This is a genomic window from Alteromonas mediterranea DE, assembly GCF_000020585.3.
Classification (GTDB): domain Bacteria; phylum Pseudomonadota; class Gammaproteobacteria; order Enterobacterales; family Alteromonadaceae; genus Alteromonas; species Alteromonas mediterranea.
The window spans coordinates 2,592,399-2,650,069 of sequence record NC_011138.3; the positions used below are offsets into that span (position 1 = coordinate 2,592,399).

The window sequence follows — 57,671 nt, forward strand, 5'->3', positions numbered from 1 at the left end:
GTTGGGTGCTGAAAATGCCATCGACGTGCTAGGGCTTTTGAAATCTAATCAAATTAGCTTACCCGTGGTGATCCTCACTGGCCAGTCTGACTCAGCGGTTGATGAAATGGTTATGCGTGCTGGTGCTGCAGACTATCTTCAAAAATCAGAAATAGAAACGCCTCGTTTTATGCGTACTATTCGCTACGCGATGGTGCGCCGCGATATTGAAAACGAACGCATTGAACGTAATAAAGTCGAGCAGAAGAACAAGGCGAAAGACAAGTTTCTTGCCCACTTAGGCCACGAACTTCGAACACCGCTAACCTCCATTTTAGGGTACACAGAGCTCCTTATTGATGACGCGCGCAACAGCGCTTTTCAACAGGAGCTATCGATTATCCACTCAAACGGAAAACACTTGTTAAGCCTGCTAAATGATTTACTTGATATGTCCCGTATTATGGCGGAAAAGCTTGAGCTTAATATTCAAGACGTTAATTTATCAGCCTTTTTAACCGATATTCATTCGTTGATGCGGCTTAATGCCAAAGATAAGGGTCTTAGCCTTAACGTTGTGTCAAAAACCAAAATTCCAGAGTTTATCCAAACCGACCCAACGCGCCTGCGTCAGGTACTGCTGAACTTAATATCGAATGCCGTAAAGTTCACTGATAAAGGAAGTATAACGTTAACCATCGAACTAGATGAATACACGCCTCAGGATGGCTCCCCTCCTCTACTCAGGTTTTCCGTTGATGATACAGGTATTGGCATGGCGCCAGATAAATTGAAAAATATCTTCCAGCCCTTTGAACAAATTGAAGATGTTATGCGTGCCAATCACGGAGGTGCAGGGTTAGGGCTTGCAATCTGTAATGAGTTAGTTTCTAAGTTGGGCGGGGATATTGCGGTTACTTCTCGACTTGGCGAAGGAAGTACGTTTACCTTTGATATAAATCCCGGTGAGCTATCTTCACAACCACTGGTTGACTTACAGCTCGGTCAAATTCAACCGGTGGAGTCGAGCAGCATTGACCTGTGCGTTACAGGTAGAGTGCTAATTGTAGATGACCTTAGAGAGATACGCAGACTAACGGGGCACCTTGTCAGTCAGTCACAAGCTGACATAAGCTACGCTGAAAATGGCGTAAAAGCGCTGGAAGCCGTATTAGAAGCTGATGAACACAATCAACCTTTCGATTTGGTTCTTATGGATATTCATATGCCCGTAATGAACGGTATTGAAGCCCTCCACGCTATCCGCCGGCACGGGCAAGATATTCCTGTTATTGCTGTCACCGCCGCGAGCCGTAAAGGCCTGCGGGAGTCGCTAATTCGAGAAGGGTTTAACGATGTTATAGGCAAACCTATAGACCGCTTTGCATTGGCAAATTTGCTTTCTCAATATTTGCCTCCAGGCAATTATGTAACCTTTACTAATGTAGAGAGTCAAGTCGCTGATATGCCAATGGAAAAGCCCTATGCACCGGAAGAAAACAAGACGCCTAAAAGTAACCTCTATCTAGAGAACATAGGTGAAACAACAGTGCAAAGCTCGGACAATAAGCCAAACGATACTCACCCAGAAAATGGCGAGGCTGCGCCAAAACATAAGCGCATTCTTGTCATTGAAGACGACGAAGACGCAGCTGAATTGCTACAGCTTTTTCTCACTCATTTAGGCCACGCCGTCACCACAGAGTATTGTGGGGCTGACGCGTTAAACACAGCAGAAGGTCAGAATTTTGATCATATCCTGATGGATTTAACCCTGCCTGACTATAATGGCTACGACCTTGCCGCAGAACTGAAACAGAAACTCCCTGATGCCGTACTAACGATTGTAAGCGGCCACGAAGCAGACACCGATGCCATGTCATCTATTGGCATAGATAGTGCGCTTTTAAAACCCGTATCTAAAGACGATTTGGCCTCCGTAGTAGGTTAAATCGAATCCAATGGCGCAAAGACTAAGAAAATATTACAAGGGTTTGCAAACGAACGTGTGAGACTTGCAAACCCTCTCCTTTTTTCCAAACCCTATATATACATAAAAAACTAATAAAACAATAGCTTACATACATGGTATACAGGTTGCACCCTTAATATTGAACCCAAAATATTAAGGAGAGTATTATGGCTACACAAGCATCAGCAAAATCGCAAACGGTAAAAACGAGTACGACTAACGGCGTAACTGAGCCGAGCCACCCAGTAACGGATCAACTGAAAGAATCTCTTCACTCTTCGGTAGACAAGTTAGCAGACAGTGCCGGTATCGCCGAAGAAAACATTCGTAAAACAGCATCGTCTTCTGCGGAAAATATGTCGGCACGAAAGCGCCTTGCAGAACAAAAATGGCAAGCGTCAAAAGTACGTAAATACGCCATAGAAAACCCGGTAACCACTGCGGGTATTGCATTCGCCGCAGGCATGTTGGTAACTTCACTACTTCGCAAGAAATAACCGATGACAGTGCCTGATTTTCACAAAGCACAATTTTCATTGTGTGAAGAAAATCCGTTTCGCCTGACGCCTCCTGGCGCTCAGGCGACGCTTAACGCCGATAGACATTCAAGCGCTAATAAATCAGCAAATTCTACTACTGAGCAAAACTACCCCGACCCTTCCTTCTCAAGCATCATATCTGCGCTTAAAGAAGCATTTTCTCAAAGAAAAGCACAAGGGTTCGCGTTTTTAGAACTGACTAACAGTGAATTGATGCTCATAAAAAAGAGTATTTTTGTTACGGTATTCGCTTGCTTAGCTGCTTTTGCGGTAGGAACTGTTTGCTGGCTTATCTTAAACATCGCTATTGGCGCTTTTCTTCACAGTATGGGTGTGCATTACGTGATAGTACCGTTAGTGCTATTGGCTATTAATGTGTTAACAGCATTTGGACTATTTAGACTTGCTCAAAACGCGTTTGGGTACATCAGCTTTCACCGGCTTGTACAAACGTGGAGACGAGTTTTCGGTTAGCTATTCCCTGCTACAAACTAATTCATATCTTTTGTCAAAAATAGCGTAAGGTAACCACGATGAACATTTTTTTAAAGGCTAATATGCGTGACATCGCAGAAAAGGAACATGCTTACTTTTCGCAAAAGCATCATGCAGATGTTGCAGTTACGCAAGCAAAAAGGCAATGTAAGCTATTAATGGGCAAACCCGAGACGCTATTGGGTATTGCTGCATTTGGCGGTTACAAAGGTGCAGTTGATGCTAAGCCTAAAGCAAAACGCAATCAGGCCATGATGGCGCTAGGCAGAACCGCGCTATTGTCATTGTTTCAATGACCTAAATAATCTAAGGAGTACGTGAGATGACCGGAAAACCTACGTCGAAAAGTCGCAAGATGCTTGCTGGTATTGGTATAGCATTTAGTCTTGTAATAGTAGGTTGCTCATCGACGCCAGTCGCTGCGCCTACCCCTTATAAATCGGCAAACACAAAAGCCGGTTATGGATACTCTAGTGAGAAACTTTCGGGCAGCGAATACAAAGTTCTCTTTAAGGCCACAGACAAAACTCCTGCAGATAAAGTTCAGCAATACGCCCTCCATCGCGCTGCACAAATTGCGCAAAAGCAGGGGTACAGCTATTTATCTATAGTAAAAACTAACGTAGATAAAAAGCCTGTATTGGCACGAGAAATTGTGGCTAATAATGAAAAGCCGGCAGCTTTTCAAATTGATAGACAATGCACCATGTCCGGATGTGAAGAAGTGGCACAGCCGATGTCCGTGCCTAATTCCAGTGACGTGGTAAAAACACAGATCAACGATATTTATTTTACCATCGTCGTTAAAATGGCAAATGATATGGCAAGCTTAGGTAAAAACGCCTTCACTGTAGAAGAAGTGCTTGCTGAGCCGCTTGAGACTAAAGGCAGTAATTAAACCGGTAAATACTCGGACCTTTCCATTTTAGGCATCTAAGCGTCATCTGAGGTGAGGTGAAGCGTATTAGCGCGCTCTATCCACTCTAGGCTCTTGGTTTGCTCGTCTAACGTACCCTTTGCATCTTCTAAGAAGACCTGACAGAAATAGTCTACCGCGGGCAGCTTTTCGCGGTAGCGCTTTAGCTGAACTTCCATTTCTCTCATCGCGTTAGAAAACTCAGAATTTGATTTTGACAGTTCATAATCGCACTTTAAATATGCGCATAAGACATCGGCAGCTTTTGCTAGCGTTACGTGATCGTCATCTTTATTTTGCTCAATTAGCGGAATATATCTAGCCTGTAATTCCTCGGGCAAAGTCTTAATGAGCATTAGCTCAAAGCGACGCTCTAGCTTTTTTATTGCAGCCGTGGTTTCCGGGTCGTGGTATTTAACCGGGCTAGGTATATCACTCATCCCTGCAATTTCACTTCCCTCGTGAAAGATAGCCATTGCCGCAACCCTATCAGGGTTGATGTCTTCGTTAAATACATCGCACGCTATCGCACCAAGCATGTGGGCCACAAAGGAGGCTTCGTATATGTGGGTCGATAACATCTCTTCCTGGAATTGTGCCATAAGCGGCCACCGTTTCACATTGCGAGCGCGCTGCATAAGACCGATAAACGCAGAATGTGTTTCTGCCATAAACTTTTTTCCTTCACTTTCATCTTAGACGTTTCTAACCTATCACCTTAGCAAACACACTGCTAATACCATAGGTGATCACGAGCCTGTAAAAAATGCATTTTTTCGTGTAATCGTGACTTCCATAATTGGAAATAAACTAAACCAAACATTGGTCAAATTAAAATTTAGTCATATATATCATAAACATACAAACTCGGCACGAAGCTAGCATTATTCATAGTGAAAGTAACGGAAGCAATACGAGGATTTAGTTATGTTAGGTTGGGCAATCACATTTTTTATCATCGCCATTATTGCAGCAGTTTTTGGTTTTGGAGGCATCGCTGGTGCAGCAACAGGTATAGCACAGTTTTTATTCTTTGTGTTTATCGCGCTGCTAGTAATCTCACTTATCGCTAACGCGCTTCGTGGCAGAGCACCAAAAGCCTAAAAGTAATAATTATTTTAGTAGGAAAAAGGAGTAAGGATATGTTTTCATTTAAAAATCTATCAAAAGTACTAGTAGCATCAGCATTTGCTTTATCACTAGCCGCATGTGGCGATGGTGAAGCAGAAGACGCAGGCGAAGAGCTAGACGAGATGGTTACCGACGCAGGTAACGCCGTTGAAGACGCGTGTGAAGATGTGAAAGAAGGCGTAGAAGCTGAAGATAAAGACTGTTAATCAGCACTTTATCGCCAAAGGGCCAGACATATGTCTGGCCCTTTTAGTTTGTGTTAAGGCTAACGGTTACGCCACCTCTTCACCGCCTAACTCCCTGGCTAAATCATCAAGAGTGGACAGTGTGGAATCGAACACGCCTACCACGTAGCGATATTTAACGCTTACGTGATGATCTGACCGCCCAAATTTCACTTTTAGCCCTTCAGCATCAATATGTTTAACCGTGTTTAAAAATCGATAAGCGGACATTTCTGTCTCGAAATGATATTCAACCGCGTTTTCCATTTAAGCCACCACCTCTGGGTACGCATCAATAACCGCAACAACCCGTTGCGCCAAGTGTTTGTCCTTTTCACACAGCACATCAAAGGATAGCCAATCGGCCAAAATATCGGGCGCTGTAGCGGCTTGCCCTTGTTCTAACTTCGCCGTCATCATTTGTAACTGTACGCTGGAACGTATTGATGCATCAGCGGCCGGACTTGGCATATCTGTAGCAACTTCTAACGCCACCGTTAGCCACTGCCTATCGTGCTGACAGCTGGCATTACCATCAGATTGCCTAAGAAGGCTTGACCACCGTCTGCCCACTGTTTCAAGTAAGGTCTCTTCATCGCCTTCCCGAGCGGTGCCGCCCTCCCCTACGTTAAGAAGAAGTAATGAACTAAGCGCTTGTGCTTTTTGTACCCGAGCTTGAGATTGAGCGCTTTTCGCGAGCGAAACACGTTTTGCCTCTAAGGCTTCTAACTTTCTTTCCACTTTACTGCGTTGTGGTTTAGGTAAATCACGAAGTTGTTCGTTGATTTCGCTTACTATCTCATCGAAAGCCGCGCTGTCACTCTTAATATCGATATTATCGACTTTACTAAGCAGCTCATCGACTTGCGCATTAAACGCGTTACTTTGTACTTTTCTCTCAGCCTTAAGTCGCTCGAAAACCGCGTCATTTGCCGCTTTAAACTCTGCCCAAAGCTTACTTTCTTCTCGCTTGCCTGCATGCCCGATTTGCTTCCACTGAGCCTGTAAACCCTGTGATTTGTCGGCAGCGCTATGCACATCATCTTCCGTAGCAAGTTGCTGAGCCTGTGCAACCAAGGCGCGCTTTTGCGCTTGATTGCCACTTTGCCACTGCTGTATTTTGCTTTGAATTGGCGACGATACCGCTTTCCACTCTTGTTTAAGTGGTTCGTATATTTCGCGCTCAACTTGACCGGCGCTATGCCATTGTTTCGCAGCTTTATCGAACACTTTTACCAACTCTGATTCAGGCGTATTGATGTCTATCGCCTTAACAGTTGCAATGATCGACATACGCTTTTCACGAGCCTGAGCGCGTTGCTCATCAAGCTTGGCATAATGTTCTCGGCAAGGCTCAAACGCTTTTTCAAGAGCTTCGTCAAACTGCTGCTGTAATGCAGCGTCTTCACCATCGTCACTTCCATTACTGGTAGATGAGGGGGTTAACGACAGCCACTGCTTGCGCAAGTATTTAATTGCTTCGCTTCGTGCTTTTATATTGTCGGCCTGTGTTGAGGCTAGCGCTTTGGCTTCTTCAACCAACGCGGGCTTTCTTGGCGCCGCAAGGTAATCTTGCCAGCCTTCCAAATGCGACACCTCCTCAGCTGTTTTTACAAAACGTTTTTCGACCTGCTTTTTCGCATTACTAGGCAGCGCATGATAGCTTTCGTCAAGCTTAGCAAACTTAGCAATAGCGACGCGGAACTTACCCTGCCCGATAAGGTTATCGATAACGCTAATTTGCTTTCTAACGTGCTTCACTTGCTCACTTTCTTTCGATTTCTTCGCACGCTCGTTAGCGTTCACCCGTTTAGTCGCAGCGTTAAAGCGCTTCATCAACGCTTTTGGAATAGTCGCTAATTCACGGCTTAACACTTGATAATCGTTTCGCGCTTCAATGAAAGCACCGTTAAGGCTGGCCACGTTATTACTTTCTGCTGCTAGACCTTCACTAGCGCTATCTTCGTTCACATCGTTTTGAGAAGCATCAACAATTTTAGCGGCAATATCTTCTAACGTTTGCAGCTTAATAAGCAGCTTTTGTCCATATTGCTGCTGCATTGAAAACCGCTCTAGTTGGTCATTCAACCCGTCCACTTCGCGCTTAATTTCTGCAATACGTTTCTCGTTTGAGTTTTCGCTTTCCATTCGAGAAAGCTGTTCTAACGTCGCTTCTACGCCGCGTACACTTTCGTTGACCGTGGCGACATCGGCAAGCGTAGCCTCACAAAGACGATTATTATATAGCCAAGATACTTGCTCGTTAGCGTATGTTAGCTGTTGCTCGCACAAAGCCTTCGTATTGGCAAGCTGCGCGGCCTGCTGCTTCTCTTCCCACGCCGGACGAATACGTTGTAAATAACGCTCGACCTGTTCAGATATACGGGTGCGTTTTTCGTCATACTCTGCGCGCTCGTCCTGAGTGAGTAAATCAAGTTGCGCAAATAATCCCGTTAACTCGCTGTCGAATTCCCGCTGTTTTTCATCGATGAATTGCACGTCAGACTTATCGAGCAGCGCTTGGTATTTAGACAACACTAACGTAAGCTGTTTTTTAAGCTCCACGGGGCGGCGCTGAGCGTCTTTTATCGCCGCTACTCGCGTATCAATCTGCGCAAGTAACTCGCTATCTGAGACCTTTTTGGCCAGCTTCTGCAACTCGGATATTTTATCTTGAGCATTGATGAGCTGGGTTTGTAAACCCGCACTCGCCCCTTCCAGAAATACGTATTGCGTAAACGAGGGCTTGTCGACTTTTTCGATTAACGCTTTCGCAAGACTATCGTCTGATAAAAGCGCGGGGTCTTTTGATAGCATTTGCGGTAGCATCTGCACCACTAAGTCAGCACTGGCCGTTTCGGTTAAAAACGAAAACTTTTCCTGAGATGAAAGTGAGAGGTCGCCTTCCCCTACGAGCGCTTCGTTTACCTTTTTTTCAGCGGTTTTCTTTACTCGTGTTTGCTTTGCAATTTGCGACATTTTAAGCCAAAGAACAAAGCTATTAAGCTTTTCAAGAGCAGCCAAACTGACATTACTGTCTTCGTCATTGAAGGCTAATTCGTGAAGAATTGTTTTTTCTTGTGCCTTAACTGGAGAGAGACTTTCAATTGCCTGAATGCGTTTCTCTGGTTTTGGGCTTTGGTGTGAAGGCGTAAATATACGACTAAATATCATCCTGTTTAAACCGCGCTATAGTATTTTTATCATCATGCTCGTTACTTAACGAGCGTTTAAAGTCGGCTTTGCTTTTATGAACAATTTCACCGCTTTCCCCTACAGTCATGTGCTCTGAGGACTTTTCAATTTTCGCTTGATAAAGCATTACGGCCTGCATACTGCTAGCCTTTTGCTCTTCATTAAGTGGCGTACCGTCGGGCCACTTTCCGGTTTCAACTGCTTGACGTAAACGCTCATATATTTCTGGCGTCATGCTGCCTACAAGTGCTTCTATATTCATTTAGGAAAAACGCTTTATATATACAATTCGCGCGCGGTTTACTAAGTACCATACAAAGCCAACCACTGCGCCCAAAATAGCCAGGTTATGTTGCAAGTCGCCAGGGCGCGTTCCGCCCCAGTACATGAATCCAAAACTTGCTACGAAGATCAGCATAGCAAGGAGTGACTGGTTCTGGATACTCTGCAACTTTTTAAATCTTTGTAAGCTTTGCTTTCGCTCGATGTCTTCGGAAGTCGCATCGCCTATCTTAAAACCGCAGTGAGGGCACGTCTGGGCTTTATCAGACGTTTTTTTATTGCACGAAGGACAGTCAACTAATGCCATATGTTGCTCCTATTGATTGGGTGCGAAATGGAAATACTCGCGCTATCTGTGCTGAGCATTTATACGCGGACGAGTATCATACTTAAGTTCAGCACAACAATGAAGTCGATTATGTTGATTAAGCTGACAACCGCAAAACAAAAAATGCGCGGGGTGTTAACTTTTGAACAAAGTACACTTCCGCGCATTTCAATGGGTTGACCTACCGTTTTTGCCTTTGCTCTGTTTCTGACAAAAGCGAGCGATAAGCCTATTTACACTTACTTTTTATGGCGAGCCCAGTAGTCGTTCACGGTCTCTTTCATTTCTTTGCAAAGCAGCATAATACCGAATAAGTTCGGCAGGGTCATAACGACAATTGCCACTGCAGAAAGTGCCCATACTAGAGTCGTATCAGAGAACGCTGCCCATACAAAACCGGCTACGTAAATAACGCGATAAGGCATCACTGAGCGCGGCCCTAAAAGGTATGTCATGGCACGGTCGCCGTAGTAAGACCACGCGATAGCGGTAGAGAAAGCAAACAGCATTAGACCAATAGAAACAATGTATTGACCCGCGTCACCGAAGAAGCCTCGGGTAAACGCAATGGTTGTCAATGCCGCAGAGTGAACCAGCGACTTACCACTTACTTCTAAATTCTCTTTTACTGGCTTACCGTCTACAACTTTTAGCGTACCTGTAAACAGATCTTCACTTCCCACCGCGTACTTAACATCTTCAGCAATTGAGCGCGCGTTAAGTAGTGTGAAACCGTCACTGACTGCGGTGCCGTTAACAACCGTAATAGAGCCGGTGTAAGGCTCAACCACATTGCCTTCAACCTCATTGAGGTAGCCATAAAGTTTATCGACATCCGCTTGGTTCGTGTCGTCATACTGGCCGGCAACGAAATACATGTCAGAACGGTCAAACACGTTCTCATGTTTTTCTTTCCAAACACCCGACGACAGGATAACTAAACCTGTCACTGTACAAATAAGAATGGTATCGATGAAAGGTTCAAGCAATGACACCATCCCCTCTGACGCTGGCTCTTTTGTTTTTGCTGCAGCGTGTGCAATAGGTGCAGAACCTTGGCCGGCTTCGTTTGAGAATAGACCTCGGTTTACACCTCGGTTAAATGCATAAGCAAGCGAGGCCCCTAAAAACCCTCCCGCAGCCGCAGAGCCAGTGAAAGCATCACCGATAACCGCAGCAAACGACGGCCCGATGTTTTCAAGGTTTGCGAAGATAACCGCGAGTGCACCAATAAGGTAAATCACCGCCATTACCGGCACTACACGAGCAGTAAACGCCGCAATTCGCTGAATACCGCCAAGAATAACCAAGGCCAGAAGAATACCAAGTACACTGCCTACCGCCCAAGGTTCAAAGCCAAAAGTCGCTTCGATACTTTGTGCAATGCCGTTACTTTGCGGAAGGTTACCTGTACCGAATGAGCTCACTACCGTAGCAATCGCGAAAGCAACAGCTAGCCACTTCATGTTTAGGCGTCGGTCCATATAGTACATGGGCCCACCCGCCATGGTACCATCTTCCGTTTTAACGCGGTACTTGTGCGAAAGGGTCACTTCAACAAATTTCGTTGTCATACCTAAAAAGGCGGTAACCCACATCCAAAATAACGCTGCTGGGCCACCTAAGAAGATAGCAAAGGCCACACCTGAAATATTACCCGTCCCTACGGTGCCAGACAGCGCCGTGGTTAAGGCACGAAAATGCGTGGTATCGCCTGGATCACTTTCTTTATCAAACTTACCGGTAACTACTTGCCAGGCGTGTTTGAAGAAACGAATTTGCGGAAACTTGAGATAAACTGTGAAGAAAAGACCTACACCTAACAGCACATAAGGGAACCAGAACGCCCCCCCTAAGAAACCATCGAGCATAGTTAGAAAACCATATAACCCTTCCAAGGTAATTCCCCTTTTTTATTATGTTTAATTATTTTTTGTCTTATTTTAATAATTAAAAGGCCTCTTTTTGTCGAGGCCTTTTTACGGAAGCTTTCACTTCCTGATTCCTATTTTACTGTTTAGCTGCTTTCAGTTTTTTCACAACAGCATTAACACCAATAAGTAAATCTTCGCCTAACTGACGACTGCGCTGTACTGACCAGCCATAAATATCGTCAGGCACATCTGCGTTATCTTTAAACGGCATTTCAACCGTGTAGGCCATGCACTTAAACTTCTCACCCACCGCGTTCGATGCAACGGTAAGGTTAGCTTTGCCTGGCTCGTCTTTATCGTAACCAAATTCATCCTGGAACTCAGGCGTTGCGTTTAACAGTGCATCTTTAAACGTGTTTTCAAGCATTTTTATGTTGTCGGTGTAGCTAGGGTTACCTTCAGTTCCTGCCACAAAGTTGTACGGCAATGCCTCATCACCGTGCAAATCAAGATACATATCTACACCAATTTCACTCATTGCATTGAGAACGTAAAGCACTTCAGGGCTTTTTTCCACCGATGGTGTCGCCCATTCACGGTTAAGATTGGTACCTACAGCGTTAGTACGTAAATGGCCTCGGGCATTCCCATCTGGGTTCATATTTGGTACTACGTAAAACACGGCATTATCAAGCAACTGTCGCGCCAAACCATCTTGCTCGTCGAGCAAGCGATATATAATACCTTCAGCACACCACTCGGCCATGGTTTCACCTGGGTGTTGACGGGCCGTTATCCACACTTTTTTCTTTTCTGGCGTTTCTTCACCGATAACAAGTAAAGACATATCGCGGCCGTCTAGGGTAAGGCCTAAAAACTTATGCTCACACAATAAAGACATTTGCGCATCGTGAACAAGGTCTAAATGGCGTTCGTAGCTATAGGGAATGAAATAAGCAAAATACACGCTGGGTTGTTCAAGCGTTAACGAAAATGACAAATTATCACCGTCGAATTCACTTGGAATTCTAAACCACGTTTGGCGGTCGTAAGACGCTAAAACCTTATATCCCTTCCAACCTTCGGGATACGCTGATTTTGCTAGGTTACCAATGGTCATTGTGTGCGTTACAAACGTTTCGCCCACTAGACGAAAATGGAACCACTGCGCAAATTCAGATTGATTGTCGTTGGGAATGGTTAGACGGATATCATCTGGTGATTGTGCGCTAACTACTTCAATGTTACCGCTGTCGAATTGACTGGAAATATGCATAGACTGTCGTTTTCCTCATTATTTGAGCGCTAATTTAGCATAGACGTAAACAAAAATTCCACGCACTCGACGGGTTTTGTACTGACCAAAGTATCCAAAATGTTTACACCATTAAAAAACCGACCACTTGGGTCGGTTTTTTTATACAATTTAACGCTTAACCGTTATCGCTTTCGCTTTCGTTTTCGCTTGTTAATAGCTTGCCTTCATAAAGGCAGCGTTGGGAAGCTCAATCCTGCCATATCGCGCACCACGCGCAATACTTGACAGCTGTAACCAAACTCATTGTCGTACCACACATACAGTGTCAGCCGGCTATCAGCGGCAATAGTCGCTTGCGAGTCAACGACTGAGGCGGCACGTGAGCCCACTAAATCAGTCGATACGATTTCTTTACTCGCTGTGTAATCAATTTGATGCTGCAATTTAGAAAACAGTGCCGTATCACGCAAGAATTCATTTACGGCAATACGATCTACCGACGTCTTAAGGTTCAAGTTTAAAATGGCTAACGATACGTTAGGGGTTGGTACGCGAATAGCGTTGCCCGTTAGCTTGCCATCAAGCTTTGGATACGCTTTCGCCACGGCTTTAGCCGCACCTGTTTCGGTAATTACCATGTTCAGCGGCGCGCTTCGCCCGCGACGGTCGCCTTTGTGATAATTATCGATAAGGTTTTGGTCGTTAGTGTAAGAGTGAACCGTTTCAACGTGACCATTTTCAATACCATATTCTTCATCTAGCGCTTTAAGTACCGGCGTAATCGCGTTAGTGGTACAGCTAGCCGCAGAAACGATAGTATCTTCTGGCGTTACTTCTTCATCGTTAACACCGTGAACGATGTTTTTGATGTCGCCTTTACCCGGTGCAGTAAGGATGGCTTTAGCCGCGCCTTTCGCTTTAAGGTGAAGCCCTAGGCCGTCGCGGTCACGCCAGATACCTGTATTATCGACGACAATGGCGTTGTCGATACCGTACTGGGTGTAATCAACCTCATCAGGGCTGTTAGCGTAAATCACTTGTATGTAAGAGCCGTTAGCTTTAAGCGCGTTGCGCTCGTGGTCAATCGTAATACTGCCGTTAAATGGCCCGTGAACTGAATCGCGGCGAAGCAAGCTTGCGCGTTTTTCTAAATCACCTTCACGGCCTCCACGCACTACAATAGCGCGTAAACGAAGCTTGTTGTTTTTTCCCTGACGTTCAATCAGTAAGCGAGCGAGTAAGCGACCTATACGGCCAAAACCATAAAGTACAACGTCTTGCGGTTTCTGGTCGTCCGCTTTGCCTGCAACGTCGTTTAGTTTTTCATTGAGGTAGGCCGTAAGGTCGCTGTTGTCAACCGCAGAACCGTAATGGAAATCGAAAGCAAGTTTGCCGATATCAATTTGAGCAGGCGCCAATTGCATAGCGCTCAACGCTTCCAAAATTGGATAGCTTTCACGTAGGCGTAATTTGATCCCTTCATGCAAACGCACTTTGCGGTGCGCTTTGATAATATCAATCGCGCTGGCATTGAGTAGCGAGCGTCCATAAACTGAAATTTCAACTGCCTTATTGCGATATAGCTTGCCAATAAGGGGCAACATCATTTCTGCGTATTCCTGACGCTCTTGCCAGCTGCCTTGTAACTCCTGCTCAAACTGTTGATTCATGCTTCTGCCTTCATCGATATTAAATTAACGGTGTTGTCGTTGTTTATAGCTTTGTCCACCATTGATAGTGGGCTACGGCCTATAACAAATCCTAAGTACGCGTCAGTTTTTTATTATTTTTAGGGTACACTAGGTGAGTTTTCGTCTGACGGTGACGAGCAGTATCTTAAATAAACAAGCAAGGAAGACCAAATTGTTGATAAGTTTCAAAACCACCATGAAAACTCACACCACGAAGAATTTATTTAGTAAGTTTCCAACAAAAAAGCGCTTATCAGCGATGGGTTTAATATCGGCCGTTGCCCTTAGTGGCTGTGGCGATCTTTTCGAGCCAACGATCAGTGAGATATGTGAATCGCACAGTGAATTATGCCTAGACCTGAGTTTAGATGCCCGCTGCCGGGCCGAACGCGCTGAAATAATACGCATACGGTATTACAGTCAAGACCCTGAAAATGATGCGTATAAGTACCCGCTTCTATTAAACTTCGAAGAATACCTAACTTGTGTGGAAGAAGTGCAGCACATTGAACATGTAAAGCGCAAAGGAAAAGAAGCGACCCGGCTTAAAGGCGTGATCACGGCTCAAAGAGAGATTAAGCGACTAAGCAGAGAAACCAAAAACTCCTTAGACCCCTACCTGTCGTACTACCACTGGACTCGCTTCAATGACAAGGCGGCATTTCATCGCTTTGAACGCTACGCGGCAAGTAATCGGGTTACTGATCCTGCACTACTGGTATCCCTAGCGTCTGTCCAAATAAAGACTGACCTACCGCGCACTGTAGAAACGCTGTATCGGGCATTGAGTTTGTATACAGATAGCGACGATATCGATGTCAGCATTTTTTATTCACTTGCCTCAATTGGAATGGACTTAGATAACTATCGACTTGCGTATGTTTGGTACGGCGTTGCCGAAAACTTCGATGAGAGGCTTGATGCAACACAGCGATTACAGCTAGGGGAGAAATACCACCTTCCCACAGAAATCCTAAATAATATCGTTGATGAGATAACCAACCATTTAGAAAGCGCGACCTTTAATGCAGAAACGCTGAAATTACAAAAGCTCTAGTATTTTGAAATTAACTTTCATGATTTTAATGCTAAATAATTAAAAAAACCGCCGTTTATGGGCGGTTTTTTTACAAATTCAAAACAGGCGACACCAACAAGGTTATAATTTGACCAGATGTTTACCTTTAGTTGTTTCTCGCGAAGGCGCCCAAAAGCTTATTCACCCTTTAACCTCAACGTTATCTTCCCCTTTAAACGTCATAGATAGAGAGTTTACGCAATAGCGTTGCCCTGTAGGTGCTGGGCCATCAGGGAAAACATGGCCGAGGTGCGAGCCACATTGCTTACAGAAAATCTCAACACGACGCATACCGTGAGACACATCTTCTCTATAATCTACATTTCCATCATCAAGCTGTTTATAGAAAGAAGGCCATCCACAGCCTGCATCAAACTTCGTATCTGAGGGAAACAGCGGGGCTTCACAGCACTTGCATACATACAGCCCATCTCGCTGTTCATCAAGCAATACACCGGTAAACGGACGTTCAGTTCCCGCTTCGCGGCATACATAGTACTCCTGTTCGCTTAATTCAACTTTCCAATCTTTTTCAGCAATGGATTCGTCTTGTTTTTTATCTGTCGACATAACTTACCTCTTATCATTAAAAAAGGTGTATTTGAGACCAAATACACCTTTTTCCAACTTTCGCATATTGGCTAGGCTTTAGTGACCCTAGCGCTGATTGCAATAATCGTCAGCCGTTATCTTTTGATAGCGGTTTGAGGCCGCGCAGGATCACTCCACTCAATGTGATATTTTTTGCCTGCTGGCTTATCGACACGTTGATAGGTGTGAGCACCAAAATAATCGCGTTGACCTTGCAATAAATTTGCAGGTAATACCGCAGTGCGGTACGAATCGTAATAGCTCAATGCAGACATCATCGCTGGGCATGGCACTCCTGCCAGCGTGGCTTGCGCGATAGACTCGCGCCAGTCTGATTGGTATTGCGTAATTTGCTCGGCAAAGAAGGGGTCCATTAGCAAGTTTGCAAGGTCTTCATTGTTTTCATAGGCCTTGGAAATTGATTGCAAGAACACCGCACGGATAATACAGCCAGCACGCCAAATTTTAGCAATTTCGCCAAACTCTAACGTCCAACCATGTTCTTTGCCCGCCATCGCCATTAGCTGGAAGCCTTGCGCGTAAGCACATATTTTAGAACAATAAAGCGCTTGTTCTAGCTTGTCGATGATAGCGGTTTTTTGCTCGTCGCTAAACGTGGGGGTATCTGGGCCCGCGAGTACTTTACTAGCGGCAACGCGCTCGTCTTTCAAACTTGAAATACTGCGAGCGAACACTGCTGATGTAATGGTTTGTGCAGGGCTACCTACTTGTAAAGCGCTCACTGCTGTCCATAGCCCTGTGCCTTTCTGCCCTGCTCTGTCTAAGATAACATCAACAAGGGGCACATGGGTTTCAGGGTCCATCTGCTCTAGTACTTCTGCACTAATTTCCATCAGATAGCTATTTAGCTTACCTTCATTCCATTTGCGAAATACGTCGGCAATGTCGGCAGGTTTCATATTCAGGGCTTCACGCATCACGTGATACGTTTCACAGATCAGCTGCATATCGGCGTATTCAATACCGTTATGCACCATTTTCACATAGTGCCCAGCACCAACTGGCCCGATATACGTTGCACACGGCTCACCTTCTACCACAGGTTGGCCAGGTATATGACTTTCTAAAGGCTTACCTGTTTCAGGATCAACTTTTGCAGCAATGGCGGTAAGCACAGGTTCAATACGCGTCCAAGCATACGGGTTACCCGACGGCATTAAAGAGGGTCCGAATCGCGCGCCGACTTCGCCACCTGAAACCGCAGTAGAGAAGAAAATGAATTTGCCTTTGTATTGCTCTTCACGCGCGACCGAGTCGGTCCATAAGCTATTACCCGTGTCTACAACGATATCATCAGCGTGAATACCGGCATCGATAAGATGATTACACACGTGGTCAACGGGGGCGCCTGCTGGCACAGAGATAATGATTAGATGCGGGGCTTTTAACTTGCTCAAAAGCTCGGTGTAAGAACTGCAGCCTTCCACTCGAGGCTCAGTATTTTCAGCTCTTTCGCTTGCGTCTTTAGCCAGAATAGACTCAACTTTATTTTGATCTAAATCGAAACACGCGACACGATAGCCATGGTCTACTAGGTTCATGGTCAGGTTACTTCCCATTACCCCCAAACCGATAAAACCAATATCACACGACTTGTCGTCGTGGGAATTACCACCTTTATTTTGCATAGGAACACCCTCACATTTCAGATGGCTGCGCATGATACCACCTGAAAGAATAAAGAACAGTCAAACCTAATAATTTAGTGCGCACTGGTGTAAATGCCACCAACGGTAAAGGTAATCAGGTTGAGCAGGCGAATTAAGCTTTATTTACACAACCTATTTCGCGCTTTTGAATCACGCCTGTACAAAAATAATACAAAGGTAAAGAGTGGGCTACAAAAATTTCATAGCGCCCTTTAAACCTCTCGTTTAGCGCCCGATTCACCTGCGTTATTATAAAACATACATTCAGTGACGCTGACTACGTTTGTAAAACAGTCTCTCAACCGGAAAAATGCGCAAAGCTAAATAACGTGAGCGATTTGCTTGCTTGTAAAAACACCTTTTGTATACAAATTGAAGGTTGTTCTTCAAGAGAGTTATAGCGCGTATCAAGATGCATCGTCCACCCCCCTTTAGGAAGCACGGAAGGCAAGTGAAACCGCACGTCGTTTTCACTGGCATTTACGCATAAAAACCAGTGTTCTGGTTTTTGGTCGCCCACGATACAACCTTTAATTTCAACGCCAAACGCTTTGTTGTGATGCACATTCCAGTCTTCAGATGCTTTATCAGAACCATCCGGCTTATACCAATTGATTTCCTTCACGTTTCGAGACAGTGTGAATGCATCATCATGAAGCTTTAACTCACTTAACAAGGTAGACGACTGACGCAACCGAATAGCGTATTGGCAGAAGCGCAGAAAGTCTTGTTTACGCTTATTCATCTCCCAGTTTAACCAGCTAATAGGGTTATCTTGGCAGTACGCATTATTATTGCCGTTTTGAGTGCGACTTAGCTCATCTCCCCCAAGAATGTGAGGTGTACCCTGAGAAAATATTAGCGTAGCAAAAAGGTTTCGCTTTTGACGTTCGCGCATGTCGATAATCGATTCGTCGTTGGTTTCGCCTTCAACGCCATAGTTTGCCGAGAGGTTATGGCCGTGGCCATCTCTGTTGTCTTCTAAGTTATCGAGATTATGACGTTCGGCATAAGTCACCATATCGTGTAGCGTAAAACCATCGTGGTAGGTTACGTTATTTACCGAGGTACTAATATGTCGATGGCCTTTGTGGAATATATCTCTGGAGCCCATCAGCCGGGTAGCAAAGTCTGCCGTTACACCGTCATCGCCGCGCCAAAAGGCGCGAACCGTGTCGCGGTACTTATCGTTCACTTCTAGCCACGGAGAAGGAAAATTACCCACTTGATAACCACCTGGGCCAATGTCCCACGGCTCAGCAAGTAAAACCTTATCTCGCAACACTGGATCGCTACTTATTGCGCGTAGCAGTCCTGACTTTTTATTGTACTCCTGCGGCTCTCGGCCCAAGCATACGGCTAAATCAAACCTAAAGCCATCAACCCCAATGACCGTAACCCAATGGCGCATCGCATCGAGAATAAGGCCCATCATGAAAGGTTGCGCGGTGTTCACCGTATTGCCACAGCCTGAATGGTTGGAATACACCAGTTCTCCGGTTTTAGTCTGCTCAAGTAAATACGCTTGATACGGGCAAAACCCTTTATACGATAAAATAGGGCCGCCATTGCCTGCCTCTGCCGTGTGGTTAAATACCACATCGACGATGACTTCAAGCCCCGCGCTGTGATAAGCATCAACCATCTCCTTTAACTCGACCAGGGCATCTGACACACCATAGCGAGGTTCAGGCGCGAAAAAGTTTACCGGATTATAACCCCAGTAATTCGTTAATCCCTTATCGGTGATGAAGGGTTCTGGCATAAATGAACACAGCGGCATAAATTGTACTGTTGTGATACCCAGCGCTTTAAGGTGTTTAATAACGCTTGAATGCGCCGCCCCGATAAACTTCCCCCTGTGCTCTTTAGGAACACCGGGGTGAAGCTTGGTAAGCCCTTTAACGTGAGCCTCATACACAACCCGTTTGTGTTTAGGGATGACTGGTGCACTGGCGTGACTGATAGCGTAATCACTGTCGTCGATGACAATACACTTGGGGGTCATAAATTGAGAGTCATGCTTGTATCGTCGCGCGTCCCACTTTATTGCACGGCTTATTTTTTTCGCATAGGGGTCTATCAGCAATTTGTCTGTAGGTACTGAGTGCAAACCAGCTTCATTGCGCTCAACCCGGTAACCATAGTACTGCCCGGCGCTTACGCCAGTAAACAGGCCATGCCACACATCGCCTGTTTTTTCGGGTAACGGGAACTCATCTAGCGCTTCTTCTGTATCACTATTAAAGAAGCACAACACCACCGCTTTTGCATCGGGGGCATAAACAGCAAAATTACAGCCTTCTTGTGTAATTGTGGCGCCAAGAGGGAACGCTTTTCCCATTCCACTTTGTTTAATTGGCGCAGCGTTTTGTATCTCTTTCACAGCGTTCTCGACTTATTATTTAGCTAAGCTTATTCACTCAAATCAGCAACGTAAAACACCGTAGCAAGTGGCGGTAAGGTTATCTCTACTGAATGTCTACGATCATTCCACGGAACAAGTTGTGCGGTTGTGTTGGCAACGACTTCGTAGTTGCTACCCCAATAAACCCCATCGTCGGTGTTCAGCGCCAGCGTCAACGTGCAGGCTTCATCCACACCAATTCTAAAGTTCTTGCGCGGGACAGGCGTAAAGTTAGACACCACGTAGACTTTTTGCTTTGCATCTTTTGAAGTGCGAACAAACGACACAACGCTTTGATCCGCATTGCTGTGATCAAGCCACGCAAAACCCGCCGGGTCATGATCTTGTTCATAAAGGGCTGGGGTGGAGGTGTACAAATGGTTTAACGCCTTATACAGCGCTTGGATACCTGCGTGCTTTTCGAAGTCAAGCAAGTGCCAGTCTAAGCTGCTATCGTGATTCCATTCCCGTGCTTGCGCCAGTTCGTTACCCATGAAGTTAAGCTTCTTGCCTGGATGGCCATACATGAAACCTGCGTAACAGCGCAAATTAGCGGCTTGTTGCCACTCATCGCCCGGCATCTTATGTAGCATGCTGCCTTTACCATGTACGACTTCATCATGGGAAATGGGTAAAACAAAATTTTCATCAAAGGCATAAACCATGCTAAACGTGATATCACCGTGGTGGTAATTCCGATATGCAGGGTCTTTTGCAATGTAGTGCAGCGAGTCGTGCATCCAGCCCATGTTCCATTTAAAGCCAAAGCCTAAGCCACCGTCGAAAACAGGGCGAGATACTTTGGGAAATGACGTGGACTCTTCCGCTATAGTCATAGCGTCTGGGAAGTGCTTGTATACTTCCTCGTTCATCCATTTAAGCAGGCTTATCGCTTCGTAATTTTCATTACCGCCGTCAACGTTCGGGATCCACTCGCCTTCGTTGCGGGAGTAATCTAAATAAAGCATAGACGCTACCGCATCAACCCGAAGTCCGTCCACGTGAAACTTGTCAAGCCAGTAAAGAGCATTGGCAACTAAAAATTGACGAACGGTATCTTTGCCAAAGTCATAGATACATGAGTTCCAATCTGGGTGCCAGCCTTTACGAGGGTCTTCATATTCATACACACACGAACCGTCAAACCTTGCCAGACCGTGTCCATCTTCAGGAAAATGAGCAGGTACCCAATCGATGATAACGCCCACGCCGGCTTGGTGACATTTATCGACAAAGTATTTGAAGTCATCTGGATTGCCAAACCGACTGGTAGGCGCGAACATACCTACCGGTTGGTATCCCCACGAGCCGTCGAAAGGAAACTCTGATATTGGTAGCAGTTCCACATGGGTGTAGCCCATATCGCTAACGTAACCAATCAAATCATCGGCAAGTTCTTTATAGGTAAGATACCGCGCCTCTGTAGCAGCGTCAGGTCGTTTCCATGAGCCTAAGTGAACCTCATAAATGCTCATAGGGCTGGCGTATTTATCCCCCTTGCGATTTTCCATCCAATCACTATCGCTCCACTGGTAGGAACGGTGATTATAAATTTTCGACGCATGAGAAGGATACTGCTCAGCACAGAATCCTAAGGGGTCAGCTTTATGCGGTAAATCATGACCATTGGCGTCTTTGATATGATATTTATAGCGTTCGCCTTCAGTGAGCTCGGGTACGAAGAGCACCCAATACCCCATCGACGTTTTCTCCATCGGGTGAGTACGTCCGTCCCACTGGTTGAAATCGCCAATGAGTGATACCGCGCTTGCATTTGGCGCAAATACACAAAACCTCACGCCACTTACCGTCTTGCCCTGTGGTGTAGAGATATCAATTAACTGCGCACCCGCTTGTTCGTACAAATTTGCTGGCGTGCTATCGATATAATGTACGGCATGGTAAGCCTGTTCAGTAAATTGATAAGGGTCGATATAACCATTATCCCCTCTCCCCTTATTAGCGACTACGCGGTAAATTTCACCGTTGTACTCAGCGGGAAGTGACGCTTCAAATAAGCCATTCGCATTGTCCGATTTAATAACTCGATCAGCTAGCGCAGAATTCTCCCATTTAATCGTTACTTCGCTGGCGTCAGGACACCAAACACGAAGCATTGCACCTTGTTGACTGGCAATGACGCCAAGATGAGAAAATGGTTGGGAACATGTTACTTGTTCGAACTGCTGCGCTAAATGCATTCGCTACTCCTAGTAAAAACCCGCATGGCAGCGGGTTGAATTGAGAGCTTAAGCACGTCTTTATGTGTTTAAGCTCTATCAAAAGCACCCTTGTGATACTTTATCTTACTCGATTAAGTTAACTAGGCAACTGCCTATTAACATTTTTTTAATAGTGAAAGCTTAACCTTGGCTGGCTTGCTTTCTTGCATGAGTAAGTTTAGATGCTAATTCGTTTATATCATGTCTTTCGAACATCGACTCGATATTCTCTGTCAGCTTTCTACGCCAGTTAGGATATTCGTCAAAAGTACCAGGGATATTAACTGGCTTGTCCATTTCCAGCCAGTCTTCTAATTGAAGACTGAGCAGAGCACTAGAGCCCCCTGCCATGTGTACCTGCATTCCGTTGTTTAATTCACGGTTCATACCCGTAAAATTAACATTGTGACTGATACTATCGCTAATTGAACCATGCCCGTGCAAGGTATCTAGAATAGCCTGCTTATTTTTGTGACGGTCTGTATACAAGATTTGCAGGATTTCTTCTGTTGGATACAGCCCAATCTCTTTGCCTAATTCTAAATCTAAACAATGCCAGTACCCGATAAGTGTGGGCATATCGTGAGTGGTTAACGTCGACATCGACTGAACCGGATAGTGACTTGGCGAGAAGAAACCGCCGTCTTCGGCTTGCTCAAAGAAGAAAACGCGATACGAATACACGCCATTTTCAGCAAGCTTACTGCGAATCTCTTCAGGTACTGTGCCTAGGTCCTCGCCAATTACAAGGCTTTGGTTACGATGACTTTCTAGCGCAAGAATGCCTAACAAATCATCTACCGGATAGTAAACATAACCGCCTTCTTTTGCATCGTCACCCTTAACGACCCACCATAATCGCAGAAGCGCCATTACGTGGTCGATTCGTAGCGAACCTGATGACGCCATGTTAGAAGCAAATAAGTCGATAATGGGCTGATAGCCTTGTTCATATAATTTGTGCGGGTCCATTGGTGGAAGACCCCAGTTTTGACCAAGGGGGCCTAAAATATCTGGTGGCGCGCCTACACTGGCATCAGTACAGTAAAGGTCTTTATTGCCCCAAATCTCCGCGCTTCCCTCGCTAACACCTACCGCTAGGTCGCGATACAAGCCAATGGTCATGCCAGCATCACTGGCTTTGTTGCTCGCCTGCTCTAGCTGTTGCGCAGCAATCCATTGTAAGAACAAGTAAAATTTCACTTCGTGTTCGTTGGCGCGCTTAAATTTAGCGACGGCTGGATTGTGATAATCTTTAAACTCTTCTGGGAATACAGGCCACCCCCAACTTTCTTTCCCCTCACCCTTAAGGTGAGATTGCAGCGCATCATACACCGCAAGCATATCTAAACTTTCACCGCCTGCTTCAACAAACGCTTTGAATGCTTTGTTTTGCTTTGTGTTCTTACGAAGGTATTTGGCTTCATACACTTCAAATACAGCCTTAAGCGCGGCTAACTTAATATGTGCTACGGCTTCGTAGTTCACATGCTCTACATTGCGCGCATGCTCTAAAGTAGCGGTAAACTCGTCATCGTTCACTATTGTTTGCACTGATGTGTCGTCGTAGCCTTCAATCGACGTAACGTCGATGTACAGGTAATTTAACCAGCGGCGAGAACTTGGACCATAAGGAGAGCATGCATTTGGGTTCGCTGGGTATAAGGCGTGAATAGGATTTAAGCCAATAAAGTCTGCTCCAACGCCCGCTGCTTTTTCAATAAGTTGAGAAAGGTCCGAGAAGTCACCAATCCCCCAGTTATTTTCACTACGCACACAATATAACTGTACGCTTAGGCCCCATATTTTCTTGCCTTCTTTAATTTCATTCGGCGTGTAGCAGGCTTCTGGTGCAACAATAATGCGAGAGCGGGCAAATTCATCGTCATCGGCACTTAGTGCGACATCGTGATATCCCAACGGCAAATCTAAAGGTAGCGTTACAACGTATTCATGAAATTCAACATCATCAATGTGCGCCATGGTTGTCATTTCTTGGTCAACCGGCGTGAAGTCATGAGTAAGTACGTTACCCGCTTCACAGGTAACAGTTAGGGTGTGTACATCGTTTACCAACTCAATAGGTAAGCGCACGGCTAGATTGATCTCTTGAGTGTTGCGCACCACCTGAACAGGATTTAGTGGCGACAACCACACCGACTTTATATCTTGTGTAATTTGTGACTGAATTTTTTCGTCACTGCTGGTGTCATAGCCAAGTGTATTGAGCAATTTCGCTTTGCTTGATTCTGCGATGGTTGCTGGTTTTCCCCATGCGTCTACGTATTGGGTTTCTATTCCCCGCATTTCAACCAGTTGTTGCAGAAGTTGTTGTGTCATGGTGTGTCATTCCTGTTATTCGGTGAAAGACGCAAAGGCTGAAGCAGCAAGATACGTCTACATACAAATTTTTAACATTATTCTAGAAACAAGGGCTTCGCGATATCTGAATACGATTGCAATAGCATTAATTCGTAATTTTGCAACACTTTAGCAATTTATTTTGCTAATTATGGCATTTTGATCCATACTTTACGTAATTTATTTTCATTTCATTTAAACAATCGGGGTACGTTATGACAATTCGCATCGGTATCAATGGTTTTGGCCGTATTGGTCGCCTAGTAATGCGTGCAGCAGCAGAGCGCAACGACATCGAAGTTGTAGCTATTAACGACTTGCTAGACACAGACTACATTGCTTATCTATTGAAGTACGACTCGACTCACGGTTTATTCGACGGTGAAGTAACAGTAGATAACAATAACCTAGTTGTAAACGGTAAAACTATCCGTATTACATCTGAAAGAGATCCAGCGGCACTTAAGTGGAATGAAGTTGACGTAGACGTGGTTGTTGAATCAACAGGTCTGTTCCTGACTAAAGAAACAGCAGCTAAGCACATCGAAGCGGGCGCGAAGAAAGTAGTAATGTCTGCGCCTTCTAAAGATGATACGCCAATGTTTGTTATGGGCGTTAACCAAGAAAGCTACGCTGGCGAAACTATCGTTTCTAATGCGTCGTGCACCACTAACTGCCTTGCACCGCTAGCGAAAGTACTAAACGACAAGTTTGGTATTGTTGATGGTCTTATGACAACGGTTCACGCGACTACAGCAACGCAGAAAACGGTAGACGGTCCTTCAATGAAAGACTGGCGTGGTGGCCGCGGTGCGGGTCAAAACATCATTCCGTCATCAACGGGTGCAGCAAAAGCAGTAGGTAAAGTAATTCCTGAGCTTAATGGCAAACTAACAGGCATGGCTTTCCGCGTACCTACGCCAAACGTTTCAGTGGTTGACCTTACTGTTAACCTAGCAAAAGCGGCGAGCTACGATGAAATCTGCGCGGCGATGAAAGACGCATCAGAAGGCGAGCTTAAAGGTATCATGGGCTACACCGAAGACGCTGTTGTATCGAATGACTTTGTAGGCGATGCACGTACGTCAGTATTCGATGCTACAGCCGGTATCGCGCTAACAGACACTTTCGTTAAGTTAGTGTCTTGGTACGACAACGAATGGGGCTACTCAAACAAGGTTCTAGACCTTGTAGCGCACATTTCCAAATAATTAATAAAATTTAGATCAAATAGTTAAACTATTTGCTTTAAAGTTGAGTTAATCTAAAGGTGTAAACACTGCGTTTGCACCTTTTTTGTTTTAAGTGGTCTTAGTCATTACTAAAACTTAACAAAAGCGATACTTGGGTTATTTGCTATTTAGTTTTAATTCGCCCAAGAGCTTTCCTGTCGCTTTTTCTTTACCTGTTTCTTTATTCGTCCAAGGAGGGCTTATGCCACCCGTTAGTTCAGTCACTGTTAGCGAGTCTAATGGACTTACCTTTTTAGATGTCGATAACGCATTAGCCACGGCGCGAATAAGCCTGTTTGGCGGCCATATCTTGTCTTATGTACCTAAAAGCGATGATAAAGAACGCCTTTGGGTCAGCCCTCACGCCTATTTAAACGGAGAGCGGCCAATTCGCGGCGGTATTCCCGTTTGCTGGCCGTGGTTCAGTGACGACCACGGGCGGGAAAAAGGTGCCCTTCCCTCCCATGGCTTTTTAAGAACCCAAGTGTGGAAGTTGATTGATTCAAAAGACGACGATAGCGGCACAACCATCGAATTGTCACCAAGCTTTACACGGGCAGATGGCTTTGAAAATGAGTGTAACGTGTCCATGGTGATCAAGGTGGGCAATACAATGGACATCTCTTTAATTACTGAAAATACCGGCGTGGCACCTTTCGAATTTAACTGTGCGCTTCACACTTATTTCCATGTTGACCATATTCAACATACGCTAATTAGTGGTATTGAAGGCCAGTACAAAGATAAACTGGATAACTGGGCGTTAAAAGCAACACCCACCCCTTACGCCATTACCGGTGAAACTGACCGCATTCACTTAGCGCCAATCAAAACGGCCGACATTGAAGTGGACGGTAATGCTTTTACTCAAGTCGTTTCTGAGGGTAATGACTCACTTGTAGTATGGAACCCATGGCAAAGTGCCGCCTCTATTTCAGACATGGACCCGTTTGGTTACAAGCATATGCTGTGCGTAGAGACATCATTAACGCAAGGGAAAACGTTAGCACCTAGCGAGTGCCACACGCTGAAACAAACTATCGTTCCACGATAAGCCAACGTCTAAAGTTTGCGTATACAAGTGTTTGGCTATAGATAGTTTGGGTTGGTAAAATAACGTTTTATACGTTCTTAATAGCTAAAAAGAAAAAACCTGCCGCAAGGCAGGTTTTTTTAAAATGTCGAAGCAATACTTGGTTTATTGCTTAGCACCAGCAACGGCTTCTTTAGCCAGTTGAGTGATACGCGCCCAGTCACCTGACTCGATTGCATCATCAGGTGCTAACCACGAACCACCTACGCACTTCACGTTTTTAAGCGCTAGGTAATCGTTGTAGTTGTTCGGACCAATACCGCCTGTTGGGCAGAATGTCACATCAGGGAAAGGGCCACTGATAGACTTAATCGCCTTTACGCCACCTGATGCTTCTGCAGGGAAGAATTTCATGTGAGTATAACCCGCATCTTTACCCTTCATCAGGTCAGACGTTGAAGAAATACCCGGAATGAGAGGAATATCCGCATCCATACCCGCTTTAAGCAGGTCTGCAGTCATTCCCGGGCTGATAGCAAACTTAGCACCGGCTTCAACAACAGCTTTTAGCTGTTGTGCATTAGTTACCGTACCTGCACCGATTAAAGAATCAGGCACTTCATCGGCAATTCGCTTAATCACGTCAATGGCCGCTGGTGTACGTAAGGTTACTTCTAGCACTTTGATACCACCTTCCATTAGCGCTTTCGCCAGAGGTACCGCTTTTTCTACGTCATTGATAACCAACACAGGTACAACTGGGCCGGCCGCAAAAATTTCCTCTGGAGAGGTTTTCCATTTCGATGTCATAATTTAGCTCGCTGTATTTTGATTCAGATATGCAGCCGCACCTAATAGACCATGATCAGGCTCTGCAATTAAAAAGGTGGGAATGTCTTTCACGTAATGCTTCATTTGCCCCTTTGCTTCAAAACGCGCTCTAAAGTCACTGTTTTGAATAAACTCAGGGAAACGGTTGGCAATGCCACCACCAATGAAGATACCGCCTGTTGTCGCCATATTAAGGGCTAGATTACCTGCAAAGCTTCCCATTATGCGACAGAACTGCGTTAAAGTGGCTTCTGCTATCTTGCAGGTTCCGTTTAGTGCAGCTTCGGTGATTTGCGCTGGCTCAGTAAATGCTACCGGTGCAGACGCATCGTTAGCTAACGCGGTATAGATGTTGTGTAAACCACGGCCAGACATGACTTCTTCAGCAGACGCTCGGCCTAATGTTGTTTGTAGATGACGCCATACCACTACATCAGTCTCATCAACGGGAGCAAAATCGACATGACCGCCCTCACCATCCAGGGTTTGCCAGCCTGACGAGGTCATGGTGATGTGCTCAACACCTAATCCCGTCCCAGGCCCGAAAACAGCAATATTGCCATTTTCTTTCGCTATGCCTTCACCAATTTGAACGACTTGGTCTTCGCCTAATACAGGCAAGGAGTGCGCTACCGCAGTAAAGTCGTTTATCACAAATAATGCGTCTAACTTAAGCTGAGTGCGCAAGGCATTTTGTGAAAATGCCCAGCTGTGATTGGTCATTTCGACCTGATCGCCAAGTACCGGACAAGCTATGGCAATACAACCTTGAGTAAAGTTGTATTGCGGCATGTCAGCAAAGTATTGTCCTATAGCTAAATCAATGCTGGCAAAGTCGTTACACATGTATTTTTTAATGTCAGCGACACCTGAGTCGGTTACTCTCGCAACACGAATGTTCGTTCCGCCAACATCAGCCACAAACTTCTGACTCATTACGCTTGCTCCTGCGTGTAAAACAGTGAACACGCACCTTCTTCAGCGCCAGTTAGAATGGCTCGCATACCTGCAAACATTTCGCGTCCCATACCAACATGGTGTTTAGCCAAGCTAGCAGGCGCAGCTTCACGAGCAGCTAGCGTTTCTTCATCGACATGTAAGGTAAGCGCACCAGTTTCTGTGTTTAGCTCTATAATGTCGCCCTCGTGCACTTTAGCAAGTAGGCCGCCCTTATACGCTTCTGGAGTCACGTGGATTGCAGCTGGTACCTTACCTGACGCACCAGACATTCGTCCGTCTGTAACAAGCGCAACCTTAAAGCCACGATCTTGCAGCACGCCTAGCGGAGGCGTCAAGCGGTGAAGCTCTGGCATACCAATCGCTGATGGGCCTTGGAAGCGAACAACAACAATGCAGTCTTTATCTAGCTTGCCAGATTTAAACGCGTCATCCAGTTCAAACTGATCTTCAAAAACAACCGCAGGCGCTTTAATAGTGCAATGTGGTGTAGGTAGCGCTGACGTTTTGATTACGCCTCGGCCAAGGTTACCGTCGAGCACGCTTAAACCACCATCAGGTTTGAACGGTTGCTCTACCGTTGCAAGTACTTCTTTATCGAGTGATTCAGTTGGGCCATCGCGCCATTTTAGTTCACCGTCTTTAAGCACAGGCTCTTTGGTGTAGAAATCTAAGCCTTCACCCACAATCGTTTTTACATCGTTGTGAAGAAGTCCAGCATCAAGCAGCTGTTTGATAAGCAGCGCCATACCGCCCGCAGCCACAAAGTGGTTAATGTCTGCAGAGCCGTTAGGATAAATACGGGTAAGCAAAGGAACAGCGTTTGAAATATCTGAGAAGTCATCCCAGTTCACGATATAGCCAGCGGCACGAGCAACAGCAATAAGGTGCATCGTGTGGTTAGTTGAACCACCTGTAGCTAATAGACCAACAAGGCCATTTACAATCGCTTTAGCATCGACAATATGACCGATTGGCGTGTAGTTATCGCCAAGATCTGTTAGGCGCGTTGCTTGAACAGCAGCGGCTTTTGTTAGTGCATCACGTAACGGCGTGCCTGGGTTAACAAATGAAGAGCCAGGTAAGTGCAAGCCCATCATTTCAACCACTAACTGGTTAGAGTTCGCGGTACCGTAAAAAGTACAGGTCCCTGCAGAGTGATAAGACTGAGACTCTGCTTCAAGTAGTGCATCACGGCCTACTTTGCCTTCTGCAAATTCTTGGCGAACCCGCGCTTTCTCTTTGTTTGGTAAACCCGATGGCATTGGGCCGGCTGGCACAAATACTGTTGGTAGGTGACCAAAGGTAAGTGCACCCATTAGTAGACCAGGTACGATTTTATCGCAAATACCTAGCATCAATGTGCTATCAAACATGTTGTGCGAAAGTGCGATAGCCGCGCCTTGAGCAATGTTGTCACGACTCATTAGGCTCAAGTCCATACCAGACTGACCTTGGGTAACACCATCACACATTGCAGGCACACCACCCGCGAACTGAGCAACACTGCCTACTTCTTTCACGGCGTCTTTAATAAGCGCAGGGTAAGTTTCGTAAGGCTGGTGCGCAGAAAGCATATCGTTGTATGCAGACACAATAGCCACGTTGGCTTTTGTCATTGAGCGAAGATCGGATTTTTCACTCGTCCCACAGGCAGCAAAGCCATGGGCAAGGTTACCACATGACAACACGCCACGATGAGGCCCCTGACGACGTGCTTCTTCGATTTTTTCTAAGTACGCTTTACGCGTCTCTTTACTACGCTCGATAATTCGTTGCGTAACTTCAGCAATTTTTGGATTCATGTTTGTCTCCTATGGCGCCCACATCAAGGTAACCGGCGCTCGGTTAACAACGGCTGTGATGGGCTTTTGCGCTTCGGTGGCATTGTCAATAGCGTCAAGCAATACTTGCTTCTTCTTTTCGCCCGTTAAATGCAAAAAGATATTTCGACTATTAAGTAACGCAGGCAGCGTTAATGAAATACGTTGATGAGGTGCTGTTGTAGGTTGAACAGCAATGCAGGTTCTGCCGCTGCTCATATCTAAACCGTCAAGTACTTGCTCAGAACAAGGGAAAAGCGATGCAGTGTGACCGTCTTCCCCCATGCCAAGAATTAATGCATCAAAAGGCTGCGACATACTAGCTAAGTTAGACTCAGCAGCATTCACGCCTTCATTTGCATCATCAGCATCGCTTTTAAGTTCGATAAAACGTGCTGCTGCGGCTTTATTTTGAATTAAGTTATTTTTTACTAAGCTGGTATTGCTGGCCTCATGACCTTCTTCAACCCAGCGTTCGTCGGCAAGCGTTACATCAACCTTATCCCACTCAAGTTCGGTTTCGCTTAGCTGCTTGAAAAGCGCAAGAGGCGTACGACCACCACTCACGATAAGCGATGCACGACCACGAGTTTTTATCCCTGTTTTTAAAATACTTACCAAGTCTTGCGCAAAGGCGTCGGTAAGTGCGTCAGGTGTTTCAAATGATAGAGTTGTTAATGCCATATTATTTTTTCTTCCCTGTTTTACTTTCGTACCAGCTGCGATTTTCTCTAGCTAAAAGGCCAATAGAGTCAACCGGACCCCATGTGCCTGCTTGATAAGGCTCTGGTGGCTCGCTTGACTGCTTCCACGCTTCGAGGATTGAATCTACCCATGTCCAGGCCTGTTCGATTTCATCTCGGCGTACGAATAGCGCCTGATTACCTAGCATAACTTCAAGCAGCAGTTTCTCATACGCATCAGGAATGCGCTCATCGGCAAACGCCTCAGAGAAGCTTAGGTTAAGCTTAGATTTTTGAAGGTCCATAGAGCCTGAACTGGTTAAGCCAGGTACTTTGTTCATTACGGTGATTTCAACACCTTCGTCAGGCTGTAAGCGAATAACCAGTTTATTCGGCGGAAGGTTTTTAAAGCTATCGCCAAATAAGTTGTGCGGCTGACGCTTGAAGTAAATAACAACTTCACTCACCTTGGTTGGCATACGTTTACCGGTGCGTAGGTAAAACGGCACACCCGCCCAACGCCAGTTGTCGATCTCGGCTTTAATCGCAATAAAGGTTTCTGTTTTACTTTGCGTATTGGCACCTTCTTCTTCAAGGTACCCAGGTACTTCCTCGCCCTTCACAAAGCCAGAGGTGTACTGACCGCGAACCGTGCTTTCGTTAATATTGAACGAATTGATAGAACGCAGCGCCTTAAGCACTTTCAGCTTTTCGTCACGAATGCTGTCAGCGTCAAGCGTAGTTGGCGGCTCCATTGCTACCAAGCTCAAGATTTGAAGTAAGTGGTTTTGAACCATGTCACGCATTTGACCTGCGTCATCAAAGTAACCCCAACGACCTTCAATACCCACTGATTCAGCGACTGAAATTTGAACATGGTCAATACAGTTATGATCCCAGTTTGTCGCGAAAATAGAGTTTGCGAAACGCAGTGACACTAGGTTAAGAACGGTCTCTTTACCTAGGTAATGGTCTATACGATAAATTTGTTTTTCATCGAAGTACTCAGCCACTTGTTCGTTGATAACTTTTGACGATTCCAAATCGTGACCGATTGGTTTTTCAAGTACAACGCGTACGCTTGAATCGATGATTTTACAGCTGTGCAGACCACGGCATATATCGCCGTATATAGCAGGAGGTGTTGCTAAGTAACACACCATGGTGCGGTTTGGGTTAACATGGTCGTCGAGAACACAGTAGCTACCAACATCTTTCATGTCGACGCAGGCATAATGCAAGCGAGCTTTCATGCGCTCCCAAGTTTCTTCACACAGGTTCTTTTCGCCAAACTTAACCAAGTTAGCGTGCACTTCTTCTATATACGTGTCCAGCTCCATCTCTTGACGCGCAACACCAACAATGGTGGTGTCTGGGTGCATCAAGTTCGCTTTCTCAAGCTGATATAAAGAAGGCAATAACTTGCGTCGTGAAAGATCTCCCAGCGTACCAAAAAGCACAAAATCACAGGGTTCGTAGGAATTATCCAATACCATATTCGTCGACCTTTTAAATGTATGTGTTCGCGGTGTATTGTACAGTTATTTACAACACCAACGACTATTTTTACCGTATAGTTAACACCAAATGTAGTAAAATTACAACTTGAACCAACTATAGGATCTGATTCTTTACAGTTTCCTTAAGTTTACCTGCATTTACCCTGTTAGAAACAACAAAAATTGTCAAAAAATTACATTTTTCTTGTCACAGTCGTCACATTGGGTACTATTACCCCTGTACCTTACAATAAATTGTGCCAACTAATTGCTATATATGTATGAACATTTTAGAAAAAATTACACAAAATCAAGCCGCGTTCAGTAAATCAGAGAAGAAGGTAGCAGAAGTAATTCTCGCTAACCCTCAAACTGCCATTCACTCTAGTATAGCAACCCTCGCTAAGATGTCGGATGTTAGTGAACCGACCGTAAATCGATTCTGTCGAAGACTCGACACAAAAGGGTTTCCAGACTTTAAATTACATTTAGCGCAGAGCCTAGCTAACGGCACGCCTTATGTTAACCGACACGTTGATGAAAACGACAGTCCAGACGAATATACTAATAAAATATTCGAATCGACTATGGCATCGCTGGAAGTAGCGCGCCAGTCAGTTGATGTTAATGTCGTCAATCGCGTTGTCGACTTGCTTACCCAAGCACAGAAAATCTCTTTCTTTGGGCTTGGCGCATCAGCGTCAGTTGCTCACGATGCACTTAATAAGTTTTTCCGCTTCAATGTACCTGTTGTTTACTTTGAAGATATTCTGATGCAGCGAATGAGCTGCATGAACTGTTCAGCCGGCGACGTAGTTGTACTTATTAGTCACACGGGACGCACAAAAAGTTTGGTCGAGATTGCCCAGATAGCGCGCATGAACGACGCCACCGTTGTGGGCATTACTTCTGCGGAAAGCCCTTTAGCGCAAGAGTGTAGCTATGTGCTATCTCTAGAGGTGCCTGAAGACACGGACATGTACATGCCGATGGCATCACGCATTGCCCAACTGACGCTTATCGACGTGCTGGCAACAGGCTTTACCCTGCGTCGTGGTAATAAATTCAGAGAAAACCTAAAGCGCGTGAAAGACACACTGCGTGGATCTCGCTACGAAAAGCGTGGCGATTAGCGTTAGCCGTAACTGATCATTGTAGGTTTTATCACCGTACAAATAATAGGCTTATAAATATAACGAAAACGCCTAACTGGTCGAGCCAGTTAGGCGTTTTTCTTTATTTCATTCACATTTTTGTCAAATTAAACTATTATTCTGTAATAAAATTACGTAAAGCGATTACAGGCGTGCCGTTAAGAAGCACTGCCTATCACTCTTTGTCTTTTCTAACTTAGAAACAGCGACGGAATCACATGACCAGAAGAACGAAAATTCTTGCCACCCTAGGACCTTCAACCGACTCTTTAGAAAAAATTCAGGCGTTAATAGCCGCCGGCGCAAATACGGTGCGCATGAACTTTTCCCACGGCCAGGCTGAAGATCACATCGAGCGTGCAAAGCGCGTACGCGAGGCAGCGAAGAACTTAGGAAAGTATGTAGCAATATTAGGTGACCTGCAGGGCCCTAAAATTCGTGTTGCACGCTTTGCTGAAGGCGCTGTTCGTTTGGAGGTAGGTGCGAAGTTCATTCTCGACGCTGAGCTAGGGCGAGACGAAGGCGATATTAACCAGGTAGGCATCGACTATAAAGCCCTACCTGATGATGTCTCTGCGGGTGATATCTTGCTTCTTGACGATGGTCGCATTCAATTAAGAGTAACCGGTGTTGAAGGTCGTAAAGTAATTACCGAAGTAACGGTAGGTGGTAAACTTTCAAACAATAAAGGCATTAACCGTCAAGGCGGTGGTCTTTCTGCCGATGCGCTTACTGAAAAAGATAAAGAAGACATTAAAACGGCCGCTAAAATTGGCGTTGACTATCTAGCGGTATCGTTTCCGCGTAGCGGAGCAGACCTAAACTACGCACGGGAGCTTGCAGAAGCTGCAGGTTGCTACGCAAAAATTTGTGCAAAGGTTGAACGTGCTGAAACCGTAGCTTCTGACGAAGCCATGGACGATATTATCGTAGCCTCTGATGCTGTAATGGTAGCTCGCGGTGATTTGGGTGTAGAAATTGGAGACGCAGAACTTGTTGGCGTTCAGAAAAAACTTATCGCCCGTTCACGTCAGTTAAATAAAGTGGTTATTACTGCGACCCAGATGATGGAGTCGATGATCGATAGCCCTATGCCAACACGTGCTGAGGTAATGGATGTAGCAAACGCTGTACTAGATGGTACAGATGCCGTCATGCTTTCTGCTGAAACCGCTGCGGGTAACTTCCCTATTGAGACTGTTGCTGCAATGGCCCGTGTTTGTGAAGGCGCAGAAACTCACCCAAGCGTGAAGATTTCTAAGCACCGCATGGATCAGCAGTTCTCATCAACGAGCGAGTCAATTGCACTGTCTGCAGTATACGCGGCAAACCACCTTTCAAGCGTTAAAGCGATTGTAGGCTTAACGGAAAGCGGCACTACGCCAACCTTAATGTCGCGCATTACTACGTCGCTTCCAATCATTGCGATGTCTCGTCACGAGTCAACACTTAATACTATGGCACTTTGCCGCGGCGTTAAGCCTGTTTACTTTGACTCATCAAACAGCGAGCCGGGTAAACTGAAGTACGACGTCATTGCTTCGCTAAAAGAGAAAGGGTTAGTCGAAAGTGGCGACAGCATCATCTTAACCTACGGCGATGAGATGGAAAAAGTGGGCGCAACGAACACATTGAAAATTGTTGAAGTGGAATAAAACCACTCGGGTATTAAAGCGAAGCAAATGCTTCGCTTTTTTTTGCCTAAAATCTGCTGATACTTCAGCACACGCCAAAAAATAAGCAATCGGGCGTTTTTATTCTTTAATCTAAAGCGCCAAAACCGCTACATATATACCTAACTGATAATTAGTCAGAGCGATAATAACAAGGATAAGCATGAACAGTATTAAAAACATTTTCCGTTACTCGATAAAGGTAATCACACTAGCGTTAATGCTTACAGGCGTAGTGTGGGGAAACACGACTGTACAAACTGCAATGAAGAGTACAGAGGTAAGCTCCCAAGTGGTACCTTTACAACCTATTATGATACAAGGCCCTATGCCCATAGAAGCGGAATATTTCGCCGCGCTTTTAGACAATGTAAACATTGAGTATTCGGGCAATGCCGTATTCTACCGAGGTACATTAGACGGCTACCCTATCGTCGTGGCGAAAACCGGCAAAGGACTTGAAAATACGGCAGCCGCCACAGCAATAGGTATAGAAAGATACCGTCCACGTCTTATCATTAACCAAGGTACATCAGGTGGTCATGACCCAGATTTAAACGTAGGCGATATAGTCCTTGGCGAACGCAGCGTGAACGCATCAAACTTTAAAACCCAAAAACTTGCTAAGGGTGAAGGTTCAAAGCCATTTCAATGGCTACCTATGGATCTTATGGCCTCAGAGAAAAGTGCTGGTGAAGGCAGTAGCGCGAAAGACGCTGAAAAGCTACGATTTTACCTTGGTGATAAGACGCTGATTGCGCTGGCTTCATCACTTTCTTCGTCATATAAACGGGGTAAGGTTGTGACAGGTACTATTGGCAGCGGCAACTTTTGGAATAACGAGATAGACAGAATAGCTTGGTTACACAAAAATATGGGCACTAGTGTTGAAGAGATGGAAACCTCTGCAGCCGCGCAAATTGCCCATGCATACCACACACCGTTTTTAGGTATCCGCGTGTTATCAAATAATATTACTAATCACGGTGAATATGACCCCACTACAGCGAAAGATTGCCAAGCGTTTGTCGCTGACGTGGTAAAAGCGTACATCAAGTCGTTAAATTAAATAAACTAGATGCCTAATTTCGCAATGAAAAAGGCCCCTTGCTAGGGGCCTCTCGTTAAATTGCTTGGGCGGTATAAATTTCCACTTCTTTCGAAACATCGTTTGCGTACTGCATTAGATGATGACTTAAGATGTTGTCAGCGCGCTCGACAAACTCATCTCGCTTAAACTTCCACCCGCGCAGGTCAGCTTGTTTTGCTTGGGCAATATAAAAGTCTAAACGGGTTTTTCTTAGTAGGTGCGCTTTGTTCTTCAAGTCGAATTCGACTAATGAAAACCTTCTCTCAACTTTCTGTATATCAGCGTGAAGGGGGCGCTCTACGTCATCGGCCGTTGCTTGGCTTACAGACAGTTTCCCCTGCCCTAACACACCAACTACAACAATAAGTGCAGAAACTACAATACCTGAATATATCCACTTTAATAAGTTCATGTCTCACTCCTTGAACCAATTTTAAACTGCGTTGGTTTTTACCAAGTACCCATGCATTCATTAGGGCACTCTTTCTAGCTATGCGTTTATTCACATCGCTTTTCGCAGGTTGAAATTCATTGTCTAGCTGCGACTAATACTCAAAGGAAAGCAGCTTTCATACCATATAAATTTATTATTAGAATCAAAAGGATATGAAAATTAACCACTACACCAAAACCTGTAGAAGGAACTTTCTACACGCTTTAAGAGAAAATTTACCCTGTCTATTCTGCATATTGTTTAAATAACAACTACTGACCTAAACATACTAAAGAAGATATAGCGTTTTGCGCATATTTGGTATTACCAAAATTATAAACATTAGTATAACTGAATAAGGTAAGCCCCTGCCCAACAAGAGGTTTCAATGTATCGCTTTAAAGGAAAATCTAAGTCCCCTACGTTATGGAAATATGCAGCTCCCCTATGGGCTGCACTCACGTTTGCATTTTCTAACACTAGTATAAGTGCGGAGTTAAAACCCGCAGACAAATTCGATTTAAGTGAGTGGAAAATTACACTGCCTACCGATAACGATGGAAACGGCAAAGTCGATGAAGTGTCGGTAAAGAATATTCAAAAACTCAGTCATCCAGACTTCTTTTATCTAGATGATGAGGGAAATATGGTGTTTGCTGCGCCTAATAAAGCGCTTACCACACAAAATTCATCTAATACCCGTAGCGAACTTCGACACATGCTTCGCGGTTCTAACACGCGTATAAAAACTCACTCCCCCAAGAATAACTTTACCGTCGCTAGCAACCCTATTTCAGACCGCTTTGCGCAAGTAGGCGGAAAATTAAACGCCACGCTTAAAGTGCAGCACGTTGCTACCAGGGCAAAATATCCCGACAAAGCGCCGGCTTTTTCAGTGGTAGTGGGCCAAATACACGCCAGTAAATGGAAGAAAAAGGTCAAAGGATTTGGTTGGGGTAATGAACCACTAAAGATTTATTATAAAAAGTGGCCACAGCATGAAACTGGTTCTGTATTCTGGACTTACGAGCGCAACTTGCCCAAGAATGATAAAAACCGTACTGATATTGCTTATCCAGTTTGGGGAAATTTATGGACCGACCCTGAAAACCCGGATAGCGAGGGTATTAAACTTAACGAGAGCTTTAGTTATGAAGTGAACGTTCACGGTGATGTGATGTACCTAAGCTTCAAATCAGACGGACACAAGACCGTTAATTATGCTATTAATCTTGCCAATGGGGTAAATGCCTATGGTGAGTTGGACCAGCACGATCACCCTTACGGCTATACGCTAGATTGGAATTATTTTAAAGCGGGCGCTTATAACCAGTGCAGTACTAAAGATGATGACGGCTTTTGGTACGCTGCATGTATGGGTACAGGAAACTGGGAAGAAGATAAGAAAAACGGTGACTATGTTCAGGTCGCGTTTTCCCACTTAACGGTAGGTGAAAGCAGCGAACCTACTGAAACCTTCAAAGCTAACCTTGTCATGCAAAGACCCGTGGCGAAAAGCGACAACGTTAAGATTGGCGCTACGCTAAACAAAAAAGAAGCGATATCTATAGATGCTATTCCCACTTCCGCGTTAACGGCAATAAAAAGTGTTGCTCCTAATTTTGCGGTACAAGAAGTTGAGAAAAAATACAAACACGATCATGTATATCTTGATGTTGAAGGTAAAGACGCTAACGGAAATGAAATAGAATTCGATATGCTGCAAGATGGCGAGCGGTGGCAAATTGTTGAAGTGCAGCGGGATATGACTTTGGAAGATTTACCTTTTGCTGTAAAAACACTTATCAAGAAGCAGGAAAACTCTGATCAAGTTAGGCGTATCATTGAAAGTAAGCAATACGGCACTGACATTACGATTTATGAATTTTATCTTGTGGCAGAAAATGGCACTGAATCCCGTAAAGAAATTAAATCTGAAAATGATGAAGTTGTCTTGTTGGATGAAGAGTGGAAACATTAGTTATGTCGGTGTGCTAACCATTCTACCTTACTTACGTCAGGCAAGAAAAAAGGGGCGAGCGCCCCTTTTTCCATTAAGTCGAATAAAGAAACCCTTAATTCATTGCAGTTTCAGTAACAACACGTAGGTCACTTTCAACGTCTTTAACATCTGACGCGTTTTTAGCAATTTCCACTGCTAGGTCACGCTCAGCGTCGGAATCAACTTCACCGGTTAGCTTCACAATGCCGTTTTCCACATCAACATCGATGTCGAAGCCCGAAATGTCGGTGTCCATTAATAGACGAGTTTTTATAACTGTTGCAATTTTTGCATCTGTCAATTCACTCGTACCTTCCTCTACGCCTTCTTCCATGTCATCTGACATGTCAGAATGCATATCGTTATCAGCAACAACGGTAAGCTTATTGTCTACAGAAGTTACGCCGTCGATATTTGCTACTAGCTCTTCTGCCAGCTTTTTATCGACAGAGTTTTCAACCTTACCGGTTAAAACGACGTTACCGTTTTTAACGTCTGTATTAATGTCAAAAGAGTCAAGGTTGCCGTTAAATAACAGCGTCGCCTCGGCTTTACCGTCTATCCATGCGTCTTTGGCACCTTTTTCCCATTTATTATCTGTGTCCATATCACCTGCATATGCAGCAGTAGTTAAAGATGTGGCAACAATCATCGAAAGTATTGAACGTTTCATAACATTTCTCCTTTGTCGAAACTCGAACTTAGCAATGCCAGAACCTTGCCAACAAAGTAACATATTGAAATAATTTCTTTTTATTGATTATTCGCCTGGATACTCTACCCCACTGATTGCAAACTTTGCCTTAGGTCGAGAATTTTTTACTTGATGATTTTGCGGTTATCAAAGGTGGTCTGATTGTTAAATAGGTAGTTGAGTAGATAGTTAAGTTGATCGATGAGTTAATGCTTGAATAATGTAACGAGCAAGCGAAGTACAACAAGGAAGATTAAACTGATTTAACAAAATCCGCGTAATGATAGCTGGCATAGTTTCGATACTTCAATTAACTAAGGTATCGAACACTTTTCTTAATATATCGCTATTGTCTGCAGTTAACTCTGATGCAGATTAAAGACAAGCAAGACACTTAATTTTTAAATCAAGGACGCCCAAAAGATGGATATTGCGCTCATTATCGCATCGCTACTCTTTATAATAGTCAGCTTTACCCCGTTACTTCCTTCTTCCCACTGGTTAGTTAGAGTGTGGGAATTTCCGCGTCTTCAAATTTCCGTTATTATAGGTTTCCTGCTTATATGCCACGTGGTTAATTGGCCTTCTACCAATATTCCTTTTTTCGTTAACGCACTCGCCGTAGGTGGCTTAACAATAAGCCTTGTTTACCAAATTATCTGGATTATTCCCTACACGCCGTTTTACAAGCGTGAAGTTACTAGAATAAAAAACGCGAAACCACAAGACACCCTCAGCGTGTTGTCTAGCAACGTGTATATGCCCAATAATGATTTTCGTAAACTTATTGAGCATGTTAGAAATAAGCAGCCTGATTTTTTGGTTACGCTAGAATCCAACGAGAAGTGGCAAAAAGGGATTAGCGAAATTGAATCGGAATACCCTTATCGAAAATTTTGTGCGTTAGAAAACCTCTATGGCATGCACTTATACAGTAAGATCCCTTTTGAAGAGGCCACATTGAACTTCTTGATTGAAGATGATGTACCGTCAATGAAAGTGAAAATAAAGCACAAAGGTAAAGATGCGTTACTCTATTTTCTTCATCCGAAACCGCCTAGCCCTACAGAAAATACTTACGCGAAGCCGCGGGACATTGAGTTAACGGTAGTGGGCGAAGAAATAGCTAAAACAGAAGGGCCGATAATTGTAGCGGGCGACCTTAACGACGTAGCCTGGTCTCCTACCACCCGTAAATTTAAAAAAATTAGCGGGCTATTAGACCCAAGAGAGGGGCGTGGCTTTTATAATACATTCCACGCTAAGTACCCGTTAGTAAAATGGCCCCTTGACCATGTATTTCACTCTAGGCACTTTGCGCTCGTTCATATTGAAAAATTAGAGGGCATTGGCTCTGACCATTACCCTTTATACACGGAGCTCGCGTTTATTGAACAGTAAACCTATAAGCGCGAACCAAACTATTGTTTGTTTTTAGTGAGAGCCTCTGTGTTCTACACACCACATTAGGCTTTCGCATGCGTCCTCGCGCCTTTTAAAATGCGCTAAGCCGATAAGCTTCCCTTCTCTGGGCCAAACAGCTTGGTCTAGTACCCTTTGCTCTTCCTCTGACAGCTGGTCAGTGTCTAAAACAATCTCTATTGCTTTCTTGTTTGGCTTGATAAGCGTTGGATTCGCCGCCTTAACAAGCGAAGACTTCACACAAATATACTCGCGCTTAACCGGATCGCATACCACGCCAATCAAGTCGTCATCGCAAATAATAGCTGGCCACCCCTCTGATATCCGGCTTTGACCGAACATAATAAGCGTGAAAGCAACGAGCACAAAAAGCGTTAGGCCGATAAATTGCGTACTTAAATCTGGCGCCACACTAATGATGACGCCGACAACAGCGGCAAAAAATATCCAACCACCAAACACCCGACGCATTGCGTTAGGAGAAATACCCGATATGACATCCACGACTTTAAGCGATTGCTTGTCGTACTGCCTTATAATTACAGACGATTGTGATTCCACAGCCTTTGTCCACCGAAGAAAAAGAAATACCTAAATTAATACGTTACAAGTAAGGCTGAAGATTTACCTACACTCAGACCGAACAACTCTTAGAAAAGAAACCCAAGTTTTTCGATAAACAACGTGTTTAATGATACATGTAGGGACATTTAAATTGTTGAATTGTAATGCTTAAACCTACTATCAAAGCATAGCAAAATAAGAGGCTGGGGCAAAGCTATTGCGTTTGCTTTGTAAATTTTTCTCCTTCTTTGCACCTATTGCTCGCTTGCGCGAGTAACCAATAGCGAAATTGCCACAAAAAAGAAAAATAAATCATAACTTTCAACAACTTAAACATTGGGAACGCACCTTGCTTACTACGAAAGTATAACGTGCAAGGTGCACCGTTGAAGCTAATAAGCATTCACAGGGTTATCAAAGGAGGTTGAGTATGCGTTCGCCAGTAAGTGCAGTAACTATTGTTAAAAGTAGAACCGAAAAACTTTGCAATTTAATTTCGCAACTGGAGCAGTGCTCTCCAACGCCTGACGAGCTTGTACTCGTTTGGATGGCCCCACCGTCAGACCTTTCGCTGATTAAAAGCGATAAATTCGACATCGTGCACAAGTTTACAACGCAAGGCGAATTACCCATTGCGAAAGCGCGAAACAAAGGTATGCAAGCAGCTAAACATGCAAACCTCGCATATTTAAACGTTGATGCCGTGATTTCGCCATCACTATTTAGAGATGGTTTGCTGGCTTTAAAGGACAACTCAGTAGTTTTTACTTCAGTAGTCTTTTTACCCAGTGAACGCTGCAATAAGACTTATTCAGACATTTCAAAAAATGAACAGCAAATTGGTTATCTAGCGAGTAACGATGAAACGTTGCCGGAAGATGATAACAACGAAATACCTTCGAGAGAAAAGGAAAACCATCATGGAAAGTTTAGTGACGATAGTATTTGTTCTACAGTGTTTTTTATTCGTAAGGCAGACTTTCAGAAAACCGGCGGCTTCGATGAAGGCTACGCGGGTTTCGGACTAAACGACGAAGACTTTTTTACCAATTGTCGAGCGTTAGGATATTCACTCGAGCAATTACCTACCCGCACGTTTGCGCCGCAGCGCCCTAACTATCAATGTCCGGTAAATCATTTGTTGGACTTTGTGCATAACGCCCAGCGTTTTTATTCGAAATGGGGCTTTTACCCTTGCGAAAATGTGCTTAATGCCTATGCAGAAGAAGGCTATATCAACGCAGACTTTAAAGCGAATGGTGTGAAGATAGTTCAGCTTCCTGAACATGAAGACGAGGCGGCTATAACCCCCTCTGTAGATACTTTAAGCCCTAGTTCTAACGCTAATACAGTCGCATTCACCTCTTTTCATTCGCCGGCTAAAAACCAAGAGGTTTTAAGCACAACGGCTTGAACACGTAGGAAAGGAGATATGGAATGTCTATAGTAAAGCCGGACTTAGAAGCCCGTTTTCTCTCCTTCGTGGAGGACGATGAGTTTCCCTGCGTAGGGGCTAAAAGCGCGCTTACTAAGCAACAAATTCATATAAATCAGTATGATGATTTTCGCTGTGATTCCAACGAAACTGACATTTTGGCGTCCATCCACAAATTCGTAGAAACGTTTACGTTAAAGCGCGATATGTACTCTTCACTTGTTGTTACCTTTGAGCAGCCTGATACGATTAGCGAGAGCGAATTTGATAAAGTGCTCTGGGAAAAACTACAACGCCTGCATGAAGTGGATGCCTGTTTAAAGTCTTGGGATAGTAAAGTTTCCAGCGATCCACACAGTGCGCAATTTAGTTTAAGTTTAGGCGGAAAAGGTTTTTTCGTTATCGGCTTACACCCAAATGCGTCGCGTAAAAGTCGACGCTTTTCCAACCCCGCTATTGTATTTAACTTACACGAACAGTTTGAGCTATTGCGAGATCAAAAGCGCTTTGAAGCATTCAGAGATCATATTAGAAAGCGCGACGTCGCCTATTGCGGCAGTAAAAACACGTTGTTAGCAAACCACGGCGATAGCTCAGAAGTTTACCAGTACAGTGGAAAGAAACATTCAGAAAATTGGGAATGCCCGTTTAAACAGGTAAAACATCAATCTTCATAAAGACAAAAAGGTCCAGTATGAGACAAACAATTCAGCCAAGAAGCGGCACAGCATTTACGATTAAAAAAGGCGAACTGCTGAAAGTAATCGACCCAGAAGGGGAACAAGTGGCCGACCTTTATGCATTTAATGAGCATGACAAAGAAGAGTTTATTTCTTCGGGTCGAAGCCTAGATTACAACGAAAGTATTCAATTTAAAAAAAGCAGCAAACTTTATTCGAATCGAAGTAATGTGATGTTTGAAATTGTAGAGGACACGGTAGAGGACCACGATTTCCTTTTAACCCCTTGCAGCGTTGACACGTTCAAACACTTTTACCCAGATGAAGCACCTGTGCCAGGCTGTCACGGTAACCTCGTTGCAGCGTTCTCAGAGTTCGATATTCCTGAACATCATGTGTGTACTACCTTCAATACGTTTATGAATGTAGAGGTAGACAGTGCAGGGAAAATTGCCGTGTTACCACCGAAAAGTAAAGCTGGCGACTATACCGTATTTGAAGCGAAAATGGATATGATTGTAGGTCTTACCGCATGCTCAGCCGGTGAATCGAACAACTTCAGGTATAAGCCTATCCAATTTGAAATTTTGCCCGCGAACACACTTTAGTTCACGAGCAAACGCTCATTTTCAGACTGAACTTTAAGCGCTATCGCGTTTCTGCGATAGCGCTAGGCGCTTCAGCTTGCCAGTTAAGGCGCATATCCCACTTAAAACGGTGTTCAGGCTTAAGCGGGGGCTGCTCTGCATCTATCGTGCTGAGTACATTCGTCGCTTCAGTGAGCGTTGCGTCACGACCAAACAAATAGCTTTGCTCTTTCACGATAGTTAAATAGGCTTTATTAAGCGCATAAGCGCGCTCTGGTGAAGGCGTAATGATGTCGTACACTGATTTGGCACGCTGTACTTCTTCGACTTTCACCATGCCTTTTTCATCAAACCATTTAGCAAGCATCTCGCCGTTTTGACGGAATTCATCACCACCACCGACCCGCTCCATATACGTCAAAAACTCACCTTTTTCTTCATTGATATTCGGCACGTCTTCAATTTCTTTAAGGTTAATGTAACCCCACCCTGCTTGGCCTGGTACTTTTCGAGCAAAGGAGAAAGTTTGATCGAAGGTAGAGCCCACAGTCTTGTGACAGCCATTACAAAACGCGAGTTCTTGGTCGTGTTGGGCCCGAAGCTCGCCCTGTTCGTTTTCGATGAAACCATTGATGGTCCAGCCAAAGCCATTATCAATACCTTTTTCACCTAAATAACGGGTTTGAGGCAGCTTCTCAAAGTGCTTATCTTTTGCCTCAGCATAATAGGCAGAAGCGAGGCTCTCACGGCTTCTAAACATGTGCTTTTTCATGTAGCGTACTTCTTTCATACGCGGTGCATTGTATATAGTGCCATCTTCATCGACACCGATATAGCGCACGGTATGTAAGAATTCTGTGCCTTCAGGGTAAAGCATATGGGCGAGCGGAACTGCTTTTGCATCGCCAACATAATGAGAGGAACGGGCAATTTCAGTCACTGATTTTGTGAGCTTACCGTCTTGGTTTACGTCAATGTTCAGTACTAATTCATTGACCGGCGCTACAGTTAATGTATCAAGCTCTTTAAGCGCCATTTCAACCAAGCTTAGGTTCAATGTATAGATAGCCTTGTTGTACTCCCCATTTAGCGTTTGAAAGTCATCAGGAAGCCTGATCATGGCGTCGCCTGTCGAACCATTAGTCGGCCAAAACGTACTTGGAAAAGGCTTGTAATTGTAAGACACCCACCCGCTTCCATCTTTCGCGAAGCCGTCTTTATCAAACGCGTTGTCAGCAGAACTGAGGTTTTCAATGCGCATATAATCAGGCATGACATCTTTTTCTAACGACGCCGTATAATTATCTTCTTTTACATATTTTTTGATCGTTGCGTCGTCAATACCCCCTATAAGCGACGTACGGTCAATAAACAGGTTCTTCCAGCTATTCGTTAACCCCACATCGGAAAATTCATAGTTGCCTTGTAGCGTACCATCACCCATTTGATTAGGGCGCTTCTCTATCGAATCGTAACTTTGGTGGCACGCATAGCACGGGTTGTTAACCCCGTCGGTCTTGGTATAGCACTGGGGAGGGATCACAGATTCAGGGTTATACACTTCATTATGCTCAATATACGCAAGAGCGGGAATATCGTCCCCTTCTCGGTATGGGTAGGAATGTGCGCTATCGGCATCTGTTTGAGCCGATGAAGGCCCGTCTCCATTGGCAGAGTAAGTACTTGCGCTTACTCCGGTATTTGATTGATTGCTTAAATCAGCACTTGTGCTTTCAGTGCATCCTGCACTGATAAGTAGTGAAAGCAGAATGCCTGCACCTGGAATTATTTTTAGTATTTTCATAATCGTCACAACGGAAAAAAGCCGGGCGCGTAAACACCCGGCGTATTTTAAATTAAAAAGAAAACTTACTTATCTGCTGGTTCATACATCCACAGCGTGTTGTTTTCTTGGAAACCGTCTTCACCGATAAGAATACGGCCGTCGTTCATGACTACAACGTTATCTGGTTGAGAAAGCTGCTCAACGTCACAACGCTCTGCACCAGTTAGGCTTGAGCGGTACGTACCGCCCATTACAACAGGTTCAATACGCGTAATGTTATAGCCTGCTTCAAGCTTAGCGCGGTATACACCACCGCAGTCTTTTACCCGGGCAGATAGCTGCATGTCGCCTTCACCGTCAACCATCGTGTTGTCGATATCTGCTATACCGATATATAGGTAAGCATTTTCCACGACTTCACCTTCAATGGTATCAACACCTTCAACCGCTTCTTTTGCGCGCTTCTGGTTAATAGAGATACCTTCAAGCTTTCTCCACTCTGCCGTTGCGCCTTTAAGTCGCGCTGCGGCGCGGCTTTCAAGGAAAGCGACACGGTTATCCATTGGTTCTCCCGCGGTTACGCTTGAACCACCTTCTTCTACTGTGGGGTAAGTCGCATCGCCGTCTGCCCATGCTTGAACGTCAGCCATGGTGATATAAGAGCTTTGGCCATCCACGTAGTCGTCCGTTCCAATACCGTTGTATTCGTCAATCCACGCGCGAATTGTCATATTATCGCCACTTGCCAATTCAACCCACTCAACAGCGAAGCCCGTTGTCGCTGGGTCGTTTTGACCCGCATCTTGGGTAAGTTTGGCGCCGTAAAGCGTACCAGCTGATAAGTCTTCTGCTGTGTCTGCTACAAATTTGAACAGCACGCCGCCGGTATCATCTTGTGAAAGATAAACCGTTTTTCCATCGGGCATCACCGTTGAGTTTTCATGCTCGTAGCGACCCATGGCAAAATGCTTAACAATTACTGGCTCGTCGGCAAGCGGATCGGTCACCTCTGCGATATAACCGTAGTTGTATGGGTTTGGCGCATCAGGCGCGGTCATCTGCCACATACGACCTAAGCGAGCGTCAGTTGATACCGCTTCAGGGTTGTTCCAGCTAGGTGATGTGGTTGAATCTACAGAAGAGTTAACGACCCACTCCTCCGAGGTAAGTGGCGTGCCCCAAGGCGACATAGAACCAAAGCAGTTTGCCGCAGTGCCCCATACTGGCGAAAAGTCTAGCATCATAGCTTCTGTAACTTCCCACATGCCAAATTCATCTTTTTCTACCTTCATGCGGCTCATGCCACCGGGAAGCTCTTCCCAGTTAGAAAAAAGGTAACCCTCACCTTCTGCTGTTGAAATGAAGCCATTGAAGTCTGGCATATCGTTTTCAAGCACTAACTCTTCGCCATCAAGGGTGTAGATGTGGCCAAGGCCTTCAGGTAAATCTGTACCAAAAGTGTCGCCTGTTTGGCCGAGTACCTGGTATTGACCAATGGCAGAAACCACCAACTCTTTTTCTTCGTCAGAGCTAGGTACTGGAGAGTTGGGTAAAGTAACGGGTAAATTGTTGAAATTTGCGCCTGCTAACACTCCTACCGTACCCGTGTTGATTGGCATTTCGTTTACACTTGTTGTTGCCGCATTCGTGCCCGACGGGTGCTGTACGTTAAAAAACAAATCGCCTTCGTCAGTGAGAAAAATACCCGTTACTTCTGCGCCAAGGGGCACCGTAGCAATACGGGTAAGCGTTCCCGCAGTATCGCCTTCTGGGCCTTGTTCGCCTACTGGACCTTGTTCGCCTACTGGGCCTTGCTCACCTACTGGGCCTTGAGCGCCTTGTGCGCCGTCTTCACCGTCTTCACCGTCATCACCTTCTAGTGAACAGGCTGATATACCTACTGTTACCGCTAATGCAATCGCTGAATACTTAATCCCACGAAGAGTTTCGCTTTTCATTATGGTTCCTTGCTTATATTTGTTTTCTATTTTGAGTGGAGGAAAGCAGAAGACTTACCTCTGTAAACGGTCTTAGCGGCCAAAAGTGTGGATGACATTTGTGACACTTCAGTGACATAGTCTTGACACGAAAATGACGATTTGTTGACAACCCGATAGAAAAATAGAAAAACGTGAAGAAAAATGCCTTTGCAGCCAGCGAGGTTACTGAGGTTATTGAATAGACATTCAATAAAGCTGAACCATTCGGTCAGTTTGTGAATTTTTTATTGCTACCCACGATATTGGAGTTAAAAGGGGAACCTTTTATTTAGTTTAGTAGTTACATTGCGTAACTACTTGGTATCTATTATCTTTTAGTTACCACTGCGCCAAACTTACTTTTATGTCTATACGTGTCCGTTACATCGCTGCCCTCGTGCTTATAGCTACACTTGTCACGCTTTCATTTATAGTGATGCACGACTTGATTAGCGAGCAAAAACAAGATGCTGAGAATATTAATGTTGCGGGTCAACAGCGTATGCTTTCTCAGCGTATAGCGCTAATGCTATCTACCGGCGAAACGTGTAGCAGCGGCCCGGAGCGGGAGTATCTAGAACAAGCACTGGCACAATTTAAAGCAAACCACCAGCAGCTAGTCTCGAAAAACAACCTTCCCCTTCCAATATTCGATATATATTTCGTCGAGGGGAAATTAGATAGAAGCGTTAACCAGTACATCAAAAATGTCGAACGCGCTTTAACAGCCACCGATTGTCAAACCATTGCGCCGTTAGATATTCAGGCACTCACCGAATTATTGAAGCAACTCGATTACGTGGTAACGCTTTTCGAGCAAGATGCGTCGAACCAAGTAGATACGGTCTTATCCATAGAGTTTTACTTATGGTTAGCCACGCTAGCACTGCTTTGCATAGAAGCGGTTTTTATCTTTTCCCCCATGGAACAAACCGTAAAACAGGCATTTTCGAAACTTACGCGTTTGAAGGCAGAAGCAGAAGAAACGGCTGAAAAAGCACGAAAAGCAAGTAAAGCAAAATCTGAGTTTCTTTCTAGCATGAGCCACGAACTTCGCACCCCGATGAATGGGCTGTTCGGCATGATAGAGCTAGCCATTGATAACCCTGAAAAAAGTAGTATCTATCTAAAAAAAGCCAAAACAGCGGGGCGCCAACTGCTGGTACTGATCAACGACATATTAGATGTATCTAAAATTGAAGCGGGCAAAATAAAAATAGAGCGAGCACCAGTAGACTTGTTGCAGATACTCGATGACGTGGTGTCACTACAACGCGTGTACTGTCAACGAAAAGGTCTTGAATTTATCTATTTGAAAGACCCAGATTTACCACATGTCGTGGAAGGTGATATAACGCGGATTTCGCAAATCTTACATAACTTATTGAACAATGCTATTAAGTTTACCGAACGTGGTTCGGTAACGCTTAAAGTGCGATATACCAAACATCCAAACGGCAACTTCTTGTCCTTTGATGTCATCGATACGGGTATAGGTATAGCGTCGTCGAAACTAGACAATATTTTTAGAAAATTTGAACAAGCAGACAAAACGACAACCCGGGACTTTGGCGGTACCGGGCTCGGTTTAAGCATCGCAAAACAACTTGCTCAATTAATGAATGGCGATATCACTGTCACCTCATTTATCGGTCAAGGCAGCACGTTTAGTTTTACAATGGCCGCAAAAGAGTGCCACCTGCCTGAGATAACCGTACAGCCAGGTTCTTCCGTGCGCTGCGCTGTTGTAGATGATTTGCAGACCAGTCGCGAATATTTTGAGCACGTGGTCAATGCAATGTCTATCAGCTCTCAAAGCTACGGTAGTGCAAAAGCATTCCTGTCAGACACTCCGTTAAGTTTTGACGTTATCATTTTGGATTTATCCATGCCGGAAATGAGCGGTGTTGATTTACTCAAACAATTAAAGACATTGAACCCCAAACCATTTCCGAAGGTTATTTTAATATCTGCGGAGCTCGAAAGATTAGAAGAGGAAAGCGACGATGAAATAATCGGGCTAATTTGGCGAACTCACGTGAAACCGATTAATCGTAGAGAGCTAGAACACGACCTAAATAAGCTTGTTGATACAACGCCTCAGGTAACTACCGATACCGCAGCGGCTAACAAAAAGAAACGTATTTTACTTGCCGAAGATAACGAAATTAACGCTGAAATCGTTAAAACGATCATGCAGGCTGAAGGCTATAAGTTTCTGCACGTCAAAAATGGTAAAGATGCCATTGACGTGGTTAAACGCCATAACTTCGATCTCATTTTAATGGATTGTAATATGCCCATAATGGGCGGCATCGAAGCGTCTTCTATTTTGCGGAACGCTTTGGATATTACAACGCCAATAGTGGCCCTTACGGCTAATGCGTTTGCAGAAGATAAAGAAGAGTGTTTGGCCGCGGGAATGACTGACTTTATGGCGAAGCCAATAGACAAAGGCACCCTTTTATCTTGTATCAGAAAACACTTAGCAAGCTAAGAGACATGGAGTGCACGGATAGTCGTTACTCATACCCCGAGGCCTGCTATGCCGTATAGGCAGCTTGTTCTGCAGTATACCCTGGCGCAATAGCAAGATTATCCGTATCAGCAAGGCTTTGGCGGTTTTTAAGCCAAAGTTGATATTCACCTGAACGCAAACTTGCATGCTTGGTACAGTCTACATTCCAGCGCCTCAGTAAATAGCCCGCCATAGCGGCGCGTACTTCTAAGGTGAGTACGCCTTCTTCCATCGCATAATCAAGCTCAATGGCAGTAGGAAATTTAATGTTTTTAGGGTGAGGCACAATCTCAAGAGGGATCAACCTTCCCCACTCTTCATCCTGCTCAATGCACTCATGCACTTCAGGCTCTGCTTTAACCGTTACCTTGCTAATGCGGGTTAATACAAAGTCTCGAAAGCTCTGCGACTTTCTGTCAAATGCGCGAACATGCCATCGCTGACCATTATCAACAATACTATGGGGCACAAGTTCACGTGCGCCACTGCCGCTAGATAACGATGTGTAAATAACGCTCATCGCTTTTTTGTTAACTATGGCTTGTACTACTTTCGCTACCACAAAAATATCAGGTACGTTCAGCGAAGACGCACTTTCTACCGGAAAGTGCAAATCGCCAATGGCATCAAACCCGTCTGATATGTCGTTGGCAAGCTTTACCAAGGTACGTTTGGCATCGTGCTCGAAAACTGGAAGAAAGTTTTCTGTTTGAAAGTAACGCTTTTCTCTTGGATCGTAGATTAAGTTATCGGGCGCTAGTTCTTTGTAGAGCGTAAAGTCACGAGAGCCGGCCGATAGCCCCACTTCAAAGCGATTTATTAAGTCTTGGCGATGAATAGCCCCTTTAAACAAAAGGCAGAAATCGATATACGCCAGTCGTTGGCGTTGAGAAAAAGAAATGGTTTCTAACATGGTGCGCACTTATTGTAATTTTATTCAGTGTGGTTCATTTAAAGCCGCATGTAAATAGCAAAAGAAATATCGAGTAGGGTGAGGCTTGCGCCTCATCCCTCTCACAGAACCGTACGTACGGGCCTCGTATACGGCTCCTGCATACTTCATATCACTTGCTAAGTGACACAATGCTAATTTGCAATCTAGTATCGTGCGCCCTATGGACATCGTTCATTTTCTAACATTGTGGTAACTTTCATTGCAGGGTTTGGCGTTCTAGCACTGAGGCAATCTACCAAATTTGACTACAATTACTTCCCATATACGGCCTGTCTCACCAGACATCACTATTCCTAGCGCACCGATTCGACTTGTCCCGCTGATCAGGCGGCTTGTGTATCAATGATAAAAAAAACTCACAACTCATCAGAGTCTTAAAGTCTGCTTCCCCCCTTCGCAATCCATTTAAGCTTTTGGCTAAAATGGATCCTATCAAACACAATGCTGATAGTCGGCTTGGTTTTACCCTCCACACCATTACTGGCTTTCATCGGCCTAGCCTTACTCACTACTACGGGTTCATCTGCCACCTCACACTCGCAACATTCTTGGATCACTCCTTGAACGATACGTCCAACCATTTGATTGGATCCAATGCCAGGCTTCCCCAGTTACTGTTCTGGTAACCACGTTATGGCTCCCTGTTAGAAATTCCACCCTCAAACACAAAACAGGTCTGACTGAGTATCGGGCTTCGCGCTATTTTGCACGCTTACCCACCTGCCTTGCCGAATCAGGTTCACTTTCATTGTGTACCTCTAACTTCCTATGGCTTCCTTCGGACCCTGTCGTTGGCCAACAACGCCCTTGCCATTCGGATTATCTTCCCCTCAGTCAGGGTGATTCAGGTTTCTTTCAACCTGACGGGTTTGCCAGCTTCGCTGGGCAAACAAAAAAGCCCAGCACTTGGCTGGGCTTAGCTTTTAAGTATTTAAGGTTTACTGCTTTGCACGTTTGCGTGCGAAAACCATACCGCCTAGAGCTAAAAGAGATAGCGCAAAGGTACCTGGTGCAGGTACTTGGGCGATTTCAAAGCTTGTGCTCTCAGTTGAAACGTTTGGTAAAGCAACCCCGCCGTTATTGGTTATCACCGAACTTACAGGTGATAACTCTACAATGCCAGCATTAAGCGCTAGTAAATTGAACGAAAACAGTTCGACAGTACTTTTACCATTTTGCGCAAATTCAGCACCTTCAAATAAAGGAACTATCGCGGCAAGAAATGATTCAATTGAGATAATACTTAAAGTACTTTCGGTGCTTCCATTAGTACCTACAACTGGCTGATTACCTAATGCGCCTAAGTCAAAGATAGACGAAACATCAAGGCTTAAAAGTGTACTATCGAAATTAAAAAGTGCGTTATAGCCATAAAAGTAAGTCTGAACGGCGTTATCGTCGATCAACTCAGTTGCACTTACCGTGGCCATTATTGTTTCGCCAACGCTATAAGTGTCTTTATCTGTTGTAATCGAAATTAGTGCTGCGTTTGCGTTGAAAGTAGCGACAGCCATTATTAGTAAAAAGAATTTTTTCATTGTTATTTTCCTAAAATTAAATTGCACAGTTAGCGCGTGTACACATCGCCATTAATGCTTGAATATCGAAGAAGCTGATTTGGCCGTCGCCGTTAAAATCGTAGCTTTCAGCCGTCGCTTGCCCTTGTAAAAACAGTTGATAGAAGGCCATGATATCGTTGTAATCGACATCGTTATCACCATCAAAGTCTCCTACTGTCACTTCTTCTGGGAAGTTAAGCACAACCACTACCGGGTCATGATCTGACGAGCGATAAGCATCCGCGCCATAATAGCTAGAAAGCTGAGTTTCTGATTTGAATTCAACGTTATAGTCGAACACGCGAGGTTCATCGGCATTGATGTGCCATACCGTTGCGTCTACCACATATTCAGTTAACGATGGACTTGATAAAGCGTGGTCGAGATATCCCATTTCGCCGCCGAAGCTATACGAATAAGCACTATCGCCATCAAAGAAGTTAACTAAGTTACTGTAGCCAGCCTCTTCAAGCGCAAGGATAGGCTCTTCCTTCGCATAGGCATTTAAATCACCCATTACGATAACGCGGTCAGACAAAATATCGCTGTTTTGCTCAACAAGTGAAATAATGCCTTGTGCTGCTTGAGTACGCAGTTCGTTCCAGCAGCCTTGGCCGTCACCTAAATCGGCATTGTTACCCGTAGCACTGCCACAGCTTCCTTTCGACTTGAAGTGGTTTATCGCTAAGGTAAAGTCTTCGCCATTGCTGTTCACACTAAAGCTTTGTAGTAAAGGCTGACGGTTACCATAGTCAAACGGTGCGTTAGATGAAGTAACAGGGTTACCCTGAAGTGAAACTACCGCTGGCTTATAGATAATGCCTACAGCTATTTCATCTCCGCCTAGTTGAGACTCTAATGCAACATAGCTGTACTCATCGCTGCCTAGTTCAGCGTTAACGCTGTCAACTAATGTCGCAATCGCCGATTCACTGCTATAGCCATCGTTTTCAATTTCAACAAGGCCAAGTACATCGGCATTCATCGCTACAATAGCAGCAATGGTTTTCACTTTCTGACGTTCGAACTCGGCAACTGAATCTGCGCCGCGAGGGGTCGGGAACTCAGGGCCATTGAAGTAATTGAGCACATTAAAGCTAGCCACTTTTACATCACCGATAGCATTTAGCTGTGGTGCAGCAATTCGTGGATTAGTGCGCACGGTTTGAATATCACCAACAGGGATGAGGTTGTAAGCACCAAAGGCATAATGTAATACACCTTCTAAGGCCTCAACACTGTCTCCCAAACGCAGTGGGTTGTTATGCGATAATCCGCCAACAGGGAAAGGAATATCATCCAAATTCTGTGATGTTTTTCCGTCATCAACCAATAAGGTGTTTCGTGCATTGGCTTCAGCTAGCGCCAACGCTTCTTGTGAACCTGCTACAAACTGGTTAGTAGGAATCATTAAGCGCTGAGACGACACGTTGAACTGACCGTAGCGACCAAGATTGTAGATATCAGAGACTTTGAGCGTTTGCTCAAAACTAATATGCATGCCCTCTAGTGCTTCTAAATCAGTACCCGGGCTAAACGGCATAGCAACTGACGTGTAAAGCACGCTGCTACCAGACCCCGTAACCTCTACATCCGCAGATAAAGCGATTTGAGTTACACCAAAGCGCTCACCTACTGTACCTTGTAAACGCACCGCATCGCCCGCTACAGGTAGGCTAAATGAACCTGCGTAAACAAACACACCCTCAGATGTTGATGTATTGTCATCCGAATCAGCTGCTTCTTCCTGAACGAAAAACCCGCTCATATCAGGCACCACTTTTGTGACGACCGCTTCAACAATGACATCACTGCCAATAAGTGCCGACTCCTCGCCGTCGCCTTGAATTGCGCTGATGAGTACCACTTCAGGAGTGGGATCCGTTGGGTCGGTTGGGTAGGTTGGGTCTGTCGGGTCTGTCGGGTCGGTTGGGTCAGTAGGTTCACTTACTGAACCGTTATGGGAGCCAAAATTACTTAGCGTATCCTTAGGAAAGCTATCCCACTCATCAGTAGTAAAAGCAGGGTTTCGGTTAGCGTTTCCGCCTGTCACGGAACTCTTACGCACTAACGTGACGTCTTTACCCCAATTAGTCCTAACGCCGTAAGTACCTAGTGCATCTACCACTTGGCCGTTGTATACCAACTCAACGTAATCGTCGCCGTTAAAATTTATTACGAAGCTGCTAAGGGTAGAACCACTTGTCAGTAAGGCATCGGCATCTGCATGAGCAAATGTTGCCACACCACCTGCAGGAATTTCGCCTTCTAGCGCTAAAACTTTACGGTCTGCATCGGCGGTATCGCCGTTTGAAAGTAGTACCAACTCATAGCCAGATAGGCTTACAGGCTGAGTAGAACTATTGAAAAGCTCTATCGCTTTGTTAAAGCTACCACCCTCAATATACTCTGAAATGTAAACGCTATTGGTTGATGGTGCTGTGTCGCCTCCTGTATCGCCACCTGTGTCACCACCGGTATCACCACCTGTGTCACCACCGGTATCACCACCGGTATCACCACCTGTGTCACCGCCCGAGTCTCCGCCTGTGCCATCGCAGCTTTCGTTGAAGATAAGCGAGGCCAGTTCCGGCTTGTCAATAAACGGGTTTCGATTACCTTGGAATTCATAAACGCGTTCATTACGGCGACGTTCGAATTCATCTACTGGGTCGCTTTCATGCCACTGAAGCAAAACACAAAGCTTGCCGAAGGCCGCTTCGTCAGTAGTGGTTAAGCGATTCAGCAAGACTAAGTCTTCTTCCGTATCACCCGCGGTATTGCCATCGTATCGCACATCCATGTAAAGCATAGAGCGCGCAACGTCACCTTTTACCGCGTCACGTGGTTCAAACGAATCACTGTCTACGCGGTTTGCTGGCGCTTCATTAAGTTCGTTATCGCTGAAGTCAAAATCTAGATTCCCGCGTGAGCTGTTAACTGAAATGTCAGTAGGACGTAGGTGCAGGATGTCGCTATAAGCCGTTAAACTTGTGCTTGAGAAGCCATGACTTTTCGCCCAAACATGCTCGCGGTTCCAATTGTCTTGGTTAGTACTTTGACTACCGCTTCCGTTAGTAAATTTATCTTGCGATATGCCCTTGTAAAACAAAATGACGTTTTCAGTATTTGAAGGGTCTTCATCAGTGTAAGTTAACGCGGTCCACACCTCTGAATACGATAGCGTACGATGGCCATTTTCAATGATTGTGTGCGTTGTTTCTTTTAATGTTTGTGCACTTTCACCATTGGCAATGGCCGTATCGAGCGTGGCGTAATAGTCTGAAGCAACAAAGTCGCTCGCTAAATTAATCGCTTCTAGATCTGGACAGTTAAAACAGGTGCCGCTTAAGAAAAGCAGTTCGCCTGAAGGTTCACCGCCTTCGTCAGGTGTATCGCCGCCGTCTGTCGCCCCAGACGAGCTAACTGAAATGCTTTCAAGGTTAAGATATTCGGATCCTGCGTTGTTTGCCATAGCAACTTTAAGAACAAGGCTGTTCCCGCTGCCAATAGCAGCCGAAACGTTGCCGTTCTCAAAATCGTCTTTTACTGTGTGGGCACTACCAGCAATAGGTGCAATAAGTTCAAACGCCCCACCGTCGATGGAATAGAAAACGTCTATATAGTCAGCCTCTTCCATGGTGCCGCTTTTAGATAACAAAGCGTCGATAGTAATGTTACCCTGACCGGTTATGTCTATAGACTCACTTTGCCACACCACTTCGCCATCAACATCACGCGCTTGCATTGCGCCATTTGCTACGCGAAACCAGTCTGACGTTGCCGTTAATTCACCCGTGGAAACATCAATTGACCAGCGACTGACATCTTCAATAGTGACATTAGTTCCTATTTCGATGGGGCCAGTGGCGCCCTTGCCTTGCAGCTCACTGGCTTCGAAATCTTCTTGCCATAGCGTATCTGCACCTGCGTTTAGCGATATTACGCCGAATGATAATGCCCCGGCTAATAGTGCATTAATCACTTTTGCTGACTTTCTCAGCGTGTACTTTTGTGTGTTACCCTCATTAATCATTTTGCTTTCCGCTTTTTGTATAAGGAAGGTATAAATTCATATACATACGTATACACAGCAAGCAGTTAACGAAAATAATAATATAAACGTCACACTTCAATAAATTCATAAACTTAAGCGTTTAAAATAAGTTTACTTGTTTATTAACTCTACTGAACCTTGGTACAGGGAAAGTTGATTTGTCACATATCTAAAATGTTTCAAAATTGAAACATTTAAATGGTTTATCGTGGTGCATATTACCGTTTTATGCACAAAAAAAGAGCGCACATCAGGCGCTCTTTTTGGCGTTATTTATTAAATAGTGAAGACGAGGCTGGCTTTACCGTACCTTTATTTTAATGCTCTGAATGTAAGAGGCTCCCAACGACGTTTTAAGACGCTAGTTTCCGCCCCATACATTACTGCGTTGTCACTTAAAAGTGATAACGGCGCAGCTGCATTTGCATTTCTTTTATTTGCTGAACTAGGGCGTCACAGTTATCAACCACTTCTTTTGCGTAATCACTATTCGCGCTGCCTACATGCTGAATACTGTTTAACCCTTTGTTTACATCATCAGCCACCGAGGTTTGGCCTTCTGCCATCGTCGAGGCATCTTGGTTAAGTGCGGTAATGCGCGCGACCGCGTCTAGCGCTTGCTTTAACGAATCACCGGCGTTTTTAGTCGTTTCCACGGTTTTAAACGCTGTTTCTTTGTTTTGCTGCATTTTTTCAGAGGCCACACGACTGCCCTGCTGTAAGCGTTCGATCATAATGCGAATTTCTTCGGTCGAAGATTGCGTTCTACTGGCCAAAGAACGTACTTCATCGGCCACGACCGCAAAGCCCCT

At 44.9% G+C, this 57,671-nt stretch carries 46 protein-coding genes and 1 pseudogene (2 of these 47 cut by a window edge); 19 read left to right on the plus strand and 28 right to left on the minus strand.

All coding sequences use genetic code 11. The annotated features are described in order from the left end of the window. The 5 genes from MADE_RS11525 to MADE_RS11545 all read left to right on the plus strand — a co-directional run. Positions 1-1,930, plus strand: the 3' portion of a protein-coding gene (locus MADE_RS11525) for a response regulator (RefSeq protein ID WP_012518768.1). It extends 179 nt beyond the left edge of the window; 1,930 of the gene's 2,109 nt are visible here — the last part of the coding sequence; the start codon falls outside the window, past its left edge; it ends in the stop codon at positions 1,928-1,930. 188 nt (positions 1,931-2,118) lie between these two features. Next, complete coding sequence (locus tag MADE_RS11530; RefSeq protein ID WP_012518769.1) at positions 2,119-2,448, plus strand: hypothetical protein; 330 nt, start codon at positions 2,119-2,121, stop codon at positions 2,446-2,448. 3 nt (positions 2,449-2,451) lie between these two features. After that, a complete protein-coding gene (locus MADE_RS11535) occupies positions 2,452-2,964 on the plus strand; it encodes a hypothetical protein (RefSeq protein ID WP_012518770.1) in 513 nt (170 codons plus the stop codon). A gap of 59 nt (positions 2,965-3,023) precedes the next feature. Beyond that, a complete protein-coding gene (locus MADE_RS11540; protein ID WP_012518771.1) occupies positions 3,024-3,281 on the plus strand; it encodes a hypothetical protein in 258 nt (85 codons plus the stop codon). A gap of 26 nt (positions 3,282-3,307) precedes the next feature. Continuing rightward, complete coding sequence (locus tag MADE_RS11545; protein ID WP_012518772.1) at positions 3,308-3,883, plus strand: CC0125/CC1285 family lipoprotein; 576 nt, start codon at positions 3,308-3,310, stop codon at positions 3,881-3,883. A gap of 35 nt (positions 3,884-3,918) precedes the next feature. Here the strand turns inward: MADE_RS11545 and yfbR are convergent, their stop codons facing one another. Further along, the gene (gene yfbR / locus MADE_RS11550; protein WP_012518773.1) at positions 3,919-4,572 is read right to left on the minus strand and encodes a 5'-deoxynucleotidase; all 654 of its coding nucleotides are present in this window, start codon (positions 4,570-4,572) and stop codon (positions 3,919-3,921) included. Between the two features lie 256 nt (positions 4,573-4,828). On the opposite strand from yfbR, the gene MADE_RS20265 reads away from it, so the two are divergent. Beyond that, positions 4,829-5,005, plus strand: a complete 177-nt coding sequence (locus tag MADE_RS20265; RefSeq protein WP_012518774.1) for a DUF1328 domain-containing protein — start codon at positions 4,829-4,831, stop codon at positions 5,003-5,005. A gap of 38 nt (positions 5,006-5,043) precedes the next feature. Continuing rightward, positions 5,044-5,238, plus strand: coding sequence for a hypothetical protein (locus MADE_RS11560; protein ID WP_012518775.1), 195 nt, complete (start codon positions 5,044-5,046; stop codon positions 5,236-5,238). Positions 5,239-5,304: 66 nt separating this feature from the next. Here the strand turns inward: MADE_RS11560 and MADE_RS11565 are convergent, their stop codons facing one another. From MADE_RS11565 to MADE_RS11600, 7 genes are all read right to left on the minus strand, one after another. Beyond that, entirely contained in the window at positions 5,305-5,523 is a 219-nt protein-coding gene (locus tag MADE_RS11565; protein WP_012518776.1) for a hypothetical protein, read from the minus strand. Beyond that, on the minus strand, positions 5,524-8,430 hold the full coding sequence (locus tag MADE_RS11570; RefSeq protein ID WP_012518777.1) for a DUF349 domain-containing protein: 2,907 nt from the start codon (positions 8,428-8,430) through the stop codon (positions 5,524-5,526). Further along, a complete protein-coding gene (locus MADE_RS11575; protein ID WP_012518778.1) occupies positions 8,420-8,713 on the minus strand; it encodes a YeaC family protein in 294 nt (97 codons plus the stop codon). Before MADE_RS11575 ends, MADE_RS11570 begins: the two co-directional genes overlap by 11 nt. Further along, a complete protein-coding gene (locus MADE_RS11580) occupies positions 8,714-9,040 on the minus strand; it encodes a zinc-ribbon domain-containing protein (protein ID WP_012518779.1) in 327 nt (108 codons plus the stop codon). Positions 9,041-9,300: 260 nt separating this feature from the next. Continuing rightward, complete coding sequence (locus MADE_RS11590; RefSeq protein WP_012518781.1) at positions 9,301-10,959, minus strand: alanine/glycine:cation symporter family protein; 1,659 nt, start codon at positions 10,957-10,959, stop codon at positions 9,301-9,303. A gap of 112 nt (positions 10,960-11,071) precedes the next feature. Beyond that, positions 11,072-12,211, minus strand: a complete 1,140-nt coding sequence (locus tag MADE_RS11595) for a M14 family metallopeptidase (protein ID WP_012518782.1) — start codon at positions 12,209-12,211, stop codon at positions 11,072-11,074. Between the two features lie 206 nt (positions 12,212-12,417). Then, the gene (locus tag MADE_RS11600) at positions 12,418-13,863 is read right to left on the minus strand and encodes a glyceraldehyde-3-phosphate dehydrogenase (RefSeq protein WP_012518783.1); all 1,446 of its coding nucleotides are present in this window, start codon (positions 13,861-13,863) and stop codon (positions 12,418-12,420) included. A gap of 193 nt (positions 13,864-14,056) precedes the next feature. On the opposite strand from MADE_RS11600, the gene MADE_RS11605 reads away from it, so the two are divergent. Next, positions 14,057-14,941 carry a DUF2989 domain-containing protein gene (locus tag MADE_RS11605; protein ID WP_012518784.1) on the plus strand — a complete coding sequence of 295 codons (885 nt, stop codon included), beginning with the start codon at positions 14,057-14,059 and terminating at the stop codon, positions 14,939-14,941. Positions 14,942-15,103: 162 nt separating this feature from the next. Here MADE_RS11605 and msrB read toward each other — a convergent pair whose 3' ends face one another. The 5 genes from msrB to malQ form a co-directional block, all read right to left on the minus strand. Beyond that, on the minus strand, positions 15,104-15,532 hold the full coding sequence (gene msrB, locus MADE_RS11610) for a peptide-methionine (R)-S-oxide reductase MsrB (RefSeq protein WP_012518785.1): 429 nt from the start codon (positions 15,530-15,532) through the stop codon (positions 15,104-15,106). A 116-nt stretch (positions 15,533-15,648) separates the two neighbouring features. Then, positions 15,649-17,202: an NADP-dependent phosphogluconate dehydrogenase gene (gndA, locus tag MADE_RS11615; protein ID WP_012518786.1), complete on the minus strand. Its 1,554-nt coding sequence runs from the start codon at positions 17,200-17,202 to the stop codon at positions 15,649-15,651. A gap of 319 nt (positions 17,203-17,521) precedes the next feature. Beyond that, positions 17,522-19,567, minus strand: coding sequence for a glycogen debranching protein GlgX (gene glgX, locus MADE_RS11620; RefSeq protein WP_041912772.1), 2,046 nt, complete (start codon positions 19,565-19,567; stop codon positions 17,522-17,524). A 71-nt stretch (positions 19,568-19,638) separates the two neighbouring features. After that, positions 19,639-21,831 carry a 1,4-alpha-glucan branching protein GlgB gene (gene glgB / locus MADE_RS11625; RefSeq protein ID WP_012518788.1) on the minus strand — a complete coding sequence of 731 codons (2,193 nt, stop codon included), beginning with the start codon at positions 21,829-21,831 and terminating at the stop codon, positions 19,639-19,641. A gap of 162 nt (positions 21,832-21,993) precedes the next feature. Then, entirely contained in the window at positions 21,994-24,192 is a 2,199-nt protein-coding gene (malQ, locus tag MADE_RS11630) for a 4-alpha-glucanotransferase (RefSeq protein WP_012518789.1), read from the minus strand. Between the two features lie 236 nt (positions 24,193-24,428). Between malQ and gap the strand changes: the two genes are divergently transcribed. Beyond that, positions 24,429-25,424 (plus strand): type I glyceraldehyde-3-phosphate dehydrogenase, encoded by a 996-nt coding sequence (gene gap, locus MADE_RS11635; protein WP_012518790.1) that lies wholly within the window; start codon positions 24,429-24,431, stop codon positions 25,422-25,424. Positions 25,425-25,647: 223 nt separating this feature from the next. Next, the gene (locus MADE_RS11640) at positions 25,648-26,499 is read left to right on the plus strand and encodes a D-hexose-6-phosphate mutarotase (protein WP_012518791.1); all 852 of its coding nucleotides are present in this window, start codon (positions 25,648-25,650) and stop codon (positions 26,497-26,499) included. A 144-nt stretch (positions 26,500-26,643) separates the two neighbouring features. Here MADE_RS11640 and MADE_RS11645 read toward each other — a convergent pair whose 3' ends face one another. The 5 genes from MADE_RS11645 to zwf are packed head-to-tail and all read right to left on the minus strand — an operon-like array spanning position 26,644 to position 32,268. Further along, positions 26,644-27,288, minus strand: coding sequence for a bifunctional 4-hydroxy-2-oxoglutarate aldolase/2-dehydro-3-deoxy-phosphogluconate aldolase (locus tag MADE_RS11645; RefSeq protein ID WP_012518792.1), 645 nt, complete (start codon positions 27,286-27,288; stop codon positions 26,644-26,646). Between the two features lie 3 nt (positions 27,289-27,291). Further along, entirely contained in the window at positions 27,292-28,245 is a 954-nt protein-coding gene (glk, locus tag MADE_RS11650) for a glucokinase (protein ID WP_012518793.1), read from the minus strand. Further along, entirely contained in the window at positions 28,245-30,071 is a 1,827-nt protein-coding gene (gene edd, locus MADE_RS11655; protein WP_012518794.1) for a phosphogluconate dehydratase, read from the minus strand. The genes glk and edd overlap by 1 nt, the downstream gene beginning before the upstream one ends. A 9-nt stretch (positions 30,072-30,080) precedes the next feature. Further along, positions 30,081-30,773, minus strand: a complete 693-nt coding sequence (gene pgl / locus MADE_RS11660; protein ID WP_012518795.1) for a 6-phosphogluconolactonase — start codon at positions 30,771-30,773, stop codon at positions 30,081-30,083. A gap of 1 nt (position 30,774) precedes the next feature. Beyond that, positions 30,775-32,268: a glucose-6-phosphate dehydrogenase gene (zwf, locus tag MADE_RS11665; RefSeq protein ID WP_012518796.1), complete on the minus strand. Its 1,494-nt coding sequence runs from the start codon at positions 32,266-32,268 to the stop codon at positions 30,775-30,777. A 284-nt stretch (positions 32,269-32,552) separates the two neighbouring features. Between zwf and MADE_RS11670 the strand changes: the two genes are divergently transcribed. From MADE_RS11670 to MADE_RS11680, 3 genes are all read left to right on the plus strand, one after another. After that, positions 32,553-33,404, plus strand: coding sequence for a MurR/RpiR family transcriptional regulator (locus MADE_RS11670; protein ID WP_012518797.1), 852 nt, complete (start codon positions 32,553-32,555; stop codon positions 33,402-33,404). Between the two features lie 239 nt (positions 33,405-33,643). Then, complete coding sequence (gene pyk, locus MADE_RS11675; protein ID WP_012518798.1) at positions 33,644-35,080, plus strand: pyruvate kinase; 1,437 nt, start codon at positions 33,644-33,646, stop codon at positions 35,078-35,080. 238 nt (positions 35,081-35,318) lie between these two features. Continuing rightward, the gene (locus tag MADE_RS11680; protein WP_414631217.1) at positions 35,319-36,167 is read left to right on the plus strand and encodes a 5'-methylthioadenosine/S-adenosylhomocysteine nucleosidase; all 849 of its coding nucleotides are present in this window, start codon (positions 35,319-35,321) and stop codon (positions 36,165-36,167) included. 55 nt (positions 36,168-36,222) lie between these two features. On the opposite strand, the gene MADE_RS11685 is transcribed toward MADE_RS11680, so the two are convergent. Continuing rightward, positions 36,223-36,600, minus strand: a complete 378-nt coding sequence (locus tag MADE_RS11685; protein ID WP_012518800.1) for a hypothetical protein — start codon at positions 36,598-36,600, stop codon at positions 36,223-36,225. Between the two features lie 409 nt (positions 36,601-37,009). Between MADE_RS11685 and MADE_RS20935 the strand changes: the two are divergent. Next, positions 37,010-38,089, plus strand: a pseudogene (locus tag MADE_RS20935) (polysaccharide lyase family 7 protein); the annotation flags it as partial. A 607-nt stretch (positions 38,090-38,696) separates the two neighbouring features. On the opposite strand, the gene MADE_RS11695 reads toward MADE_RS20935, so the two are convergent. Continuing rightward, entirely contained in the window at positions 38,697-39,296 is a 600-nt protein-coding gene (locus MADE_RS11695; protein ID WP_023559745.1) for a BON domain-containing protein, read from the minus strand. Positions 39,297-39,740: 444 nt separating this feature from the next. Here MADE_RS11695 and MADE_RS11700 point away from each other — a divergent pair, with 444 nt between their 5' ends. After that, positions 39,741-40,718 carry an endonuclease/exonuclease/phosphatase family protein gene (locus tag MADE_RS11700; RefSeq protein WP_012518803.1) on the plus strand — a complete coding sequence of 326 codons (978 nt, stop codon included), beginning with the start codon at positions 39,741-39,743 and terminating at the stop codon, positions 40,716-40,718. A gap of 33 nt (positions 40,719-40,751) precedes the next feature. Here the strand turns inward: MADE_RS11700 and MADE_RS11705 are convergent, their stop codons facing one another. Then, on the minus strand, positions 40,752-41,300 hold the full coding sequence (locus tag MADE_RS11705) for a hypothetical protein (protein WP_012518804.1): 549 nt from the start codon (positions 41,298-41,300) through the stop codon (positions 40,752-40,754). A 433-nt stretch (positions 41,301-41,733) separates the two neighbouring features. Between MADE_RS11705 and MADE_RS11715 the strand changes: the two genes are divergently transcribed. Genes MADE_RS11715 through MADE_RS11725 form a run of 3 tightly spaced genes read left to right on the plus strand, consistent with a single transcriptional unit; the run spans position 41,734 to position 44,026 of the window. Then, positions 41,734-42,717 (plus strand): glycosyltransferase family 2 protein, encoded by a 984-nt coding sequence (locus tag MADE_RS11715; protein WP_012518806.1) that lies wholly within the window; start codon positions 41,734-41,736, stop codon positions 42,715-42,717. 23 nt (positions 42,718-42,740) lie between these two features. Beyond that, on the plus strand, positions 42,741-43,415 hold the full coding sequence (gene gntA / locus MADE_RS11720; protein WP_023559747.1) for a guanitoxin biosynthesis heme-dependent pre-guanitoxin N-hydroxylase GntA: 675 nt from the start codon (positions 42,741-42,743) through the stop codon (positions 43,413-43,415). A 17-nt stretch (positions 43,416-43,432) separates the two neighbouring features. Beyond that, the gene (locus tag MADE_RS11725) at positions 43,433-44,026 is read left to right on the plus strand and encodes a DUF1989 domain-containing protein (RefSeq protein WP_012518808.1); all 594 of its coding nucleotides are present in this window, start codon (positions 43,433-43,435) and stop codon (positions 44,024-44,026) included. A gap of 40 nt (positions 44,027-44,066) precedes the next feature. Here the strand turns inward: MADE_RS11725 and MADE_RS11730 are convergent, their stop codons facing one another. Then, the gene (locus tag MADE_RS11730; RefSeq protein WP_012518809.1) at positions 44,067-45,809 is read right to left on the minus strand and encodes a hypothetical protein; all 1,743 of its coding nucleotides are present in this window, start codon (positions 45,807-45,809) and stop codon (positions 44,067-44,069) included. Positions 45,810-45,874: 65 nt separating this feature from the next. Further along, positions 45,875-47,749 (minus strand): alkaline phosphatase PhoX, encoded by a 1,875-nt coding sequence (locus tag MADE_RS11735; RefSeq protein ID WP_012518810.1) that lies wholly within the window; start codon positions 47,747-47,749, stop codon positions 45,875-45,877. A 385-nt stretch (positions 47,750-48,134) separates the two neighbouring features. On the opposite strand from MADE_RS11735, the gene MADE_RS11740 reads away from it, so the two are divergent. Further along, positions 48,135-50,267 carry a response regulator gene (locus tag MADE_RS11740; protein WP_023559748.1) on the plus strand — a complete coding sequence of 711 codons (2,133 nt, stop codon included), beginning with the start codon at positions 48,135-48,137 and terminating at the stop codon, positions 50,265-50,267. Between the two features lie 46 nt (positions 50,268-50,313). On the opposite strand, the gene MADE_RS11745 is transcribed toward MADE_RS11740, so the two are convergent. The 5 genes from MADE_RS11745 to MADE_RS11765 form a co-directional block, all read right to left on the minus strand. Then, the gene (locus MADE_RS11745) at positions 50,314-51,201 is read right to left on the minus strand and encodes a WYL domain-containing protein (RefSeq protein WP_012518812.1); all 888 of its coding nucleotides are present in this window, start codon (positions 51,199-51,201) and stop codon (positions 50,314-50,316) included. A gap of 416 nt (positions 51,202-51,617) precedes the next feature. Then, entirely contained in the window at positions 51,618-51,824 is a 207-nt protein-coding gene (locus MADE_RS11750; protein WP_012517740.1) for a hypothetical protein, read from the minus strand. Between the two features lie 357 nt (positions 51,825-52,181). Continuing rightward, entirely contained in the window at positions 52,182-52,781 is a 600-nt protein-coding gene (locus MADE_RS11755; RefSeq protein ID WP_012518813.1) for a PEP-CTERM sorting domain-containing protein, read from the minus strand. Positions 52,782-52,797: 16 nt separating this feature from the next. Beyond that, complete coding sequence (locus MADE_RS11760) at positions 52,798-56,838, minus strand: ExeM/NucH family extracellular endonuclease (protein WP_012518814.1); 4,041 nt, start codon at positions 56,836-56,838, stop codon at positions 52,798-52,800. Positions 56,839-57,254: 416 nt separating this feature from the next. Then, positions 57,255-57,671, minus strand: the final stretch of a protein-coding gene (locus MADE_RS11765; protein WP_012518815.1) for a methyl-accepting chemotaxis protein. The gene runs 1,503 nt beyond the window's last position; the window shows 417 of its 1,920 coding nt (coding positions 1,504-1,920); its start codon lies beyond the right edge, outside the window — the gene reads right to left on this strand; the stop codon is at positions 57,255-57,257.

What these genes read in the sequence shown, in the direction of transcription:
- yfbR (WP_012518773.1), bottom strand. Translation starts at nt 4,572, where the DNA reads ATGGCAGAAACACATTCTGCGTTTATCGGTCTTATGCAGCGCGCTCGC.
- MADE_RS11535 (WP_012518770.1), top strand. Translation starts at nt 2,452, where the DNA reads ATGACAGTGCCTGATTTTCACAAAGCACAATTTTCATTGTGTGAAGAA.
- MADE_RS11725 (WP_012518808.1), top strand. Translation starts at nt 43,433, where the DNA reads ATGAGACAAACAATTCAGCCAAGAAGCGGCACAGCATTTACGATTAAA.
- MADE_RS11760 (WP_012518814.1), bottom strand. Translation starts at nt 56,838, where the DNA reads ATGATTAATGAGGGTAACACACAAAAGTACACGCTGAGAAAGTCAGCA.
- MADE_RS11750 (WP_012517740.1), bottom strand. Translation starts at nt 51,824, where the DNA reads ATGGTTGGACGTATCGTTCAAGGAGTGATCCAAGAATGTTGCGAGTGT.
- edd (WP_012518794.1), bottom strand. Translation starts at nt 30,071, where the DNA reads ATGAATCCAAAAATTGCTGAAGTTACGCAACGAATTATCGAGCGTAGT.
- MADE_RS11645 (WP_012518792.1), bottom strand. Translation starts at nt 27,288, where the DNA reads ATGACATCGAAATGGAAAACCTCTCCAGAGGAAATTTTTGCGGCCGGC.
- MADE_RS11715 (WP_012518806.1), top strand. Translation starts at nt 41,734, where the DNA reads ATGCGTTCGCCAGTAAGTGCAGTAACTATTGTTAAAAGTAGAACCGAA.
- MADE_RS11735 (WP_012518810.1), bottom strand. Translation starts at nt 47,749, where the DNA reads ATGAAAAGCGAAACTCTTCGTGGGATTAAGTATTCAGCGATTGCATTA.
- MADE_RS11565 (WP_012518776.1), bottom strand. Translation starts at nt 5,523, where the DNA reads ATGGAAAACGCGGTTGAATATCATTTCGAGACAGAAATGTCCGCTTAT.
- pyk (WP_012518798.1), top strand. Translation starts at nt 33,644, where the DNA reads ATGACCAGAAGAACGAAAATTCTTGCCACCCTAGGACCTTCAACCGAC.
- MADE_RS11530 (WP_012518769.1), top strand. Translation starts at nt 2,119, where the DNA reads ATGGCTACACAAGCATCAGCAAAATCGCAAACGGTAAAAACGAGTACG.
- MADE_RS11740 (WP_023559748.1), top strand. Translation starts at nt 48,135, where the DNA reads ATGTCTATACGTGTCCGTTACATCGCTGCCCTCGTGCTTATAGCTACA.
- MADE_RS11580 (WP_012518779.1), bottom strand. Translation starts at nt 9,040, where the DNA reads ATGGCATTAGTTGACTGTCCTTCGTGCAATAAAAAAACGTCTGATAAA.
- MADE_RS11640 (WP_012518791.1), top strand. Translation starts at nt 25,648, where the DNA reads ATGCCACCCGTTAGTTCAGTCACTGTTAGCGAGTCTAATGGACTTACC.
- glk (WP_012518793.1), bottom strand. Translation starts at nt 28,245, where the DNA reads ATGAGTCAGAAGTTTGTGGCTGATGTTGGCGGAACGAACATTCGTGTT.
- glgB (WP_012518788.1), bottom strand. Translation starts at nt 21,831, where the DNA reads ATGCATTTAGCGCAGCAGTTCGAACAAGTAACATGTTCCCAACCATTT.
- malQ (WP_012518789.1), bottom strand. Translation starts at nt 24,192, where the DNA reads ATGACACAACAACTTCTGCAACAACTGGTTGAAATGCGGGGAATAGAA.
- gndA (WP_012518786.1), bottom strand. Translation starts at nt 17,202, where the DNA reads ATGCAAAATAAAGGTGGTAATTCCCACGACGACAAGTCGTGTGATATT.
- MADE_RS11755 (WP_012518813.1), bottom strand. Translation starts at nt 52,781, where the DNA reads ATGAAAAAATTCTTTTTACTAATAATGGCTGTCGCTACTTTCAACGCA.
- MADE_RS11670 (WP_012518797.1), top strand. Translation starts at nt 32,553, where the DNA reads ATGAACATTTTAGAAAAAATTACACAAAATCAAGCCGCGTTCAGTAAA.
- gap (WP_012518790.1), top strand. Translation starts at nt 24,429, where the DNA reads ATGACAATTCGCATCGGTATCAATGGTTTTGGCCGTATTGGTCGCCTA.
- MADE_RS11730 (WP_012518809.1), bottom strand. Translation starts at nt 45,809, where the DNA reads ATGAAAATACTAAAAATAATTCCAGGTGCAGGCATTCTGCTTTCACTA.
- msrB (WP_012518785.1), bottom strand. Translation starts at nt 15,532, where the DNA reads ATGTCGACAGATAAAAAACAAGACGAATCCATTGCTGAAAAAGATTGG.
- glgX (WP_041912772.1), bottom strand. Translation starts at nt 19,567, where the DNA reads ATGGGAAAAGCGTTCCCTCTTGGCGCCACAATTACACAAGAAGGCTGT.
- MADE_RS11595 (WP_012518782.1), bottom strand. Translation starts at nt 12,211, where the DNA reads ATGCATATTTCCAGTCAATTCGACAGCGGTAACATTGAAGTAGTTAGC.
- MADE_RS11700 (WP_012518803.1), top strand. Translation starts at nt 39,741, where the DNA reads ATGGATATTGCGCTCATTATCGCATCGCTACTCTTTATAATAGTCAGC.
- MADE_RS11680 (WP_414631217.1), top strand. Translation starts at nt 35,319, where the DNA reads ATGCTTACAGGCGTAGTGTGGGGAAACACGACTGTACAAACTGCAATG.
- MADE_RS11600 (WP_012518783.1), bottom strand. Translation starts at nt 13,863, where the DNA reads ATGAATCAACAGTTTGAGCAGGAGTTACAAGGCAGCTGGCAAGAGCGT.
- gntA (WP_023559747.1), top strand. Translation starts at nt 42,741, where the DNA reads ATGTCTATAGTAAAGCCGGACTTAGAAGCCCGTTTTCTCTCCTTCGTG.
- MADE_RS11545 (WP_012518772.1), top strand. Translation starts at nt 3,308, where the DNA reads ATGACCGGAAAACCTACGTCGAAAAGTCGCAAGATGCTTGCTGGTATT.
- MADE_RS11745 (WP_012518812.1), bottom strand. Translation starts at nt 51,201, where the DNA reads ATGTTAGAAACCATTTCTTTTTCTCAACGCCAACGACTGGCGTATATC.
- MADE_RS11560 (WP_012518775.1), top strand. Translation starts at nt 5,044, where the DNA reads ATGTTTTCATTTAAAAATCTATCAAAAGTACTAGTAGCATCAGCATTT.
- MADE_RS11540 (WP_012518771.1), top strand. Translation starts at nt 3,024, where the DNA reads ATGAACATTTTTTTAAAGGCTAATATGCGTGACATCGCAGAAAAGGAA.
- MADE_RS11695 (WP_023559745.1), bottom strand. Translation starts at nt 39,296, where the DNA reads ATGAAACGTTCAATACTTTCGATGATTGTTGCCACATCTTTAACTACT.
- zwf (WP_012518796.1), bottom strand. Translation starts at nt 32,268, where the DNA reads ATGGTATTGGATAATTCCTACGAACCCTGTGATTTTGTGCTTTTTGGT.
- pgl (WP_012518795.1), bottom strand. Translation starts at nt 30,773, where the DNA reads ATGGCATTAACAACTCTATCATTTGAAACACCTGACGCACTTACCGAC.
- MADE_RS11575 (WP_012518778.1), bottom strand. Translation starts at nt 8,713, where the DNA reads ATGAATATAGAAGCACTTGTAGGCAGCATGACGCCAGAAATATATGAG.
- MADE_RS20265 (WP_012518774.1), top strand. Translation starts at nt 4,829, where the DNA reads ATGTTAGGTTGGGCAATCACATTTTTTATCATCGCCATTATTGCAGCA.
- MADE_RS11570 (WP_012518777.1), bottom strand. Translation starts at nt 8,430, where the DNA reads ATGATATTTAGTCGTATATTTACGCCTTCACACCAAAGCCCAAAACCA.
- MADE_RS11685 (WP_012518800.1), bottom strand. Translation starts at nt 36,600, where the DNA reads ATGAACTTATTAAAGTGGATATATTCAGGTATTGTAGTTTCTGCACTT.